This is a genomic window from Leptospira ainazelensis (assembly GCF_016918785.1).
GTDB classification, from domain to species: domain Bacteria; phylum Spirochaetota; class Leptospiria; order Leptospirales; family Leptospiraceae; genus Leptospira; species Leptospira ainazelensis.
Genome location: NZ_JAFFPT010000079.1, coordinates 115,343 through 172,893, shown reverse-complemented (window position 1 = coordinate 172,893; position 57,551 = coordinate 115,343). Strand labels below are relative to the sequence as shown.

Genomic DNA, 57,551 nt, shown 5'->3' with positions numbered 1-57,551 from the left:
AAGAAATGGAGAAAGAATTCGGAATCAAGACGGAACAAGCCGGCGGAGAATCGGATCTTGGAATTTCCGGAGGCGGCGCAGGTCAAGGAGAAGTCGGTTCTTCCGAGAACCTGGATGCGGATTCGCTCGGTGTGAATCCTTCCATCTTAGGGGATTAAATCAGGAAGGTATCGATATTTGGCATCGGCAAAAGTAACTCTTTTTCAAAAACATCTCAATCAACCCATCACAAACGAACAAAAATCGAAACTGGCTAAGGAGAAATCGGATTTTCTCCTTCTTCCGGAATACTTTCCGTTTTATAACCCATCCTCCACTCCCGAAGGTTGCGCGGAAAAGGCAAAATTTCTTACAGACGAGTTATTGCAAATTTCTGAATATTATAAGGGCGTAATTATAGGCGGTTCCATCTTCAGAAAAGACGATTCCGGGAAATTGAAACTTTCAGTTCCGATCATTCAGAGCGTAGTAGTGATAGACTGGTATGAAAAACGGGAACTTTTGTCTTCCGAAAAACCCGCAGTCGGCGGAGACGCCGAAACGATTTTTATCATGAGCGGGTTCCGTTTCGGAATCGTAACGGGAAAGGAAATCGAAAATCCAAAACGTCTGGAAGAATTAAAATCTCAAAACGTAAACCTTCTTTTCCATATCGATTCCGTTTTGGAACCCGATTCTACACACGCTCAGGACCTGGAACGTTATGCGAAACTTTCCTCTCAATACGGAATTTTTATAGCGAGAGTAACCGGCGTCGGTTCGGCCCTCGGTCGCCAAGGAATCGGGAGAAGCCTTCTTTCCACCGCCTCCGGAGTCAACTGGAAGGTCGCAGAATCCGAAAAGGATAAGGAAGTGATCAAAACCGTCACGATCAACGGAGTGAACGGATTGTTTTGAAGGATTCGGCCTCACCGGATTCCAAGGTGTTTTAGACCGGAATTTTCGATTTCTTTTTGATCCAATCGATTTTCATATTCTTACTTTGATAATGATTTCAATTTCTTTCTTCATAAAGGTTCCTGCATGTATGATCTATAATTTGTTCCAAAACTTGTCGAGCCGTGCACACGCGAGACGCTTGTGTTTCCAAGAAGGATGGAACTCCGATCAAAATGGAACTGCATCCATTGTTTGGAAGATTCCGGAATGGTTTAAAAAAACAATCGGTGGAACTTCGAGCTTTTATGGAACGGCTTAGAATATTCCTAACGCTCGAAAGACTGAAATTTCGGAAAATGGTTTTTTAGAATTTTATAAGAATGCGGTCACATCGAAAAGAGATCGCTTGTTATTCAAATGAATCGAATATGGTTGGATCCGGCGGATTTTTTTTTCGAAAAAAACTTGAAATCGGACTTTAAACCGGTCGGTAATAGAATTACGGAAGATTCTTTACGGCTTCGACGAAGACGCACGATTGTTGAGCAAAATCGTTTCCGATTCTAAGATACAAAATTTTTCTATAAAACTCATCCGGTAATACTCTATGCAAATCAACTACGAATTGGCTTTGGAAGATATCATAAACTTTAACGAATATCATTTTCGACATTCCAAGGTTTCGAAAAAGAAAAGAATGATCGCAAAACTCGTCATTCCCATCTGGACCTTGTTTGTTTTTTTGGCTTTGAACTATGCGACCTTAGACGAAACTTCTTTATTCTTCAATATTCCGATTTTCTTATTTGCGATCGTTTGGTTTTTTCTTTTTGATCGTCTCTATTTTTGGAGACTCAGAAACAACGTCGATAAAATGCTTCGGGAAAAGGAAAACAAAGGAATGATCGGAAAACAGAAAATCACGTTAACCGATGATTTACTTCTCTTCGAGACGTTATATACTTCTGCCCAATTCAAACCGGGTTCTATCGGTGAAGTGGTGGAAACAAAGGATTACTTCTTTTTATACGTATCCTCTTTGAGCGCTTTGATCGTTCCTCGGTCGGCCTTTCAAAATTCGGAGAAGGAAGAATTTCTGAAAAAACTTCAGGCTTTCGTAGTTTAAAATTTTTTGGCGCGACTTTTAAAAGGAACTTTCCCGAAACGCGGGTTGTTGAAAAAGTTAGAACAGTCCGAAATCGAAAAAAAGTTCTCTCTCGGTTTTCAATTATAAAAGATTATGATCCTTCATCGAGCTGTAAAACGTTTGGATCGTTACCTTTAAGATCGCCGCCATCGGAACAGCGATCAACATTCCCACAAGACCCAAGGCCGCGCCGCCTACGGTAACGGCGCCGACGACTACGATCGGGTGCAAAGAGACGGATCCGGAAATCACAACCGGTTGAATGATGAAATTGTCAATGATCTGCGCGATCAAAACCACGATTAAAATCGAAGTCATCATTTCCGTCGAGGCGCTTCCTCCGATGACGAGCGAGAAGAACAACGGCGGGATCGCTCCCATAATCGGACCGAGATAGGGCACCGAGTTTGCGACTCCTAAAAACAGACCGAAAATATAAAAATACGGAAGGCCGATGATATAAAAACCGGTCGTCGAAACGATACAGATGATTGCGCTCTGAATCATGAGACTTTTGAGATAATTCGTCATCTGTTCGTTGATCTTGTAGGTGACCATGAGCGCCATTTCAAAATAACGATTCGGGATCAGGGAGATCAGATTCTTATACATTCCATTTCCGTTTAGCAAAAATAAAAATGCGAAAAGGGGAGTGATGATCATATAGCCGATCAAAGTCGGGAAATAGGAAACCAGACCTTTTACCTGTTCGTGCATGAGTTCAGCGATTTTTTTGATCAAATCGTCGGGTCTCAAGGTCTCGTTCCAGCTCGCGGGGAATTCGTTAAACTGAAGATTTACGGTTACGGTCAGATATTTAAACTTAGCGTCGTCCAGATCCTGTTTCCAATTTTTAAGAATCGGGTTTAAACTGGATACGATCGGAGGAGCGACCGAATTGATAAAGATATAGATCGGTACGCTGATTACGATCATAAGGATCGCGATCGAAAGAATTCTCGGAATCCCGATACTTTCCAGATTGTTGATCGTTCCGTTAAAGGCGTAAAAAATCAAAAGCGCCATCACGATCGGAACCGCCAAAAGTTGAAGTCCCCATAAGGAAACTACGATCGTGAAAGCCACGATCAGAAAAAAAATGATTCGTATAAAATACTCGGAGAGTTCTCTTCTTTCCGGATCACGCATTCTTTTGTTTTCCGCGGAAGTAGGCTTTTTCCAGAAGCCCGTTTGTACGATGGAGTCTTTCCACGATGACGGTCGAAAGGCTCATGAGAATTTCGATCCCGATTCTCGGTTTTGTTTCTATGATTTCTTTTAGGTCCGGCTGAAAAAAGCCGAGAAGAGTTGTATGTTCCATCGCGATCGCGCTCGCGGTTCTTCTTTCTTCCGTAAAAAGGGAAAGTTCTCCGAAGAAGGCGTGTTGATCGAGATGGGCGAGATCGAGTTCGATTCCGTCTCGAACGGAACGAATTACTACGGAGCCTTCATAGACGAGATAAAAACCCGCTCCGACTTCTCCTTGTCTAAAAACGGTCTCACCTTCTTGGTATTCTCGGACGTGCACCATTCTCGCGATTTCAATCAGGGTTCTTTTTTTCATTCTTCCAAAAACGCTCGTCTCTCTTAGAAAATGAATGATCTCCTTATTGTTCGCTTCCTTTCGGCTGAATATCTTTCTCCAGATGGGCAGATCCAAGGCTTTCAAGAAATTATTTCTCCTCTTCGAGTTTCATCGTCAGGATCAGAATCGTGAGTCCAACCGTGACGCAGGAATCGGCCACGTTAAACGCGGGCCATCTTGAGAAGAGTAAAAAGTCGGGCCAGTCGAAATCTAAGAAGTCCACGACTCCGATGTATTCTCCGGGATTGGGATGAAACCCGATTCTAAATCCCGTTCCGGGAATTTTTACGAAGAATTTGTCCAGGAAATTTCCGAACGCTCCGGCCATTACAAGATTCCAACCCCATGGATTTCCGAGATCGAAATTTTTCCATCTGTAACCGATCAAAAAAATAATCGCAACTCCGGTCGCAACCAAGGAAGGAATCGCGTTGTCTTGGAAGGCTCCGAAAACAAAACCGGTGTTAAACGTAAGAGTCATTCTAAAAAAGTTTCCCAGAACTTCCACGTAACGATGCGGTTGATAGTAAAGAATCACGAGGAACTTTGTCAGAAGATCCAAAACGACGCCGATAAAGATGACCCCCAGATAAAGAGGACGATAGACGTCTAAAAATCGTTTTTCAAAATATTTCACAAAGGGTTTCCTTTCTTTTTAAGTTTATTCTTCCAGAATGAATAGATGAGTACAAGTCCGAAAAAGGCGGAGGTTCCGAAAAATCCCCAGCTCTGCATTTCCAATCCTTTTTCGAGATAATAATTTCCGAAATGAATTCCTGCAATCAAGAATCCGGAATAGAGAATCTGATGTCCCAGGACATACATCTTTCGAGTATGCCGTTCCACTTCCCGAAGTTGGATTCCCTGTTTTCCCCGATTGATATTCTGGAGGACTTTATAGAATTCTCCTGGGATGGAGAGAGTGTTTCCTAAAAGATTTTTATCTTCGTTTAACAAAAGTGACTCCAGTCCGCCTTCTTTCCCGGTGGCGACTGCCCGGAACGGTTTTTCACCGTAATCCAAAACGGTTCTATACGGATCCAGGATCGCCGTGATCCCTACCAATAAACCTAAGACCCTTTCCAGGAAAATGAAATTTTCGGGGATCTGAATCATTCTAAAAATTTCTTTTAGACTGGAATTGATCTCCTTTAAAAAAAGGCGATCCTCTCTTGTATGAATCTGATCCAAGGAAAGATTCTTAAAGTAATCCGTATCGGCGATAAACCTTCCCAGTTTTTCCAAAGAATAACGGACGACTTCTTCGAGTTTGTCCCGGTCTGCGGTTTCGGAAAGAGCTCCTATGTCTTCCAAACCGGAGACAACTCCGTAGTAGTCTTTGCTGATCGCGGAAAGAAAGATCTTTTTGAGGGCAAAAACTCCGTTCGGGTCCATTTCTCCGACGGCTCCAAAATCGATAAAACAGAGTTTTTCATCCGGTGTATAGATGAGGTTTCCGGGGTGAGGGTCCGCGTGGTAGAATCGATATTGAAAGATCATAAGAACATAAGCCTTTACTAAAAGTTCCATCGGTCTTGATTTGGCCTGACCTTTGAGAACCGGAGTAGCACGAGTGATCTTGACCCCTTCGATAAACTCGGTAACCAATACGCTCTTCCCCGAAAATTGACGAATGACTTTCGGAAATACATAGTCGGGTTCTTCCGCAAAAAAAGTTCTCATTCGATCGTAAGAATCCGCTTCGAGTTGAAGATCGGTTTCTCTCGTTACGAGATGGCTGATCTCTTCGTGAACTTTTTTGAATTCGAAACGAAAGAGATAACGGTTGATCCGTTTGAGAAAGGAGCGGATGTTTTTGAGATCGTTTGCGATGAGAGATTCGATTCCGGGGTAGAGTACTTTGACGGCGACCTTTTGTCCTCCGATCGAAGCGACGTGAACTTGTGCGGTCGATGCGCTCGCTTCGGGAATACTTTGTATGTCCGGGAAGACCTTTGTGATTTCTTTTCCGAATTCCAGACGAAAACGTTCTTCGATTTCGGAGAAGGGATGAGGAGGAACTCTGTCCTGTAAATCTTGAAGCGATTCGGTGAACGAATCCGGAAAGATATGAGAGAGGTTTCCGAGATATTGTCCGAGTTTGATATAAACCCCGCCCATGGATAAGAAGAATTTCCGGCTGTCTTCTCCGAGACTGCGAAAGTATTTCTCCTGAACGGCTTCGTTTCGATAAGAGGGAAAGAGGATTCTTCCCAATTTAAAAAACCAGAATATAGACCAGATTTTTTTCCAAACAAAGGTGCTGGCGTTCCAAAATCTCCAGGCGCTGCTATGCCTTTTGTAGGATTGTGTTTCCTGAGGTTCGGCTGTTCCGGTTGTGGAAGAAACGAGCATAGACAAAAATTCTAAACCTCTAGGATTCTTTTTTCGGCTTTCTTCCGAATCGTTTCCAAGATGGAAAGAATCCGGAGATTCTCCTCCATGTCTCCCGTGATCTCGGAAGGTTTTCCGCTGAGATGTCGGAAAAGAGATTCATAGAGATTGAGAAACGGATTTGAGCCTGCGGAAGATTTTTCGGAAATTGAAACCGGAGTCAAACTATTAAATCCTTTGTATTTGCGGGAAGGTTTGGATTTCCAGAATCGAACCTCGTCGTTCCCCACGAGGAAACGCGCCGATTCTGTTTGGATGTCCAACTCAAACTGAAAGTATTTTCGCATTCCACCTGCTTCTAAGAATACGGTTTCTCCCTTTGGATACGTGAGGAGGGCGACCGCTTGTTCCTCCACGGAAGAATCGGGATACGAACGGAGAACGGAATGAATCCGGTCCGGAATCCCGAGATACCACGTGAGAAGGTCGACTGCGTGAGTTCCGTCATGGAAAAGAGGGCCCGTCCGATCGAGGGCCGCGCGGCCCGGGTTTCTGGCGGAAGTCAGGACGGAAGCTCGGATCGTCCGAACCGGGCCGAAGGTTTCTTCTTGAATCCATTTCCGAACCTTCCTGTAGAGAGGATGATAGCGTCGTTCGTGATTGACTCGGAGGTCCGTCCCGGTCTCGCGACAGAGTTTGGCGAGTCTTTTGGCGTGGGAAAAAGAATGGCAGACCGGTTTTTCCACGAGCAAATGTCGGAATCCGTATCGAATCGCCCGGCTTGCGAGTCCGAAATGTGTGTTCGAAGGGGTTGCGATGATGACGAGACATTTGCCGAGGTCGAAGGATTTTTCTTTGGCGTGTGAGTTCCTACTTTTGGGTTTGGAACCGATCTGAAAAGGGAGAGTTTTTGCGTTGGACGAGGTTCCGACTTTGGGAACGGATCGGGAGGACGTCTTTTCTTTTGAAGCGGAGAAAGTAGGAACTCCATCTTTTTCTAAGGTAGAATTCGATCCTAGATTTTTCCTTGATCGAAATGCCTTGGACCACTCCTGAAAGTCGGAGAAACATTTTGTTTCTTGAATATTCCAATCTTTGCAAAATTGTTTCCGTCGTTCCTCCGACGGATCGATCGCTCCTATAAGGTAGAATCTTTTTTTTCCCCAAGGAGAAAAGATCGAGCCGGCGTGTGTGCAGGGATGATTTCGGAGAGAATCCTTTTCGAGAAGAGAGGCGATTCTTCCAAGTCCGATAAGTAAGACGGGAATCATGGTGGGCAAAGCATTTCGGGGTTCCGACTTGGAATCAAGAGATATTTTGTTTTAAAAAAAGATCGAAGAGGGAGATCCTACTTTTTTCAGGAAGGGCTTATCGCTCCACAGAAAAATCTGCGATCGTTTGTTTTTTATCTCAAGGTGGTTCGTTGGATAAAAGAAAAGTAGGAACTCCCTCGTTGTGCGGCTCCGATTCTGATCCAGAAAGGGATATTCTGTTCCAAAATTTCGAATGAAAATATTCTTCAGTCGATTTCACCTTTGAAAATCAGATTTCATTGAAGTCGAACGAACAAATCGCAGGTAAGAATCCGGAATTCTCCATTCCTAAAAGCGCATTATAAAATCGGAATGTATTTTATTAATTTGCCCTTGGTTGCCCGCGCGATTTTTTTGTTCCAATCGGTGGAGATGGAATCATATTCGATAGGAACTATGATTGTTCCTTTTTTATCGATGAGACCGTATTCTCCGCCTTCGATTTTGGAATGTTCGCCTAACTTTACCGACTTGCAACGAAGGCAAACAACCGCAAAACCTTCTTCGAATGGAAAAGCAAAATCGAACCGAGCGGGAATGATTTTCTTACAGTGAGGGTCATAAAAACCGATTTTATTGTTTTCTTTAAAACGTGCAAAGTCTTCGACAAAAGGATCAGGGCCGTTGTCATACAAAAACGGATTTAACAAGACTCGGTTCTTTTCGTCTATGCAAGACCATCCCCCATCTCCGAACACAAAAGCGATCCCGTTCTCGTCAAAATCGTAACTAAAAGAATACTGCGCTTCGATTACTACGTTTCCCTTTCGGTCCTTGAAACCGTATTTCCCGTCTTCTTCGAAGGAGGAGAGGGATTCTTTTTTGCAATTTAAGATAGAAAGGATGAGAATTACGAGTGTGACTGGAAACCAAAAGAATCGATTCATAAATGCTCCAACAGTTTTTTCGGAATCAAAAAACAATACGATATTGTTACGCTCTTTTCGTGAATTCATTTTATACTTTGAAAAACAAAAATCTCAAGATATAGGCGGAAAGTAAGGATTCTTTTTTTGCCTCGGACTTTTTGCGCATCGAATTGTTCGAAGTTCGCCTAAGCGCGGGAAGTTTTCGGTAAGAGCTCCTACGCACTCGACTTGTGTTGAATATACGAAGTTCGCCTAAACCCCGCTCCCACGGGCAAGTGCATATACAACTGGGACTTTGTCGTTCCTCCGACGAAGGTTTTTTCTGTCGACTTAACGAAGTTCGCCTAAACGCGGGAAATTCCCCCGTAAGAGCTCCTACAAGCCTCGACTTGTGTTGAATATGCGAAGTTCGTATAAACGCCGCTCCCTCGGACAAGTGCACATACAACTGAGACCTTGTCGTTCCTCCGACGAAGGTTTTTTCTGTCAACTTGACGAAGTTCGCCTAAACGCGCAAAAAATTCTGCCGTAAGAGTTCCTACGCACTCGACTTGTGTTGAATATGCGAAGTTCCTATAAACGCCGGCTCTCTCGGGCAAGTGCACATACAACTGAGACCTTGTCGTTCCTCCGACGAAGGTTTTTTCTGTCAACTTGACGAAGTTCGCCTAAACGCACGAAAAATTCTCTCGTAAGAGTTCCTACGCACTCTCGATCTCGCAATTGTTCGAAGTTCGCCTAAGCGCGCAAAAAATTCTGCCGTAAGAGTTCCTACGCACTCGACTTGTGTTGAATATGCGAAGTTCGTATAAACGCCAGCTCTCTCGGGCAAGTACACATACAACTGGGACTTTGTCGTTCCTCCGACGAAGACTTCTTCTCCGTCGACTTAACGAAGTTCGCCTAAACGCGCAAAAGATTCTCTCGTAAGAGTTCCTACGCACTCGATCTCGCGATTGTTCGAAGTTCGCCTAAACGCGTAAAAAGCATTCCTTTGTGAGAGTTCCCACAAATTTCGACCTCACTTATGTTTCGACCAAGGTACTGCCTTTTCCAATTGCGCGCTGAGACGAAAGAGAACGTCTTCTCTTCTTTTCGCCGCGGTAAACTGAAGACCCAACGGAAGTTGATCGCTTGTCTGACCGATCGGAATCGAAACCGAAGGTTGCCCCGTTAAGTTTGCGAGTTGTGTAAAAGGAGTTCTGGAAAGACTTTTTTCAACGAGTTCATCCACAAGACCGGAAGCCAGCAACATTCTTCCCAAACCCAGACGACCCACAACCTGCATCGCTATCTTTTCGCCCAGCTTGGGTTCGAGTTCTCCTATCTTTGCAGGCGGCATCGCGGTCGTCGGAGTCAAGTAGACGTCATAGGTCTCGTGAAAAGTTTCCATCGCAAGGGCGGCCTTGTCCCATTCTTGCAAAGTTCTTACAAACTCTCCTGCGGAAACGGTTCTTCCCAAAAGTCCTAAAATCCAAGTCACGGATTCCACGTCGCTCATCGTCGCTTTTCTTCCAAGAATGGGTTCTAAGTTTTTTAATTGAGCGGCCATTTCACCGAAATACATCGTGATAAACGCTCTTCCAATCGCCTTTCCATCCACGGGCGCGTCCTTTTCTTCCACCTTGTGTCCGAGAGAATGTAAAAGTTTTGCGGTATGAACGACCGACTCCACACAATCGGGATGTACCGGAGTTCCGATCGGCGATTGAGTGGAGAATGCGATTCTCAGTTTTCCCGGAGATTTTTTGATCTCGGAAAGATAACTCGTCTTGGATTCTTCAAAAGAAAAAGCGCCTGAGTTTTCGATTCCGCATAACGCGTCTAAGAAGGCGGCGCTATCCCTCACGGTTCTCGATAAAACGTGATCCACCGAAGCGCCTTGCCAAAATCTTCCGAAGTATGGACCGACCGGAGTTCTTCCCCGAGTGGGTTTGAGTCCGAATAACCCGCAATAGGCGGCAGGGATTCGAATCGATCCTCCTCCGTCCGACGCGGTCGCAACCGGAACCATTCCAGCGGCCACGGCCGCACCCGAGCCGCCGGAAGAACCTCCCGGAGTTCTTTCCAAATTCCAAGGGTTTCTCGTAGGACCGTGTAACTCCGGTTCGGTGATTCCCATAAGAGCGAATTCGGGAACGTTTGTCTGTCCTAGAAAAAGAGTTCCCGCCTTTCTCAATCTTTTTACAAATTCGGAATCTACGGGGGAGATATAATTTCGAAACGCCTTTGAACCGGAAGTAAGAGGGGCTCCTCCGATCGAATGGACGATGTCTTTGACAAGAATCGGAACTCCCCGAAACGGACCGTCCGGAAGTTTGGACTTGGCGTCTCTTCGAGCTTCCTCAAAAAAACGATGGATGACCGCGTTGAGTCCCGGATTGGTAGATTCAATTCTTTCAATCGCGGATTCCACAAGTTCGGAAGGATGAACCGCTTTTTTACGAACCAAATTGGCGAGACCTGTAGCGTCATAATAGGTATATTCTTTAAAAGATTTTGACATGATCCAACTCCGAAACAAGAGGAACTCCGGAAAGAATCGCGGGTCAAGATAAAAAGGGCGTTTTTAGGATTCCGAGAAAAAAGGGGTTCTAAAAATGTGGATATACAACCGTCGGAAATCCGATCTAATAATTAGAAACGGTCTTTTAAAACAACAATGATTTCTACAATTCGCAAAATCCCCTGTCTCATTCTCATATTTCCCTTCCTACTTTCCGCGGATCCGGTCTTGGACAACGAGTTCTTGAGATCGGTTCAAGAAGGAGATCCTAAAAAAATGCAGATCCTTCTCCAAGCCGGAGCGACTGTAGATGCAAAAGATTCTCGGGGAAAAACCGCGCTTATGATCGCAGATCACAGACCTGAGATCGTGGAGGTTTTGATTCGTGCCGGAGCCGACGTGAACGCTCAGGATAAAGACGGGAGTTCCGTCCTTTCCGAAAGTCTTTCCGGACTTTTAGACGTAAAGGTTTTGGACATCGACGACCTCGCGGTTCCAAAACGTCTGATCGAATCCGGAGCCAAGATAGAATATTTTTCCAAGATCGATTCATCCGGAAAAACGGCGCCCGTATCCGTTCTGAACGTTGCGATCCGTCACGGGAACTTAGTTCTTGTCCAGTTTCTGATCGAAAATCAGGCCGACGTGAACTTTGATAAAGGCGCTCCGGAAGAATTTCCTCTTTTCCTCGCCTGTGGAGCCGGCGCTTCCATACAAAATTTTCCCATCGTAGAATTTCTCTTAAAACACAATGCAAAGCCGGATTACACAAGTCGTTTACACGAAGCTCATTCGGAGGGTAAGACGATTCAATTGGGAGCTGATAACGCGCTTCATTTTCTCGCGGAAGAATCGGAGACGGATTTTAGAATCGTAGATCTTCTCATAAAGTCGGGAACAAACGTGAACCAAAGAAACGCAGAAGGAATCTCTCCTCTTTTACAAGCGATTCTCAAAAAGAGAACGGGCTTGGCTCAGAAACTTTTGGAACTCGGAGCCGATCCGAGCCTCGCAGATACACACGGACGAACTCCTTTGGAAGAAGTTCGAAAACAAAAATCGGATTCGCTCGAAACTCTGATTCTAAAAAAACTCGGAATTAAGGAGAATGGAGATCGGATCTCGCAGTAATTTTGTTATTCTTTCAATTGGTAGATTCCTATAAAAGTCCACACAACCCTTCTTTGTATCCATTGAAATAAGAACCTCTCCCAGTTTTGGGACGCTTAGTAAGTTCAACGTTTCAGATTTCCACTTACTCAGGTAAGCGTTCTAAACGCCCTAAGTAGTATTTTGTCGTCGACGGAATCAATTCCAACCGATTTGAGTTCGCTTAACAATTCAATGGAACGTTATCTCACATCTTTCCATGAAAAAACCGCGTTTCACAATATCTGAGTCTATCATCTAAAAAAAACCGAAATCGGTCGAATTTTGAAACTACTCGGAAAAGATATTAAGGATTCGTCTATAAATGTGAATTTATAGAGCGCATAACGCCGATATAAATCGATCTAAAAGAACGATGCAAATTACCGAAAGAAGAAGTGAGAATATTTGATTCAGAAAAAACTTGATTGATACCTTTTCATGATTCGACGGTATAAAAATACATAAATTCAATCGGATATTTTTTACCGAACTCCTGGAAACCAAAGTCGAAAAAATATCCATCCCATTTCGCTTAATCTTTTTGTATACACACCACAATAGGATAGTTCTAATCGAATAATTCCCGATTTATAGTATGACTTATAGTATACTCATTTTCACCTAATGGCCGTAATACTATGCAATTAAATTACTGGTTGTTAGCATCTTAGGATCTGAAATTTTTGTCTATAACAGACGTTAGCTTTCAAAACGACGTTTGTATGTAAAAAATTGCATTCGTTCGATCGGCGAAAGATTTGGAATTGCACGGTATAAATGTCTCAAGAGGCAAATCGAAAAATAAAAAATAAATTTCTAGGACAGTTTTTTACTCCCGAAAAAGTAGCGGATTTCCTGGTTGATTGGGTTCTCGGCGCGGAAAAAATTTCCTCTCCAGAAAATTCAAAACGTATACTGGACCCCGCGATCGGAAACGGAGTCTTTTTTTCCAGTCTTCTTGATAAACGACCTGATCTCAAAGCTGAATGGTTCGGTTTTGATCTCGATCCTCAATGTTTAGAATCCAGTAAGTCTTCCTTAGAAGACAAAGTCACTCGTTACGGCTCCCTTCATTTTTTCGATCAGGATTTTCTATTACAAACTCCCGAGCATAAATTCGACGTGATCCTTTGTAATCCGCCTTACAAGAAGATAAACGATAGAATTTATTCCAAAGAATTGAATAAACGATTTGCCGGAGACTTGGAAACCAAACTTCCGGGAACGGCGAATCTCTATGTCTTTTTTCTATTAAAATGTTTGAATATGATTAGCGTCGGCGGAAGGGCCGCGTTTTTAGTTCCTCAGGACTTTTTTAACTCCGGTTACGGAGTGTTCATCAAGACCGCACTCAGAAAATCGGGTCATCTTCATTCTCTTTTTCTTTTATCTCCTCAAGACAGTCTTTTTGACGAGGCCGTTACGAGTTCTTGTATTCTTCTTTTGGAAAATTCAGGGAAGGAAAAAAAATCCGGATTCAAATGGGCCAGGTTGAAACCCGGTTTTTTTACCGGTAAGTCCAAACTTGTTTCCGGAGCCGTTGAATCGATCGAAACCGAGTGGATCCCGTTTCCGGATCCGGAGGCAAAGTGGAGTCCGATCTTTCACCGTATGGAAAAGAAAACTTATCTTCTGGAAAGAAAAAACGATTCTCATGAAAACTCCTCCGATCTTCGAGTTCCCCTCTTGGAATTCGGAAAGTTTACGAGAGGGATCGCAACCGGGGACAACGATTTTTTCCTTTTTACAAAAACGATGGTGGAACAATCCGGAATTCCTGAGAAATTCTTCAGAACCTGTATTCCAAAATCACAATATGCGAGAAATAGAATATTCTTATATTCCGATTGGGAGGAGTTGAGTAGAAAGGGGGCCAAGGTCTGGCTTTTGGACGTAAGAAACGAATTTGATCCGAACGAATCGTCCGCCTTGAGGAAGTATCTGGAGAGCGGTCTTACCAAGGGAGTCGACCGTCGCTTTCTTCCTTCAAGAAGGAAAAATTGGTATAGTCAGGAGGCAAAGTCTTCCTGTTCGATTCTCGCATCCAGTTTTCATCGAAACGAAATTCGAATCGTAAGAAATTTTAGCAACGTAGTTCACTTAACCTGTTTTCACGGATTTACACCCGCTCCCGGTATGGAGGAATGGGTGGACGCAGTTTATGCCTATCTGATTTCTTCCGATTCTAAAAAAGATTTAGAAACAAGAAGAAGAGAATATGCAAGGGGTCTCTGGAAAGCGGAACCCGGAGATCTCAATTCACTTTCAGTTCCCGACTTTCGAAAATTCGACCAAACCTTACAAAACGAATTGAAAATTTTAGTTTCCGATCTCAAAACCGCGCGGCCATTCGCGGAAAAAGAAATAAAAATCATTCAAAGAATCGATTCTATTTTTAGCGCCGAGATGATTTAACCTCTTACTTTCTTCCAAATCGACCTTCCAAAACCTCTTTCGGGGTCAAAAAAATTCTTTACGAAATCGATCCGTTTCCTTTGGCTTTCACAGACGTAACTAACGTATGAGAATATTATGATACTGAATGTCTCTTTTTTACAATGTAGAATTTCGATTCTATTGATTACCTTTGTTTTGAGTTCCTGTAAATTTTTTGGAGTCGGTTCGATTCCTTTGGAAGAATTAAAAGCGAAGTATACAAATTCGGAATCCGAGTTTATGACGATTGAAAACGTAAACCTCCATTACCGCGATGAAGGGGAGGGACCGGTGATCGTTCTTTTGCACGGAGTCTGTTCTTCTTTGCATACCTGGGACGCTTGGGCCGCGATCTTAAAGAACCGATATCGTGTCGTTCGTTTGGATCTTCCCGGTCACGGTTTGACGGAGATAGGAGAGGACGATTCGGTCTTAAAAACGGAAGGTATGATTCTTCTTTTGGAAACATTTAGGAAACGTCTAAAAGTCGAAAAATTTCATCTGGTAGGAAATTCTTTAGGAGGTTTTATATCCTGGAGATACGCTCTTGAATATCCGAACCGAGTGGAAAAACTAGTTCTTATAGATTCGGTAGGTTATCCGCAACCGTTGCCTGAGTTAGTCGCCATTGGAAGTCATCCTTTGATACAACCTTTGATGAAAGTTTCCACTCCGCGTTTTGTGGTGAGTAGAGGCGTCAGTCAGGCATACGGGGATCCGAGTCGACTTAAAGACGAGGTGGAAGAACGATACGTGGATCTTTCTATGAAAAAAGGGAATCGATCCGCGATCGTCAAAATTTTCAAAGAACAAAGGGAAGGTTTTCAGAACGAGGAAATGGGAAAACGGATTTCTGAAATTCGAACTCCTACTTTGGTGATGTGGGGAACCGAAGACCATTGGCTGAGTTTTGAATATTTTCCAAATTGGAAACGGGATCTCCCAAACGCGCAGTTCGTCGTTTATGAAGGTGCGGGTCACATTCCTATGGAGGAAATACCGGAACAGTCGGCGAAAGATTTGGATTTGTTTCTTTCAAAGAAGAAATAAGGATTTTTCTTTTTTCCGGAAACAGTAAGAGGTTTTCATCGGAACTTCTTACTTTCGTTTTATGGAGCGGATCTAATCCTTGTGATAGATACAATCTTATTATCGGGCCGGAAACGAAAAACCGACGAGGAAGTAAGAATGAATTTTGACTTGATCGATCCGGATTCGAATCGAACCTTATCGGCAAGGTCTTTTATGTTACAACCATCCACTCTCGATTTCCTAAAAAAAATAGCGAAGAATAACAACAAACCTTGGCTGGAAAAAAATAAACTTCTTTTTACCGAAGCTAAAAACGATTTTGAAAACTTAATCTCGGAACTTGTGATCGGTCTTGCAAAGGTCAATCCGAATCTCGCGGGAGTGGATCCCAAAAAATGTATCTTTCGAATCTATCGGGACGTTCGATTTTCCAAAAATAAGGAACCTTATAAAATCAATTTCGGCGCAAGTATCGGCGCCGGTGGCAAGGATTTAGGAAGACCTCTTTTTTATATTCATATCCAACCGGGGGATCAGTCCTTTATCGCCGGAGGATTGTATATGCCCGATCCGAAGATATTGAGAAAAGTTCGCGAGACTATTTTAGAAAATTCGAATATATTTAAAAAGATCGTCCAGGATAAAAAAATCGAAAAGGAATTCGGCGGTCTTTCGGATATGAAACTGAATACGGCGCCGAGAGGTTTTTCCAAAGGACATCCCGATCTGGAATGGATTCAATATACGAGTTACATCGTAGAAAAACAGCAAAAAGACTCCGATATTCTTTCCAAAAATTTCATCAAGAACACGATCGATTCTTATAAGATTCTTCAGCCTTTTTTGAATTATTTCGATAAGGTAATATAAGATCTTTCCATAAAGGTTTACTGACCGGTTCCGTAGATCTTATTCCAATCGCCTTTTGTCTGTTCCAAGGTGCAATCCGATTTTAAGAGTAGGATACGACCGACTTCATACGTGAGCCTTTGAGAACCGCAACTAACGTTTGAAACGTTGTATTTTTCGATCGCTATAAAGTGCCCCGTCGTTCGAATCGCGTTTAGACAACGATTGAGAGAATGTCGCGTATACGATTTGGATTCTTCGATTCCTAAAGCCGCCGTAAAATAATCGGGCGAACCCAAGGATGCAAGAAAGTCTTGGCCCGAACTCAATCCCGAATATACGCTCGGAGTTTCGTTCGGCAAGCCGACTGAAATTTGATAATCCTGACCCGCGAGTCCTTGGCAATCTACATAGACCGACTCGATCGGACTTGGTCCGACCGTATGGAATTCGGAGGCGCCCAGTGGTAGGATCGAATTGGGTCCGGTCGGAAAGGCTGAAAGGTTTCCGCTTTCGTCCACACCGAAACTGATTCTACAAAGGGCGGAACCTGATACGAGTTTGAATTGTGCGGTCCCTATAAATAAGCTGAAAAATCGAAAGACGTCCACGTCTGTGTTTCCGGAAATACTTCCTGAAATTTGAAAGGATGGATTAGAATTGGAAAGTGGACTGAGTGTTTGCGCCGAAGCGAATTGATCGTTCAATTCCAATTCGGTAATCGCCGATTCTATCGAAGCGCTGCCGCAAGACGAAGAGGAATTTGTTCGAGGTCTTCCCAACAATTCATAGATGGAAATATTAAGGATTTCTTTTTGAATCTCCTGAATCGCCTCTTTCCCCCGAACCTGATCCGTTCCCATGTTCTCGCAGGAGAATAAAAAATAACCGGATAGAAGGATAAACTGGATTTTATATAAGAATCTGTTCCAAAACTGGGGCAGGTTCTTATAGCTCGATCTTTCCGAAAAAGTAAGATCAGGTTTTGGGACGCGCTGTAAGTTGTAGAGTGAAGGTATGAGAGGAATCATCATTCATTTCGCTTTAATAAATTGTATTCGTAACACACAAACCAACAGACAAAAGAAAGATATTTTTCAGCTTGGAATCGATTTTTTAGTTTTTGTAGAAAAGAATTCGGAACTCGCGTTTAGGTTTTGAATCCATTTTTTGTTTTTATCCTTTCCGGAGACTCATCGCCTAACATAAATGTTGAAGAATGGATTGCAATCAGCAAGATCCAATCAGGATTACGATCTTGTTTTTTTAGAAGCAAACGGAGTCTTTCGACTCCGAGGTGAAAAGAGCTTACGTCTGGTCTTCCGCCAACACGATCAAGGAATCTTCCGGTCGGATGGAGAATTGAGTGTTCTTTGGAGGAATGAGGTGTACTCCGTATCCTTTTTCCTCGTCTTTCTCTTCGGATGCGATTCTGATTCCGAAACAAGTTTCTCCCCGTTTGAGCGCCGCGCTCGCACAATCCGCAAAAGAAAGAACCTGGGAAGCGTTTTCGAAATACAAAGAAACGGGTTTGAGGTAGATTTCGCTTCCTTCGGGGCTGAAAAGATTCTCATAAACGCGCATAACGTCGGGCTCTTGAGAAACTTGAGCCATCATCTTCGAAACGAATTGATTGGAAATCAGGAAATCCTTGACTCCGGTTTCTAAAACAATCTCCGTGTTTTCCGAATTCATGATCTCCGTGATCAACTGAGTCGTCGGCTGGTTTCCGGTTTTAAACGAATATCGTTTGAAATACTGACGGAAGCGTAAAAGCAAGGAAATCGTTTGAGCGTCCACTTCCTCTATGTTTTCTTTTTCTTCGGCTAAGAATATTACGGAATCGTAAGATTCCGGAGCGAGTCTTTTCATCACGGATTCCTGGGAAAGATCAGCTTGAAAGGAGCGTAACGTGATTTTTGGATATTTTTTCTTTAGTCGAACGACGGAACTTTTAAAGTCGTCGTCGATCTGTTTTACCAAAAGATCGATCGTAGAGCCGGGCGCCACGAACTTTGCGTATTCTTCCACTATGAGCGGACTTTTCGAATTCCATCCCACGATCAATTGTTTGTCGATCGGGTTGGAACGTTTCTTCTTCGGGATCTGAAAGTCTCTCGGATTTGCTACCGCGTTCTCGGAGTAACGGATTTTAGAATCGTCTTCCGCTAAAAGTACGGCGTCTTCCTCGTCTCCGGGTATATAACTCGCGGGAGGATTTAGGATGATGTCCCCGTCCTCTTTTCTAAATCCCAAAGGAACGGATTCGTTAAACCGAAATGAAATTTCTTGAAACGGAAGGCCGTTCCAACCGTTTTTAGGTTTGTAAAAATAGATCTCGTCCCCTTCGAAACCGACTAAGTTGGAATAGACGACGGCGAGTCCGGAAGTTCTGGACGTTTGTACCAGAAGTTTGGCCAGAATGTTTCTTTCATCCATCACTTGAATCGAAGCCGAGAGTTCCTGCGCGATCCGGCGATTTTCTTCTCCGTAAAGTTCGGCGACTATGGGAGGAAGTTCGTTGCCTTGTCCGAGGGCGACCAATGCCATCAACGATTTTAATACTTTTGCGTCTCCGATGGATCTTCCTTCTTTGGATTCTTCGTCGCTGGAAGCGTTTAGAACTAAAACGGACTTCGCTTCTTTTGCGTTCACTTTTCTCAGAGAATGTAAACTCGACGGGGTTCCCGAACGTGTGATCACTTTTGTCGTTTTGCGATCGGTGAGATTTTCAGCGAGAAAATCGTCCATTGTTTCCTTGTCTTCTTCCGCAAGGATGACTACAACCGCTCTGGACTCGGATGAATTCGCTTCAATGAGTTCCTTGATGATTTCAACGACTCGGACTCCGAACCCAAGGATGATCGTATGATCGGATTCTAATACGTCGCTCTTTCCCTTTCTTAGATCCTGAATCTTCTGATCAAATTGATTTGTGATAAACGCCACTAAACTCGAAAAGAGAACAAGACCTAAAAATACGGTAAGAATTCCGGAGAATTTATTGAACCAGTTGGATTCGCCGTCTTCCGCTACGGCGCCCGCGTCGGAGATCTGTAAGAATACCCTCCAAAGAAATTCTCCCTTTCCTTGGATCGATTCGTCCGGAAAAATCCATCCGCCTAACACGCGTACGATTGACAGCGTTATAAATGCGATTAAGAATAAGGTGATCAGCGCGGCAAAAACCGCACCCCCGCCTTTGGACATAAAATTGTCGAAATGATAACGAAGTTTATCGGATAATTTATGTTTTGATTTCATGCCGGTGAATGGAAATTCATGCCGCCATTTTATCAAATGGAAAATAATTTCTTTTCGGAAAAATCCGAAATTCTTTCTTAGATCGCCGAAAAAAAGAGAAGGGCGGAAAGGAGAAGGCAGAGGGGCGAATAATATTTTGTGTCGTTTTTAGCAAACTCGGTTCCCCTAACGCTCTTAAAAAAGCCTACCAATCGAAATTCTCCGATCGCACGCAGAAGAAATACGGCGGAAAGAAAGAAGGTTCCGTAGTAAAAAAGGTGTTTTGGGATTCCGATCGGATTCTCCAACGTCAGTCCGATCGGCAACAAAGCCGCGCCTAAGAGCAGGATCGCAACGATCAAGGTAGCAGGTTTTCCCGGAAGAAACGCAGGTTTTCCGTTTACTTCCGGAATGACTTTGTTTCCGCCGGTTTGACCTCCCACCAACCAGTAAAAATGAATCCCGGATAGGAACAAAAGGATCAGACCCGCGATCCAGGATAGAATTGGTTGGAAGGAAGCCATTTGTATTTCCCGTTTTCTATTGTAGAAAAAATCCCGCGTTTATGGACTCGGGATTTTGATTTTGATAGAGTTTTACAAGAAGTCGAGCCAATTCCTTTTTTTCGTCTTCCGTAAACCCTTTGTAAAGATTGTTAACAAGGGAACGGGATATACCGAGCAAAACCGGACGAACCGAATATGCTTTCGCCGTCAGTTCGAGATGTACAATCCTCTGATCGTCGGCGTCTCTCGTTCTTTCCACAAATCCCAAGGTTTCCAATTTGTCGACAAGGGCGGTTAACGTGGATTTGTCCCGATTGATCATCTTGGCTATCTCCTGCATCTGCGCTCGTTTTTTCTTTACGAGGGCGAATAAGATATCCGCGTGGGTCGTTGTTAGCGCGCCTAAACCTTTTTCTTTCAGCTCAAGGTTCAGGTGTCTGTGAAATTCGTCTCGAATTCTCGAGACCATATAGATGATCAGTCTAGGACTCATATTTTACCTAATTTTAGAAATTTTTTTCCATCAGGCAAATTGATATAGATAGATTACCTCTCCGACCGCGGCCGCTTTTGTGGATCCTTCGGTTTCGAAAGTCATCTTCAGAGTCATTCTCGCAGTACCTCTAAGGTCTTTTAGCTCGATCAACTCCGCTCTGATTCTCAACTTGCTTCCTACTTTTACGGGCTCTAAAAACCGAAGTTTTTCCATTCCGTAATTGATCCCCATCTTAATATTCTTTAATTCTAATATTTGAGACAAGAGGTAGGGTGCCATGGAAAGAGTAAGATATCCGTGTGCAATCGTCCCGCCGAACGGAGATTCCTTCGCCGCTCTTTCGGGATCCGTATGTATCCACTGATGATCCAGAGTCGCATCTGCAAACCGATTGACTTGTTCCTGGGTGATCGTGTGGTATTCGGAAGTCCCGATTTCTTTTCCGGTGTAGGCTTCTAATTCTGCAAAACTGGATAATACTACTTTAGCCATGTTGTTCTCCTTTTACTCCGTTTTTTGTTTTAATCTATTTGTCAGTTGTTCGAAAATTTCAGATTCCAAGTTGGAAAGGTCAAAGCCGTCTTGAAGACCCAATGCTTTTCCCGAATACATCGCCTTCCAGACAATCTCTCCGTTTTCGACGTCCATCGCTTTTACGGTAACTTCCAAAATCGCGTTTCCGGAAACGGTTCCATAATCCGTAAAGTCCGTAAAAACCGCGATGTCGCCTTTGAGAAGTTTTGCGATCTTGATTCCCTTTTCCTCGTTAAAGACAGGATCGTTTTCAAGCGTGGAACGAAACTGTCTTTCGGCGTTATATCTTTCCTGCACCTTACCGCCGTAATTTAAAATCGTAAGTTCTAACTTTTCAAAACTCCTGGATTCTACGAATTTTCTCTGATCTGCATTCTGATCTTTTAAGAGCCAACCCGAACGAATCTGAACCGGAAATACGATGTGTTTCGTTTTTTTTTCGAGAGTAAACCCCCGTCGAACAAACACCGTTCCGAAGATGGAATTTTTAGAACTAGCACAATCGGTAAAGAGAAGAAAGAATAGGATAAGGGCGAGAGGAAAACGACGTAAGGAAAGAAGAATGTTCTTTTTCCAGGAAAAGGGATCTGCGTTGTGTGCGGCGGACAATTCGTTTTCCTTTGTCGGGACCTTTCCTAGGAGAAGCCAGTGCTTTGATTTGTCTATCTGTTTTTTGTCAAACTAATTCGGGGTTCTTTTTGTGAAGAATGATTCCGAATGAGAAATTTTCCATTGCTCAACATGCGGTAAACGCGTCTTTTCAGGTTATAAATTCTCCATCCTTACATTGTCCTTTTTTAAGAATGTTCCCCTTTTTTCCGATGGAAAGATTAGAATCTGCTGAAATATTTCGTGGTTGTTTTTTTGATTCTCTGTTTCAATTGGAAATTGCAGAATTCCGACGCAAGCAGGAAACAACTTAAAGTAAGGCTTCGCTGTTCAATGGTCCTTTCGCTCTTTACGGATCGTTCTTTTTCCAACTTCGTCCGGCGTCGCTCGCAGAACTCAACGTCCTTTCTGTGGGCTTGCGTTTTTAGTTCGTTCGTCTCAGCTACGCCGAGAGCCAACGCTTTCGCTTCGCGGCTTTTGGCTATCTCGCTCTCTGTTTCGCAACTTCGTTGCGAACCACTCGCAACGCTCTGCTGCTCGCGGTTATCTCGCTTCCTATGGGGCGCGAGATATATCACGAAATTGATTGACAGGCTATATGCAAACCGGAGTCTAATAGGAGCTATGGATAGCGCTCCCGAGCACCTTGGCCCATTACTCATTCAATTCTTACTCGGAGTTGGTTTCTCTGCTCTGATTCTTACCCTTGCCATACTTATCGGCCCCAAAAAGAAGTCCAAACCGCAGGACACTTTCGAGTGCGGCGTACAATACTACGGGGATGCAAGAGGACTTTTTAACATTAAGTTTTATCTTGTCGCAGTTCTTTTTATTTTGTTCGATATTGAGGCCGTTTTTCTTTTTCCCTACGCAGTCAATCTGATCGGATTTAAGAACGCGGGAATCGGGTTTTTTCTCATCTTTGAGATGTTTGTGTTTGTCCTCACCTTGGTCGTAGGCTTATACTATATCTGGAAGAAAGGAGCGCTGGAATGGGATTGAGTGATCTTAACAAAGCTCCGGGCCAAGCCCTGGGCGACATGATTCAACTCGGCAACGTCGAGTCCGTGATTCAATGGGGAAGAAGTTATTCCCTTTGGCCTTATCCTTTCGCGACCGCTTGTTGCGGAATCGAATATATGAGCGCTTCCTGTTCCGACTACGACATCGCTCGTTTTGGAGCCGAACGTCCTTCGTTTTCTCCGCGTCAGGCGGACATGATCCTTGTCCTCGGAACGATCACCTACAAGATGGCTCCCGTGCTTCGTCAAATCTACGATCAGATGGCGGAACCGAAGTTTGTCATCAGCGTAGGAGCTTGCGCTTCCTCCGGCGGAATGTTCAACACCTACGGAGTTTTGCAAGGTGTGGACCGGATTCTTCCCGTAGACGTTTATGTTCCCGGTTGTCCTCCTCGTCCGGAAGCCATCTTGGACGCACTCGTACAATTACAGCAAAAACTGAAAACGCAGGGGCTGGAAGAAAGACGTCAGGAAGTGATGCATAAAATCCAGGAATTGAACGAAAGAAATAAACCCCTGGTCGTCCGATGAAAGAAGCAGTAGAAAGTTTCCTCAAAGAAAAATTTCCCCACTTTTTGGACAAACAAGAGTCAGTAGTCTCCAACCTTCCCGTTATTTTTTTAAAGGCGGAAGGTCTGGTTCCGGTTTTTACGGCTCTCAAAAATGATCCAACTCTATATTATAATTTTCTAAACGATCTCACCGCGGTGGATTGGCTCGGAAAAAAAGAACCTCGTTTTGAAGTCTGTTATCTTCTTCGCTCCGCGAACAAGGTCGCGAGTAGAATCCAGATCAAGGTTCGTGTGGAAGAAGGAGAATCGGTTCCGAGTATCGTCTCCGTTTTTAAGGGAGCAAATTGGCCGGAAAGGGAAGTATATGATCTTTTTGGAATTCCTTTTGCCAATCATCCGAGTCTGGATCGTATTCTGATGCCGGATAACTTTCAAGGCCATCCTCTTAGAAAGGACTATCCTCTGGAAGGATTCGGTCAGGATTATCTCATAGAAGATCTTCTGCAGATGCATATCTCCGAAGACATCACAAAGGAAGGAGGAAAGTAGAATGATGTACGAAAAAACGGCCGAACATTTCGGACAAAAATTTGCCAATCTTCCCGAAGGCCATCTCCTCGTAAACTTAGGCCCTTCTCATCCTGCAACCCACGGAATTCTTCAAAACGTAATTCAACTCGACGGGGAAAGAATCATAGAAGCGGAATCGGTCATCGGTTATGTGCATCGTTGTTTTGAAAAATTAGGAGAACGTTATACTTACAATCAGTTCCTGGTCTGCACGGATCGGATGAACTACGTTTCCACTCCGCTCAACAATATCGGCTGGATTCTCGCAGTGGAAAAAATGATGCAGATCGAGGTTCCCGATCGCGCGACGTATGTAAGAATGATCATCTCGGAACTTTCGAGAATCATGGATCATATCATCTGCTCCGGAATTTTAGGAGTGGACTTGGGGGCTTTCTCCGGGCTTCTTCACCTCTTTCATCATCGCGAGAATATCTATCAGGTCGTCGAAAAACTCACCGGCGCGCGACTTACCACCACGTTTTGTAGAATCGGCGGTTTGGAAAGGGACATCTATCCCGAATTCGTAAAAGAAGTAAAGATGGTCTGCAAAGGACTCAAACCCGCGATCGAAGAATTCAACAGCCTTCTTTTAAAGAACAAAATTTTTCTCGGACGCACCGACGGGATCGGAGGGATTTCCAAAGAAGACGCGATCGCCTACGGTTATTCCGGACCGAACCTGAGAGCAACCGGCGTGGACTGGGACGTTCGCAAGGACGAACCCTACATGCTCTACGACAAGGTGGACTTCGACATTCCGGTAGGAGAGGACGGTTCCGTTCTCCATAGAACTCTGGTTCGTATGGAAGAAATGCGTCAGTCGATTCGGATCATCGAACAACTGTTAGACGGAATCCCAGAAGGAACCTGGCACGCGGATCTTCCGCACGCCTATCTTCCGGAAAAAAACAAAGTCTACAACAACATGGAAGAATTGATCTATCACTTCAAGATCATCATGCACGGGGTCAAGGTCCCTCCGGGAGAATACTATATGGCGACCGAAGCCGCCAACGGAGAACTCGGTTATTATATAGTTTCGGAAGGCGAAAAATCTCCCTGGAGAGTTCACGTTAGACGTCCTTGTTTTTGGTATTATCAATCTTTTGCGGATCTTGTGCGCGGCGGTTTGCTCGCGGATTCCGTCGCGACTATGAGTTCTTTGAACGTGATTGCGGGGGAGTTGGACTGCTGATGAGTTATAAGTTCAGTGAAGAATCCGAAAAAAGATTCCAGAAGATGCTGGAAGTATTTCCGGAAAAACGTTCTCTCATTCTACCGTGTTTGTATATTCTTCAGAGAGAAAACGGTTTTGTCGATCAGGACGGGATGAACTATATCGCCGAGCGTCTCGGAGATCCGATCTCTCTCGCTCAGGTTTATGGAGTCGCGACATTTTATACCCTCTATAATAAGAAGCCGGTTGGAAAGTATCATATCCAGATCTGCGGAACCTCGAGTTGTTATCTGCAAGGAAATGATCCAATCGAAAAACATCTCTGCGATCGTTTGGGAATTCATCTCGGACAAACGACCCCGGACGGAAAGTTTACATTGGAAGAAGTGGAATGTCTCGGCGCCTGCGGTTACGCTCCGATGGTGCAAATCAACGACGATTTTTACGAACAACTGACGCCTGAAAAGGTGGATCAGATTCTTAAAAGTCTGAACTGACAAAGGAAATCCTTATGGCAGAAATGAAAATTCTCACGAAATACATCGATAATCCTCAGTCCGCAGAACTCGAGTTTTACGAATCGGTTCACGGATACGACGGTTTGAAAAAGGCCCTGAAGATGAAACCCGACGATATCATCGCCGAGGTGAAAAAATCAGGACTCCGAGGAAGAGGGGGCGCGGGTTTTCCGACCGGACTCAAGTGGTCCTTTATCCCGAAAGACATTCCAAAACCGAAATATATCATCTGCAACGCCGACGAAGGCGAACCGGGTACATTCAAAGATCGTAAACTGATCGAAAACCTTCCCCATCAGATCATCGAAGGGATGATCATCGGTGCGAGGGCGATCAGCTCCAACAAAGGATTCTTCTACATTCGGGGAGAATTTCAGAAGGGCGCCAAAACCATGCAGAAGGCGATCGACGAAGCCTATACAAAAGGTTATTTGGGTAAGAATATCTTAGATTCCGGATTCGACTTTGATCTTGTTCTCTACGAAGGAGCAGGCGCTTATATCTGTGGAGAAGAAACAGCACTTATCAATTCCCTGGAAGGAAGAAGAGGTCATCCAAGATTGAAACCTCCGTTTCCCGCCGTTTCCGGTTTGTATCGTTCTCCGACCGTGGTGAATAACGTGGAAACGTTTTCGGCGATTCCTCATATCCTGGATAAGGGCGCGGATTGGTATTCTAAGATCGGAACCGAAAAATCTCCGGGAACGAGACTTTTCAGCGTTTCGGGTCACGTAAAAAAACCGGGAGTTTACGAAATCGAATTAGGAACTCCTTTATTAGAACTTGTGAATGATCTCTGCGGGGGAATCGTAGACGATAAACCTCTGAAGGCGATCATTCCGGGCGGATCTTCCGTTCCGATTCTCACCGCCGAAGAATGCAAAACCGCGAACATGGATTTCGAATCCATGGCGGCTCACAAAACCATGCTCGGTTCGGGCGCGGTCATCGTACTCGCGGAAGGGACGGACATCGTAGAAACCACGTATCGTTTCGCGAGATTCTACGCTCACGAATCCTGCGGTCAGTGTACTCCTTGTCGCGAAGGCACACATTGGGTTCGAGACATTCTTTCCAAAATCCGAGACGGAGAAGGTACGACCCAGGATATCGATCTGATTCTTTCCTTATCGCGAAATATGGAAGGCGGAACTACGATCTGTCCTCTTTCGGACGCTTGTGTGGGCGCGGTTCGTCCGGCTCTTCAAAAATTTCGTTCCGAGTTCGACGCTAGGCTCAAGGACAAACCGGAACCGGTGACGGAACTCCGTAGACGGAAGGAGGACAAGGCTCTTTTATGAATTGGAATGAAATTCTATTTTGGCTTTTAAAGAGCGGTCTTTTCTTTTTTATCCTGATCACCGCTTGCGCTTACTACACTCTTGCGGAAAGACGAGTCGCGGGTTTTATTCAGGATCGAAAGGGGCCCAATCGTGCGGGAATTTTCGGACTTCTCCAGCCTCTCGCGGACGGAATCAAGTTTCTCACAAAAGAAGAAGTGTTTCCTCTAAACGTCAATCGTGTGATGTATCTCATCGCTCCCGGAATTTCCATGACCTGCGCCATCATGGCCTGGTCCGTAGTACCTTTGGGAGGTCAGATTCCTCTTCCTCCGTTTTTACAAAACGCGACCGGTTTGCAGTTTTTGGATCTTCAAGTCGCCAATCCGGATACGGGAATTCTCTTTTTGTTTGCGATCTCTTCCCTCGCGGTTTATGGAATCATCATCGCGGGTTGGGCGAGTAACAACAAATATTCGTTGTTAGGCGGGATTCGAGCGACGGCGCAGATGATCAGCTACGAACTTCCACTTTCTTTGAGCGTCGCTTCGATCGTGATCATCACGGGTTCATTGAAACTTACCGACATCAGCGCGTCTCAGGCCGGCCTTTGGAATATCTTCAAACTTCCCGGTTTTATCGCCTTTTTTCTTTTTGTTGTTGCGATGTTTGCAGAAACCAACCGTCTTCCTTTCGATTTGGCAGAAGCGGAATCCGAACTTGTAGTCGGTTTTCACACGGAATACGGCGCTTTTAAGTTTGCGTTGTTTTTCATCGCGGAATACATGAATATGATCACGATGAGTTGTGTAGTAACCTTGCTCTTTTTCGGCGGTTATCAGGTTCCGTTCGGAATTTTGGAAGGTAACGTTTTACAACCTCTTTTCGGTCTCTTTTTCTTTTTGGGTAAGGTTCTCTTTTTTACGTTTTTGTTTCTCTGGGTGAGATGGACGCTTCCCCGCTTTCGTTACGATCAACTCATGTCCCTCGGTTGGAAAAAACTGATTCCTTGGGCGATCCTGAACATCGTCATCGCAAGCATCTATATACAATTTTAAGAATATAAGAATATGCCACTAATAGACCAACCTCAACTGCTTCTATTCTTCCTGTTTGCAACGGTGATGATTCTCAGTTCTCTCGGCGTGATCTTTCATCCGAACGCGATTACCGCCGCCGTTCTGCTCGTTTTGAGTTTTTTTTCCTTGGCGGCCATTTACGCCGTGATGAACGCGATTTTTATCGCGACGATGCAACTCCTCGTCTACGCCGGGGCGATTATGGTTTTGGTAGTTTTCGTTTTGATGCTTCTTTCGCTAAGGGACGATAAACCTCAGTTTTTTATCTTTGAAAAACCCGTGAAAAAACTTTTGTATCTGACTCTTGTCGCGTTTTTGGGAGTTCTTTTGATCACCGCAGTCCACGACGGAATTCCGTCTAAAACTTCGGAAAGAATCGGCTATTTGTCCAACAGCAATGTTGAATATTCTTTCGATATTCCCAAAGGCGGAAACACTGCAAACGGAACGGGTTCCACTTCCTCGGGAAACACCGCCGTGGTCGGAACCGCGATGTTTCTGCGGTATCTGCTTCCTTTTGAATTGATTTCCATTCTTCTCCTCGCGGCAGTCTTAGGCGCGGTAGTGCTCGGCAAAAAGAATTTAGCCAACAAGGAATTGGAAGGGGATAAACTATGAACCTCTGGATCTCCGGAATTCCCGTAGAATACTTTTTAACTCTGGCGATGATCATCTTTACGATCGGAGTGGCGGGAGTGATGGTGAGAAGAAGCGCGGTCCTGATTTTTATGTCCGTGGAATTGATCTTAAATTCGGTGAATCTCGTTTTTGTAACGTTCTCTAAGGCGCTCCATCAGGTGGACGGAGAAGTTGTGGTATTTTTTGTGATGGCGATCGCCGCAGCGGAAGCCGCGATCGGACTTGCGATCGTAATCGCGATTCACAGGCTCAAAAAGACGAGCTACGTAGACGAAATGAATCTGATGAAATGGTAGTAAGAATGGAAATTTCCAACCTCATCCCTGCGTTAGTCGCGCTTCCTTTGATCGGTTTTTTGATTTCGGGACTATTCGGCAAATGGCTGAAAGGTTTTACCGGAGTATTGTCCACCTCCGTAGTCTTTTTATCTTTTGTTTTAGCTCTTGTCACTTTTTTTCTGTTTCATCCGATGGAACGTTCGGTTCCCGAGATTGTGACTTTATTCCCTTGGATAAAGGCCGGCGGATTGAACGTATCGCTCGCGTATCAAGTGGATCAACTTTCCTTGTATATGATTCTCATCATCACCGGAATCGGTTCTTTGATCCATCTTTACAGCATCGGTTATATGAAGGAAGATCCGGGTTTTACCCGTTACTTCGCTTACTTGAATCTTTTTATCTTCGCGATGTTAAATCTGGTACTTGCAGAAAATCTAATTCTTCTTTTTCTCGGATGGGAAGGAGTGGGGCTTTGTTCTTATCTCCTCATCGGTTTTGATTATCACAAGGATTCGGCAGCAAACGCGGGGATGAAAGCGTTTATCACAAACAGAATCGGCGATTTGGGAATGCTCCTCGGAATCGCTCTCGTTTTCTGGTACACGGGTTCGCTTTCTTTTACGGAAATTACCGAGGCGATTCCGGAAGTTCCTTCTTTTCGTTATATTCTTCCGATTGCGGCCGCTTGTTTTTTTATAGGAGCGATCGGGAAGTCGGCTCAGATCCCGTTGCACGTTTGGTTGCCGGATGCGATGGCAGGGCCGACCCCGGTATCGGCTTTGATTCACGCGGCGACGATGGTGACTGCGGGGATTTTTTTGATCGCAAGACTCAATCCGATCTTTCTTTCCGCCCCGCAGGTAGGTCACTGGATCGTGATCATCGGATCGGTGACCGCGTTTTTGGCGGCGACCGTCGGACTTTTTCAAAACGATATCAAAAAGGTTTTGGCGTATTCCACCGTATCACAGTTAGGTTATATGTTCGTAGCGATGGGCGCCGGAGCTTACGTCGCCGGGCTTTTCCACCTGATGACCCACGCTTTTTTTAAGGCGCTTTTGTTTTTGGGTTCGGGTTCCGTGATCCACGCGCTTCATCACGAACAGGATCTTCGGAATATGGGCGGTCTCAAAAAACAGATGAAGATCACTTGGATCACGTTTCTTGTAGGATCTTTGGCGATTTCGGGAATTCCTCCTTTTAGCGGATTTTTTTCCAAAGATCTTATATTAGAAAAGAGTTATGCGTATGGAACTCTCTTTTACGGACTCGGAATCATCACCGCGCTTTTGACCGCGTTCTATATGTTTCGAATGACGTATCTCGCGTTTTATGGAGAATCCCGCGTGTCTTCGCACAAAATTTCGCATCTCCATGAATCTCCGCTCGTGATGACGATTCCGCTCGTGATTCTGTCGATCGGAGCGGCGATCACCGGATTTTTGGAAGTCCCTCACTTTCTTTTCGGAGGGGTCGACGTTTTGACTAGATATTTCGCTCCGATTTTCCTAAGAGGAACCGAAATCTCGCAGATGATCGTCAAACAAAGCTTAGACGGTCACGAAACAAATTCTTCTCTCGAACTCATACTTGTCGCGGTTTCGGTAGCGGTAGCTGTTTCCGGGATATTTATCGCCAGAACGATTTTTCTCACCGGCAAAAACGTTCCTATCGAAGAAGAATCTCTTTCCGGTTTGAAACGGATTCTTTCCAAAAAATACTTCGTGGATGAGTTCTATCGCGACTTTATCGTGGATCCGATTCTGCTTCTCGGAAAATTTTTCGCGAACTACGTGGAAAGAAATTTCCTGGATTTGATGTTACGTGGAACGGGGAGGGTTGCGGTTGCGATCTCTCTGGTTCTGAGAAGAATTCAGACCGGAATCGTGGTCGACTACGCGATCTTGATCGTTTTCGGAACGGTAGTCATACTTTCCTTTTTTCTATTGAGGGGGCTGTAACTTGGATTTCCCGCCATACATACTGAGTATCTTTTTATTTTTACCTCTCGTCGGGGTTCCGTTTTTATTTTTTTCCAATAAGGTTTATTGGCTGAGATTTATATCCGGCCTTTTTACGTTAGTTCCCTTTTTGATCATTATCGGTTTGTATTTTAAATACGATCCGGACAACGCGTCGTTGCAATTTGTGGATCGAATCCGGGACATCGTCGTTTCTGGAAACTTAAGAGTCGACTATCACGTCGGAATGGACGGATTTAGTCTTTTGCTCTGCGGAATGTCGTCCTTGTTGTTTTTTCTTTCCACGCTCGCAACGTGGACGAGTATCACCAATCGAATTCGAGAGTTTTACATTTATCTTATGATCGTAGAGATGAGTGTGCACGGAGTTTTTCTTTCAGGCAATCTCGTTCAGTTTTATATTTTTTGGGAAGCGATGGTTTCTCCGATGGTGTTGATGGTGGGAATTTGGGGAGAGGATCAACGCGTAAAAGCTGCGATCAAGTATCTGATCTTTTCCTTTACCGGATCCGTCCTGATGCTTGCAGGAATTCTAATCTTATATTTCAAAACGGGAACGATCGTGATCGAAGATCTTTCCACGGGACTTTTACCTGAAATACCGAAAAACATCCGTTTGTTTATGTTTTTCGCGTTCGTGCTCGCATTCGCGATCAAGGTTCCCCTGTTTCCGGTTCACACATGGATGCCGGACGTTCACTCCCAAGCGCCTACGGTCGGTTCGGTGGACCTTTCGGGAATTTTATTGAAGATCGGACTCTATGGTTTTATTCGTTTAGCGATTCCGTTGTTTCCCGAAGAGATGTTGGAATATCGGGAACTTTTGGGAGGACTCGCGATTGCGGGAATTCTTTATGGAGCGATCATCGCGATGGCTCAGGAGAATTCAAAACGAGTCGTGGCGTTTTCTTCCCTTTCTCATATGAGTTTTTGTATGTTGGGAATCTTGAGTTTTACGGAAGAAGGAATGGCCGGCGGAATGCTTCAGATGATCAACCACGGATTTACCGCAGGATTACTTTTTTTTATGTTAGGAATGTTGCATGAAAGAATCGGAAACAACGATATCGCCAAAGCCGGTGGATTGTCCAAGCTGCTTCCCGTATTTTCGGTCTTCTTTGCGATCGGAATCTTTTCCTCTCTCGGAGTTCCCGGAACCAACAGTTTTATCGGAGAATTTCTGATCATCCTCGGAAGCATAAAGGCCAACGTCGTCTACGGTGCGTTAGCCGCAACGGGAGTCGTTTTTGCCGCCGGATATCTCCTCATTTTTGCAAAAAGGATGCTCTTTGGAGAGCCGACTAAAAATCTAACCGAACACCACGACCTCAATTTGAAGGAATGGGCGATCCTCGTTCCCACGATCCTCATGATTTTTTGGATCGGGATCTATCCAAAACCTTTTTTGAGAGTATTGGAGCCTTCCGTAAAAGTCGCCTTGAATTCCGCGTCGGCGAGAGTGATACAAGACCGGTCCTTGAAGGAAAAGGATATAGGCGACAAACCCTTTGAAAGAAAATATACCTCTTATAAATCGTTGGGAACCGAACCTGCGCGTTACGAAGAACGTCTGAAAGGATATCAAAGTAAGTTTGCGCTTCCGGAATCGATCCGAAAGGGTAAGGAAACTTCTCCGGAAGGAGACGAGGAGGCGGTTCGATGAATCTGATTCCAAATACCCTCGACCTGTTTTCCATTCTCCCGGCTTTGATTTTGGCCGCGGGGGGAGTTTTCCTCGTTTGTTTGTCCGTGTTGTTTAAGACAAAGGAATATCTGATCGTAAGATATTCTTCCGGATTCATTTTGCTCGTATCTCTTGCGGCGGTGTTTTACACCTCCTTTCGATTCCCTGGAAACGGAACCTATTTCGCGGGACAGATCGAAAATACGATCATTACATTCTGGTTAAATCTGATCTACTTATCCATGGCGATCGGAACCGTCGCAATCGTTCCAAGGATATTAAAAAATCATAATGTAGAATTTCCTGAATTCTATCCGTTGCTCCTCTTTGCAACCTGCGGAATGATGCTGATGACCGGCGGACAAGACTTTATACTCGTATTCGTAGCCTTGGAGCTGATGAGTATCTGTCTTTATATTCTGATAGGAATGGCAAGGAGCGATCTTTTTTCATTGGAAGCGACGCTCAAGTATTTTCTTTTGGGAAGTTTTTCGTCCGGGTTTATGCTGATGGGAATCGCGTTTCTTTTTGGAGGAAGCGGTTCCACGAATATAACTCTCGCTTTGAAACCTCTCATAGTAGCCGGATATCAGGGAAACTTCGCCAAGATCGGACTCGTATTGTTTTTAACTGGAGTTGCGTTTAAGATCGCTTTGTTTCCGTATCATGCTTGGACTCCCGACGCGTATGAGGGGGCTCTCACTCCTGTGACCGGTTATATGGCCACTGCGTCTAAGTCGGCTTCGATCGGACTTCTTTTGATTCTTTATACCAAACTTCCGATGCCTTTGGTTGATACCACATGGGCTTGGTTGCCGGGAATTCTCGCGTTATGCTCCATGATCTATGGAAATTTACTCGCATTAAAACAGGAAAATTTAAAACGAATGCTCGCGTATTCCTCGATCGCACACGCGGGTTACGTCGTCGCGGGAATTTCAGCCGGCGTTTTGGAAGAAGCCCTTTTTTATTTGATAGTATATTCTTTCGTGAGCTTGGGGGCTTTTGCCGTACTTGCTTATTTGGAAGAAGGAACGAGACAGGTCACATTCTTTTCGGTTCAATCCTTATCGGGAGTAAAACCGTTTACTGCGATCGCGATTAATATTTTCTTTATGTCTTTGGCGGGAGTTCCCCCGTTTGGAGGATTTTGGGCGAAACTCTTTTTGTTTCAGAAACTTGCGGAATCGGAAACTCTGATGAATCGAATTTTGCTCATCGGGGGTGTCACAAATTCGGCGTTGGCTCTCTATTACTATCTCCGAATCGGAATCGCAACCTTTATGAGCAGCGACGAAGGTGAGGTCACGAGAAATCATTCCGCGCCTTTTAGCGTCGGAGTAACCGCCGTCGTTGTGGTTTGTTTTTTTATGGTGGCCTTGGGTTGGTTCCTGCTTGTTCCGGGAAATCTGCTCGCGATCGGCGCTCTTCAGTATCTCAGTAGTTATTGATCGCTCGCCGTTTGTCGTTCCGTTCTCAAAGTGGTATCTTTGAGAACGGAAGGTCTTTATATTCAGAAATTCTAATTTTTTAAAAACGGTTTAATTGAGAACGTTTTCCAAAACTTGCCCGGCACCCATAGAAATGAAAAACTGAGTGAGTTTCAAAGAATGTAGGAACTCCCATAAAAATTTATCGACGATCCATCCTTTTGAAAGTTCATAAACCCCTTAAGGGACGTAAAACGTAGGAACTCCATCTTTTGATTGCGAGTTTAACTGAGTATTCTAAACGGTGAATATCGAGGTTTTGGGACAAGCTCCAATCTGTGAAACCCAATGAAATTTTTTATCATCTTTGTATTCGTCTTTTTGACGATTTCGGAAAAGACCTTGGACGCGACCCCCGATAGCGACTTTGTCTTTGTTGCGGGTTACAAAAACAATCCCGACTCTCTGAAATTATTTAAATTTGCAAAAACATTCAAAAGGGTCGGTGTTCGTTTAGTTCTCAGAGGAATCGATAAATCCGAACATCTATCGGTAAAAACCGTGATTTGGAACGCGCTTCGCGAGAATTCTTATTTTATCCTGAGCGATCTTTCGAAACAAAGAAAGATTAAAATTCCGCATAGAAAGGATCGACGGGGCTCCGAAAAGTTTTTTCGGGAGAATCTTTTGATGACATTGTTCGTGGAGCAATCGAAGAAAAGGAATGGAGAAAAAAGCTTATCCTTTCGGATGCATTGGTTGAATCGAAATACGAAAGAGAGAATCGTTTTTCAAACCGAAAAAATGTTTGTAAATGGAGGTTATGAGAATATTCAAAAAATAGTATATACCTGGAAATCCGAAATTCTCCCTATACAGGACGTTTTTTTTATCTCGGAGCTTCGGTGTGTTTCCAATGACAAAAGTATGACTCGATTTTTGGAAATCGGGTGTAAACGTTTGCGCGAAAAGGAACAAGACCCGGAATCGGCCAAAGTCTATTGGGAAAGGGCTGTAAAAATTTCGGCCGCCGAATACGACCGGGAATCGATCCAAAACAACTTAGCTTACTATTATATATCGATCGGAGATTTTAAAAAAGCGGAAGAATGTTTTCTCAAGGCCGATTCATTGGACGTTTCCGAGAGTTATCGGGTACATCGATCTCAACTGGAAGATATCCGGGAATTCAGAAAAAAATACGATTACTATGAGGAAGAAAATTCTCGATGACGGTTTTCTTTACTTTCGAAGAAAGAGCATGTTCGGAAAGGAAGGATTGGATCCATAAGACCGGAATGTTCAAAGGAGGTGCAATTCCTCCGAGGATCGTCGAAAGTTCTTGAAGCTGATTTTTGTTTATAGTAAGATCAATCTATGAAAAACGAACGGCGGTTCTTATTCATTCTTCTTGGATTTTTATTTTTTTGTAAGCAGGCTTCGTCTCCGAATTTGTTCACGGAATCCGATCCAAAGGAAAGATTCCGCAACTACTGGGAAGCCGGGAAAGCGGAGATCGATAGTTACGAATTGAGCCAGGTTCGTTACGGTGAAAATCATACCGGCAAAGCGATTCTCGTTTTTGTTACCGAGGACTTTTCGAAATCGAAACAGGTAAAACTCGATCAACCGGAAAAAAACGAAGAAGACCGAGTCAAAATACTAAAACTCAATTTTGTGAAGAATTTCGTGACTGGAATCTACGCCTATTCCATGACGCTTTCCGTATTTACTCCGTTAGACGGAGAATCCTATCCCCGAAGTTTTAAAGAAACGATGTCCTCCCAAGAATGGTGCGGAAACGTTTTTACTCAGATCAATTTTGAAAAGGATCGTTACCGAGTGGAATCTTATTCTTATTTTGAACGGGAAGGGGACCGGAAATTCTTTATAAAAGAAGAATGGCTCGAAGACGAACTCTGGACTCGGATGAGGATCAATCCGGATCAAATTCCTCTCGGAGACTTAACTTTGATCCCGGGCCTTTTTCACTCAAGACTCAATCATAAAGAATTAAAACCCCTTCGTGCGGCGATCTCAAAACAAAAACAAGACGACTCAACCGTTTTTACGATTCGATATTCTGGAGAGGAGAGAACGTTAAAGATAAGAATCGAATCCGGTTTTCCTCATAAAATTTTGGCGTGGGAGGAAACCTTTCGAGATTTTAACGGCCATCTTATGACTACTTTTGCCACGCTGGAATCGAGTATTCTCAGCGACTATTGGAATCGAAATCGCAACGAATCCAGAAATTTACGAAAAGAACTCAAACTTCAGGACGCCTCGCTTTTCTAAAAAAGAATTCTTATTAAAAGCGCGGTTGGGTGAAAAACCGATTCACAGAATATATTCTAAAAATTTGAAATAGGTCGGAACGGTTATATTTTGATTTTCCCTTTTCGAGTTCGTTTTCATTGAGAAAGAATCCGAATCGTCTTCTCTGACAGGAAGGGCCATTTTTTGTATGAATCGATTCTAAACGGATTTTAAGAGGTTGTCAGTCTCGGGAGTTCCGAGGACTCTGTGATTTAGTCGGGTCTGAAAGTTTTACAAAGAACTTTTTCGAACCACGGGAGGGAATGTGAACATTGAAATCGGAAAGGGATTGAACGGACTTTATTTTGGAATGTCTATGGACGAAGTAAAGGCTAAGTTGGGAGAACCGGACGAGGTTTACAACTACGACTACGAAGGTTCACAGTCCACTGGATTCGAATATTTTTCCCAAGAAGCCGAATACGAATTCGACGCCGACGAAGAAAACAAACTCTACTCAATCACGATTTCCAATCCTTCGATTCTTCTTTATGGAAAACCGATCATAGGAGAATCCATCGAAACGATCCGTACTCTTCTCGAAAAAAACGGGATCGACGATCTGGAAGAAGACGACGAAGAGCACGACCATGAACAGGATGAAGACGAAGGAGAAGAAGGTGTTACCGCATTCTCCGATCAGTTGAACGCGATCTTTCAATTTGAAGAAAACGAATTGATCTTTTTCGGATTTAGTCCTCTTTTCAAAGACGATTCCATAGTCTGGCCGAAATACTAAAAAGCATAAATCGAACTGCTTAGATTCAGTCGGCCCGGTTCATTTTTTTCGCATTTTTAATAGAATTCGGAAAAAACAAGGGATCGGATCGTCTGATGAAAGTACCATGTTCGGAAAAACAAAAACCGGTTTCTCCTTGCTCCTCGTTGCGATGATTCTTTGTAATGGCTGCGCGTATTTAGATATCAATCCGAGCCTTGTCACCGGTAAAGAAGCAAAAGAGATCATCTCGGACCGACTTTTGATCAGCCAGTTGGTTTACATCATGGGTCTCTCGGAAGCGGAGCCTGTTCGATCGGCCTCTTTGACGGGGCTTACTCTTACGATCGTAATCCCGGATTCCATGGGAATTGATGAAAAGAAAGTTTATCAAAAGGACGCCGTAGACGAATGCGCAAATCGGATCTTTTTGGTTTCCATCGTATCGACCGCGCTTTCCACCTTTGTCTGCGACGCGAGCAATCCGCCGATCAGTATTCCGATTATTAGCAAGAAATTGTAATTTAGAAATTTATAATACACAAAGACGTTTCCAAATTCGCTTTTCGATCGCGCCCATCCCGACTTTGGGATTTTGATCGATTTTCGGCGATTAGGGAACCAATTCCAATTCGATAATATCCTTTTTTTCGATTAAGACTTCGACTCCTTCCTTATCGGTAAGAATATAAGAATTTTCGTTCTCCTGGATTTTTCCCACGTATTTGGTTTTATTCTTGAGAGTGATCTTATACGTAGGTTCCTCGGAAATGATAGAATCCGAGGGGGCCGAACTTTTTATATATTCAACCGTCCGAGAATCGTGTTTCGATTCTTCGGTTTGGAGAATCTTTTGTGAATTCTCCGAAAGGTCGGAATACTTCTTAAAATCCTTAGGACTGATTTTTTCAGTAACGATTTTTTTTTCTGCGTTTGTTTCGGAACCGGTTTTAGTGTTCGTTTCAAAAAGTGAGTAACCGGATTCTACGTCAAAGGTTTCGTCGATCCCTTTGCGAGAATCAGGCACTCGAATGCTTCCTTCTAACACAAGTATTTTATAATTTTCTAAATTCCCATCCGAAAACAGGACCAAAGTTGTTCCCAGAAGCTGCGAGGAAATCGAATGGACCTTGGCGCGGATCGGAATTCCGGAGTTTTTTCTTTTTGTAGTGACTATCACAATTCCGGAACGAAGCTCTAAAAGAATCCCGTCCTCGTTTTTATGAACTTGAAATTCCGAGTCCGGAAACGTTCTTACGGTCAATCCGATTTCACCTTGGATTTGATGGTCGCAGAAGGAATCTTTGCCGCTTCTGAGTGTAATCTTTTGCTGAAAGTTTTGAACCTCGCAACTTCCGGTTAAGATGGCCTTTGCGACTTCAAAATCGTTTTTGCCTGCGGCTTCGTAAAAGAAACGAAAGTAGAGAGCCAGGGCCGAAATCAAAAACAAGGAGGCTGCCGCTAAAAAACCGAACTTAAAATTGATTTTTTTCTTCGATTCCGAAGAACCCGATGGTTCGTTTGCGGCGATCGAGCCTAAATCTTTTTTTAGTTTCATCAACGCAAAAAATTCTTTTTTCGATTGTTGATCGGATAAAAACTCAGCGAGTTCGGTCCGGGTCATTTCGTTGGCGATGGCTTTTTGCATTTTTGCTCTCCGACTGCCGTTGTTATTGTCGTCTTCCATGTCGCCTCCTTAAAGACTTCCAAAGCCAAAATCTGACCCGTGCAATTTCAATCGCAGGATCGTCAATGACGCATACGTTTTTCGATTTACGGTTCTTATCGATATTCCCAATTGTTCAGACGTTTCTTTGATCGTATATTTCTTCATAAAACGAAGTTGAATGATTTCTTTTTCCAAAGGTGGAAGACTTTCCACGGTGTCCTTCAGAAGTTCCAATCGGTTTTTTTCATCCTCGTTTTTTGCCCGCGCTTGCGCTATCGATTCTATGTATTCCTGAGAATTTTCGATCTCTTTGCCTTGAGTAGAATTCTTTTTTCGCATCAAATCGAAAAATTGATTTTTTGCGATCGTTATCATCCAGGCGCTTACGTTCCCTTTGGAAGGATCGAAGCTATCCCAATGATTTAAAACTTTGATAAACGTTTCTTGGCAAATCTCTTCCGCTTCTTCTTGGGACGCACCTCTGCCCAATAAGAATCGAAAAATTTTATCGTAGTTCTTCGAATACAATTCGTCAAAATCGAAAGTTCGAACTTCGGAGTTTTCACTCATTCTATAACAATTAACGAGACCATTTCCGAAAAAGTGCCAGCCAAATTCTAAAAAAAAATGGTTTTTGAATTTTTACGAATCAGACGTTTTTTTGCGTTTCGCTCGAAACATCGTTTTCGGTTAAGAATTTCGATCCATTTGAGAATGATAGATCGGCGCAAGTTCGAGATTTGGTTCCTGATTTTTTTTGAATCGAAAGAACGATTTCGTATTTTGTTTTTTAATACTAGGTCTATTCAGGCTGGAAGCGATCGAAATCATTCCATAAAATCGCCGGTTTTGTGACAAAGTCTTAGATTTTAAAACGAACTCTATCACCTAATTACGAGTTGACTCGAACAAAGGCGGAAGTTCCTATTTAAAGAATGCGAATCTTTACTCGCTTTTGTCCGCTTTTGATTCTTTGTTGTTTTTGGAGTTTGGATCTGAACGCCAAATCTGTTCTCTTAAAAAACGGCAGAAAGATAGAAAACGTAAAGATCAAACCCGTTTCAAACGGTTTTGAAATCACACACACAAACGGTCGGATCGAAAACATTCCTCTTTCAAAGATTCTGAAAATATTCGTTTCGGATGACGTTCCCAAGTCGGCGCAAATTCTCGGGAACTCGGATTCACAAACAAAGAATAAAAAAAGCCAGGAGCAAACAAAAGCGAACGAAGTTTTTTTAGAAGTCGTAGAATCAAAAGCTAAAAAGACTTCAGGCTTGAAGTCGTTTTCGGAAGGGTTGATTCCCGGCTGGTCTCGTTTGGTTCGTTCCGACTCCTATGCTTGGAAGGGTTTGGGATTTTTTTTCATTCTTACCGAATTGATTCTTCTGGAACGAAGTTCGGTATATTTGCAAGAGCCGGGTTTTGTTTCCGACGATCCGAATTACGGGTTTCCTCCCGAATTTATTTATGCGGTTTGGCTCCGAGATACCAATCTAATACTGCTTACCGGGATCAATGAAGCGATTTCAACTTATAACAAGGTTCGATTGAGCGACGGGCAGATGATGGAAAAGTCCCGTTATTTGCAGGAACGAGATTTGGTGGTCTCCGGACTTTTGTTAGTTCTTCTTTTGGACGCATATCTGGGTTACAAATACGAGGACTGGAAGATTGTTCCTTCCGTGAACGTTTCCTTTTCCGGAAGAGAGAAAGAAATTTCCGGAGGACTAACGGTTCGTTTTTAATTTTTTTCCGAATGAAACATTCGATCCAAGGAACAAATGGATCGTTTGCGATCGTAAACATCGCTACGGATCACACCCGATTGTTAGTTGCGCGTAACGTCGCTTAAAAAGATCACAACGAACTTTTCGTAATTTCCCGAATCGTAATCTTCCAAATGTAAGAATGGATCAACGGTTTCTAAATGAAAAATAACGGATTGACTTTCGAAAATCGGCCGATTCCCTTTAAAAAAATGCGAAGATCTTTTCCTACCTTTATCTTGATTACGTTGTTACTCTTGGTCGGGTTCGCTTTGGATGCAAAATCGGTTCTTTTAAAAAACGGTAGAAAGATAGAAAACGTAAAGATCAAACCTGTTGCTAACGGTTTTGAAATCTCATACAAAAACGGCAAGATTGAGAACATTCCTCTTTCGAAGGTTCTGAAAATTTTTGTTTCGGACGACGTTCCCAAATCGGCGCGGGTTCCGGAACCGAGTGTAAAGACCGAAGCCGTTTACAAAGAAACTCCGTCTTCGAAGGAAACAATACAAACAAATCCTAAAAAATCCGGCGCCGCAGTCTTTGCGGAAGGTTTGATTCCCGGTTGGTCTCGTTTGGTTCGTTCCGATTCGTATGCTTGGAAAGGAGCCGGATTCTTATTGATTCTTGCGGAACTCTATCTTGCCGAAAGAAGTTACGTATATCTAACAAAACCGAAACCGCTTCGTGAATCCGATTCATACACGAGTCCTCCCGAAGTATATGCTTCTATTCTAAGTCGAGATACCAATGTAATGTTCGCGACGTTGGTGAATGAAGCTCATTCCATCGGACACAAAGTGGAATTGAAAGACGGACAGATTATGCAAAGGGGAAGATATTTTCAGGAAAGAAATTTATATGTCTCCGGATTCTTATTTGTCCTGCTTTTGGACGCCTTTCTTGGTTATAAATTGGAAGACTCGACGATTGTCCCTTCGGTGAAAGTTTCGTTTTTGGAAAAGGAGAAAGAAATTTCCGGGGGATTTACGGTTCGTTTTTGATTTAGAAGTGGCACACTTTTGGTTTGAGGATCGTAAGCTGGTTGAATCCAAAAGGAGGATTTCACTATGCGTTTAAAGAAAACGATTTCTCTCATTCTTCTTACTTTCCTCTTTTCCTATTGTGATGGGAAATCAGGGAAGGATGATACTACGACAAATTTTGCGCTTCTTATGGCTCTCACCGCACCTAAAGATCAAGGTGTTTCCGGTTTATATTCTGCCTTAAATCTCAGAGACGGCGCTAACGGCGGAGGAGCAGGGGCTTATTCCAATGGAGCCGTTTCTCCTTTGGCCGTGGTAAGTCAATCTATGCAGTGTCCAAAAGGCGGTTCCATGGAAATGTCCGGGGATATAGTTATGGCCGCCGCGGGAGTCGGAGTTTATACGATTCAGTTTAACGGCGTTAAGGCGGTTTATACGTCCTGCTCTTTTTCAGCTCCTTCTCTGGATGGAACGAGCGACTCCGGCGTTCCCGTTTTAGTCGAGGGCGAACTTTTGCAAGACGTTGCAATGACACAAACTACGGACCCAACCTCGACCACTTCGCTTTTCAAAGTTTCCACATCCGGAACTCAGAGAATTCGTTCCAGCAATTATAAAGTAAACGGGTTTTTGTATCCTACATTCGACGTTACGTTTACAAGAAACAATGCGAAGCTTTCGATCGAGAATGCGAACGATCTGGATAACGCGTATATCAATATCGACGAAACCGTTCGTGTGACCGGAACCATCGGAACCCAGTCCGTAGATTCCACTTTTTCTTACAAAAGCAGATATAAATTGAAATAAGTTCCCCAAAACAAACCGCCGGGGATTTTTCCTCGGAGGTTTGTTCTTTTTTATTCTTCTCTGCCTTCCCGTCCCTCCCTTCTTTCCGAGCGATCCGATCGTTTTCTTAAAAATAGAGTTGAGCGAAATCCAAAAGAGAGACAAGTAGACCTGCGATGTCTCTTACAAAACGAATTCTCGGCGTTTCCTTGATTTTTCTTTTAGGTTTTTATACGATCTGGTCCAATATCGGACGAACACCTTCTTTACAACCGATCCAAACCCGCGTAGAACGAACGTTAGGCGACGGCGCGAACTTGAACCGGGGAAATCTTTTGGGAATTCAACCGTGGATGTCCGCCGAAGACTATGCGAGCGCGGATCGATTTCGGGAAAAAATAGAATCCTATTTTCTACTGGCTCAGAAAAGAGGTTTTCTAAATCCAAAGACGATCGTGGTTCTTCCCGAATATTTGGGGACTTGGCTCGTGGTGGCAGGCGAAAAAGAATCAGTATTCCGCGCAGGTCGTCTGAAAGAGGCGATGGAGAATCTGGTCTTAAGTAATTTTTTCTCTTTTGTTTGGAATTGGATCCGCGCAGAAGGAGAAGACGGAGTTTCGGACGCGGTCTTTCGGATGAAATCGAAGGATATGCTTGTCGCTTATCAAAATACGTTTTCAGGTCTTTCCAAGAAATATTCGGTTACTATCGTCGCGGGTTCGATTCTTCTTCCCGAACCTTTTGTGGAAGAAGGTTTTTTAAGAATCGGGGACGGCGCTTTGCAAAACGGATCCTTCGTTTTTCTACCCGATGGAAGGGTCGCCGAGAATTCTTCCTTAAAAATCTATCCTGTTGAGGATGAAAAACCCTTTGTTCGAGCTTCTTCCGTAAAAAATCTCAGGACCGTTTCCACTCCGGCGGGAAAACTCGGGATCCTGGTCTGCGCCGATTCCTGGTATCCCGAGGTTTATGAAACATTCAGAAAACAGAATGTAAATTTGGTAGTTGTGCCCTCTTTTGTGGCCCCAAACGGCGCAATGGATGAAATCTGGAAGGGTTACAACGGTTCCGAAAATCCTCCCGATATTCAAAGAGGGGATATAGGAAGGATTCGAGAAGGTGAGGCTTGGTTGAAATACGCTTTGGCGGGAAGAATGTCGAGTTCAGGGGCCGCCTTTGGAATGAACGTGTTCCTAAGGGGCGATCTCTGGGACTTAGGTTCGGATGGAGAAACGATCTTTGTAAAAGGTTCGACCTCCATGACCCATTCTAGAATTTACGGTGCGAGCATCGTAAACCTTTGGTTGCATTGATAAGAAAAATTTATTTCTTGAAAACTCTTTAGAAAGAATTCTCTTAGTCGCATGTCTCATTCTAACTTTGAAGTCTTCTCAGAAAACTTTATCAACAAACACAAACAAGCCTCCATCGGAAAGTGGTTCGGTCTCGAATCGCTGAACTTGGATGGAAAACCTTTCGGAGCTTTTTTCCAAGGAGAACTCGTTTTAAAACTCGGTGCGGAGAAAATAGCCGAGATCATCGGACGTTATCCGGGAGCGAAACTTTTTGATCCTTCCGGAAAGGGAAGAGCGATGAAGGATTGGCTTCAGATTCCGAGCGAATTTCAAGAAGATTGGGATTCGTTATCGGAAAGCGCGATTCTTTTTGCCCTTTCCAACCTTGGCCCGGCGCCAAAGAAGGCGGCTGTGAAGAAGGCAGCTAAAAAGAAAGCCCCCGCAAAGAAAAAAAGCGCTCCTAAGAAAAAAGCCGCAAAAGCTAAAAAGGCTGCGGTGAAAAAGGCAAAGCCGAAAACCAAGGTGAAGCCAAAGACGAAAAAAAAGGTCGTTAAGAAAAAAGCGGCGAAGAAAAAGACTGCGGTGAAAAAACGTAAGAAGTAGTTTTTCGAAACGTTTGTAAACCTCGAGAATTTCAAGAGGTTTACAAACTCATTTTCGTTGGATTGAATTCCGTTTTGAAATTCAGTTTATTTTGTTTCCGGTAATACCTTTCCGATAAAATCCTTTGTTTCTTTGAGGATTGTATCCTTATCGCTCACCGTATATTTCGAAAAAAGGACGTGATCTCCGACTTCCAGTCGAACCGCCTTATTCAAAGGGTTTGCTTTCCCATTCTTCTGAATTCTATCAAAAGCCTTTAACATTGATTTTACGGAAGCGGACTTGTCTTGTTCCTGATCGTTCTTAAAATAATAGAACATCAAAACGGGAGAAGTTATTTTTGAAAAAGGCTCAGTATTTAAAACGAACTCTCTCATATCGGAAACGTTCTGAACCGCAGCAAGATATTGGTCTCGATACCAGAAGGCGCTGGAAGGATCTTTTTTTTGTTCTTCCGTCGATTTTCGAATTTTACCGAGAACGAGATGTGCGAATTCTTTTCCCCAAGAGAATTGATAGAGTCCTCCAAAAGGATTTGTAAAATCATAGAAGGGTGACGCTAAAATCAGGACGTGGACTTTTTCAGGATACTTTGCGGCTAAATAAGTGGAGATCAAACCGCCCATACTCGTTCCGATTAAGATCGTTTTTTTTCCGAGCTTTTCCGTTTCTAAAAATGCGGTCTCCGCATCTTGAATTATCTGATCAAAACTTGTGTCCCTATGATCTTCTAAGTTGGTTCCGTGTCCGGGAAGACGAACGTAATAGAGATTTGCTTTGAGATCCTTTGCAAGTTGATCCGTAACTTGTTCACCCTCCGCTCGGGAAGCTCCGAAACCGTGAATGTATAGAATCGCCACTTCCGTTTTTCCGGGAGAATAACGGACGAGTTTTTCTTCATTTCCGGGTCTTGTCTTTTTAGAAAGACTGATCTGAAGATTTTCCTTATAATACGTATCAAAGTCGGAATGCAAAGGGGTCGGTTTGTATTCATATTTAGGAATCTCTGCGTAAAAGGTTACTACGAGGAAAAGGGCGAAAGCTCCCAATATTCCAAGTGCCCACTTAAGTATCTTCATTTCTCTTTTTCCCTCTCTGTTCGAATGGAACAATTCAACCGATTGGATGCATCTCTGCAATTAAAATATGCGAAAGATTCGGGGAGTCCCGTATTTCGAAAAGAGGTTTTGGGGAGAGGTTTGGAGTTATGCGAAGTTCGCCTAAACGCGGAGACGAGTCGGTTTTGGTTTGGGGAGATTAGAATGTTCGGGCGTTATGCGAAGTTCGTATAAACGCAGAGATGAGTCGGTTTTGGTTTGGGGAGTTAGAGCGCACGGAGTTATGCGGAGTTCGTATAAACGCGGAAGTGAGTTGGTTTTGGTTTGGGAAGTTAGAGTGCACGGAGTTATGCGAAGTTCGCCTAAACGCGGAGACGAGTTGGTTTTGGTTTGGGGAGGTTGGAATGTTCGGGCGTTATGCGAAGTTCGTATAAACGCGGAATCGAGTCGGTTTTGGTTTGGGAAGTTAGAGTGCACGGAGTTATGCGAAGTTCGCCTAAACGCGTAGACGAGTTGGTTTTGATTTGGAAAGTTAGAGCGCACGGCGTTATGCGAAGTTCGCCTAAACGCGGAGATGAGTCGGTTTTGATTTGGGAAGGTTGGAGCGCACGGAGTTAGCTGACCTGCTTAAAATGAGATTTTAAAAAAGCAATTCGACTCTCAAAAAATCTAAAAACAAAGGAGATTCATATTTTACTGACTGCGATTTATTACTTTCTTGATTGAAACAAAATTATGAAAGTATTGAATAAAATTTGCCAAGTTTAATGGGGAAATTCAATTAAGTCTTTTTTCATCTAAATGAAATTTAGAAGATATAAATGATTCACAGGAAAAATGAAGAGGAGGGTTTAAGAAGATGTAAAATTTAGTTAAGTTAAATTTATTAGCCTTGCAATCACTGAAGTGTAGACAGTCAATAGAAATCGATGCGCACGGATAAAATAAAATTAAGTATGAAGGAGACTTTATTCAGTCGATATTTCACTAAACAAAATATAATAAGATTTTTACTTTTGTCTTTGATATCTCAAACTTTAATTGCTATCTTTACCTTTGTTTTTACACTTAAGATCGAGGCAATTGGTCTTAGTTTTCTGTTATTGCCTTTCTTATTTCCTACTATAATGCTTCTAATACTTCTGAAATTGAATGTGTTTAATAAATGCTATTCTAAATTATCGTTCTCGTATCCAATATTACTAGTGGACTTTTTATTAGCAGTCAATTTTATCTATGATATTAAATATCCATCAAGTGATGGCGGTAGCCAAATGTTGATGTTAGTATTTTTAATTCTTAATGCACCGGTGCCATTTTTATATTTAGTTAATAAGTATTCTCTGAAGTGATTGATAATATAAAATTCCGCACGTCGTCTAACTTCGGCTTCTCACTTCGTTCGCGACTCACGGTTCCCGCTCGCGCTCACTCCGGGCTAAAGCCACATTGCTTTGTCACTTCGGTTCGCGAGACGCGACTAAGGTCGATCGAACCTCGTGCCAACCGCGTCGCGCACAAGCGCTTGCGGACGCAACGTCGAGAAGCCTCTTTCGTTATGCGAAGTTCGTATAAACGCGGAAGCGAGTTGGTTTGGGAAGGTTAGAGTGTCCGGGGTTATACGGAATTCGCCTAATATATTTGACAAATATTTAATGCAGACAAGATTTTATTTACATTTGAATAAGTCATAAAGAAAAACGGAAAGTAATCGACGACAATGAAAGGATCCAAATGCGAAAGTTAATTGCAGCAATAAATATGACCATTGATGGATTTTGTGACCATACTTCCGGTATTCCGGACGAGGAAATACATCAACATTACGCAGACCTTTTGGGAAGTGCCGGTATCGCATTATATGGCAGATCAACTTACCAACTCATGGAATATTGGCGCACAGTGCTGGCTAATCCTACGGGAGATAAAACAAAGGATGATTTTGCAGCTGCAATGGACAATATCCAGAAAATTGTTTTTTCTCGAACTTTGAAAAGTGTAGATTGGAAATCTGCTAAATTAGCAAATCAAGATCTTGAAAAAGAAGTATTAGAACTTAAACTTCTGTCAGGAAAAGATATATTGGCTTGTAGCCCAAGTTTAATCGTTTCTTTGACGAAACTTAATTTAATAGATGAATATCAACTATGCGTTCATCCCATTCTTGCAGGTAGTGGTTTGACTTTATTTAAGGGCATTAGTGAACAAATTACGCTAAAACTTATAAAGACCAAAACGTTTAGCTGTGGTGCGGTCCTTCTTTATTATCAACCAATAATAGAATTAACCTCAGGAAAATAGGGAGGTTACAGTAGCTAACTACGTTTCCTCGCTTCGTTCGCGACTCACGGTTTCTCTTAACGCTAACTCCAACCTTTGCACATTGCTTTGTCAGAGCGCTAATGCCCCCCAAATCTTGCTCTAAACCCGTCGCGCACAAGCGCTCTGGCGGCACCGTCGAGAGACCTATTGCGTTATGCGAAGTTCGTATAAACGCGGAAGCGAGTTGGTTTTGGTTTGGGAAGTTAGAGTGCACGGAGTTATGCGAAGTTCGCCTAAACGCGTAGACGAGTTGGTTTTGATTTGGGAAGTTAGAGCGCACGGAGTTATGCGAAGTTCGACTAAACGCGTAGACGAGTTGGTTTTGGTTTGGGAAGTTAGAGTGCACGGAGTTATGCGAAGTTCACCAAAACGCAGAAATGAAGTCGGTTTTGCTATCGCAAATCTAAAATGTTCTGAGTTAGACGAAGTTCGTATAAACGCGCAGGTTATAAAAACCCTCTAAGAAGAGTATTTTTAGAGAATAAGATTTCGCAAAAGGTGGCCAACGTTGGGAGATAAATATATTCTGTTAGCGATTCCGAAAAGTTGGAAATAAAATATTGAATGAATATTTTGATTCATTTTCGAATATGACAAATTTATGAAACAATCATTCTTTACCTTCAGATTATTCAGCTACGGAATTGTCGTTTGGATCATTCCATTCTTACTGGCCATTCCATTATTTCAGATTATCGGAAGTAATCGAATTTTTTTTAAATCGATTATGGGGGTTATCCTGGCTCTCACCGTGATCGTCTTTTGGGGACTCTATTTAAAAAACGTGAGCTCCGATTTTTTTAAACATTCATACGTCGCCAGTGTTGTTTGGTTAGTCTTGAGTATCGTGCCGGATCTTTTTGCGTTTATCATCGGTTTTAAAATGAATGTCCTTACGTATTTTACTGAAATCGCGATTAGCTATTTGTTGATACCGGTTATCCTCATCGGAAGCTCTTCGATACTGAATGCAAAATGGACTGGAGAAACCAAGAGTCGAATTTTATAAGAACCGACCCAAAACCGCCAGGTCCTTTGGAGAAAATGTTTCGCCGGCGAGACCGTCCCGCTTGAATAGGTTCCGGCGTCCGTCAGCTATCTTCTTTCGTTAAAAAGAATCTTATCTCTACGGCATTCTTCTATATATTTAATAGAATTAGAATATTTTAAATAAATAATTTATTTTAATAATATTAATTTTATATAATATGTAATTTTTCATGTGAAGAATCGATAAATAAAAGGAGCTTAGTATAAAGAATGTCACAATTTTGATTTTCTCATTGTTTTTCGTGATCCACTGTAAAGAGCCAAACACTGATTTATCAAGACGTCAGTTGGATGGGGACTGGGTTTTGGTCGGCGGTTGTGTCGATGGAGGTCCTACACCGACGTCTTGGCTGGAAATTTCCGGTATCCAAGTACGTTCTTGCACCGAAAATTCAGGAACGTTCAAAACACTCAAAGGAACACTCGTAAAAACCTCGGTAGAGGGAAGCTATAGGATCGATTGGGAAAATTCATACATTCAAAACGCATCCGATCCGGTAGGTTTATTAAAATTACTTTCCTTAAAATCTCAAGCGGGTTCGGTTTGTTATACACAAAATGCCCAATACTCACCGCCGGCAGGTTGTATCCAATAGGCGGGTTTTTTAACCCGATATGGATTGTTGCGCGTTTTTGAATGCGCAACGTCTCTCAAACGGCCCATTTTTTTTGGAATCTTCCGTTCGTTTTGGTGATTATGTTTGATCGCTTATCGAAAGGAATTTAGGTCCGGAAATACAATGTCAAGACCGGTTCGATACTTTCTCAAAGCGTGAATATTCACCGTCGACCCAGACTCATCCTACGAACCAAGATATTTAGAATCCCGCGGCTCTTTTTGCGATTCTTAGGAATTGATTGCACTAAAGAAGGGAGCCGATTAGGATCGTCGCGAAAGTAAAATTTTCAAGAATGGGAAAGTTTATATTTAGGAGAATCCGATGGCGTCTTTAAATCCGAGAATTTTGGAAAACCCTGGAAGGTTGGTCGTAGTGCTTACATTAGGCGGGATTGGACTCGCCGCTTGTGATCAGATCCATGTTCAATTCGAAATTCTAAAATACTTTCATTCCGGGTTATGGGGGCAAGCTTGGTGGGTGGCGCCTCAATTCGTACTTGCAACTTTCTTTATGTATTTAGGCGTTCTATCTGTTCGAAAGGAAATCGGGGAATTTAACGGGAAAGAATTTACGATCTCGGTTCTTTGGTTTGTGGCGGCCTACTTTGCAAGCGGACTTTTTGCCGATCGTCCTTTCGTACTCGCGGCTTCTTACTTGTTTCTTTGGATTTTTAGAATCACCTTCTCGAAAGAAAGAAAAGAATTGGTTCTATTTTCGGTTCTCCTTGCGATTGCGGGAACTTTGATGGAAGGATTGATTTCCCGAGCTGGTCTATTTATTTATTTTCAACCGAATTTTCTTTTGGTTCCAATTTGGCTTCCCGGATTGTATCTCCACGGGGCTCCTCTGATTTGGAATCTTGTCTCCTGGATCAGAAAATAACATAATAAATTCCTTCAATAGATACGGCCGTTTTCCATGTGAAAAGAAACTCCGGGCATGATATAAATTTCATTCACGGTTTGTTTGTAGCTGGAGGAAAGTTCCGAAAATCCGATTCCCTGACTGCCTGCGGTGTAATCGGCTCTTGCAATGGATCCGGCCGTATCGCCGAAGTAAGAGTTATATTTTCTTTTTATATCCTGTCGAACGATACCTATGTCCAAAGAAAACCTACAATATCTTAAGGAAGCCTCCAACATAAAGATCGTTCCAGTGTCCTTTGCGTTTCCCGCATAAATCGGAACGGCTCCGAGAAGTCCGCTCGTATTCTGTTGTTCCAAAATCTGAGAACCGAAGAGGGAAAAATTTCCTTTTCGGTTTAACAGTTCGAAACGGGATCTGATTTCCAACCAAGGAAGAATTTTTGCTTTTACAAAAATTCCCGGAAGAATACCGGACATCGTATATTCCGCGTTCACACTTCCTCCGATGCTCCACGTTACCTGATTGGGATTTGCCTCGTTTTCTCTCGTGACGGAATAAGAGCCGAAACTGACCTCGTTTTTTTCCGAATAACGATGAATACCGATGGAAGGTCCGATCATCAGCCAATTTAAGATAGGATGTGTATAAGAAAGTCTTAATGTTCTGGAGACACCTCGAAAGTTCATCAGTCTTTTCCCTTCGAATGCGGAAGTGTAGTAACGGTCGGTTCTCGGGGAGAAAAAGTTCACAGACGCAGGGTTTTCCCTTCCGTATTTTCCGGAGACGCCGTCCTGACTTAAAATCAGATCGATTTTATTCTTCCATCCGTAAGAGATATCGGCGTGTTGCGAGAATATGTCCAAATTCTTCGCGCTCGTATAAGGGATCGCGAGCGGAGCTCCCGGATCCCCGATTTGTCTGAAAAGAGAATTTTTTAGCCAAGAAGGTCCGGTCTCGTCCAGAATCGCGGGACTGAGATCTCCCATTCCGGCGCCGATTCTAACACGAAGTCTATGATCGAATGATTCCAAATAACGCAACATAGACTTTCCGCTCATAGGGGAGACAACTTTTGAGTTTTCGACGGAATCGGTTCCCGTATTCGTTTTAATGTCGTTTTGCGCGTTAATAAAAGAATTAATAAATAAGAATATTGTAATATATAAAATTTTGGCTGAAATCGTTTTCAATGGATCGTTCCTTTGGAGTTTTGTTTCGCCTCTTTTTTAGAGAACGAGACGGACGGTGCCTACGTAGATTTCGGTTCTTCTGTTTCTTGGTTCTGCGAGCATCGTGTCCACGATCTTAAATTTATCCGCGTAACCGTCGACTTCTCCGAATCTGTTTTCGGGAAGATTGTGTTTTTTTGACAATTCGGATTTTACCGAATTGGCTCTGGCCTTACTCAGCGTTAGATTCGCGTAAAAATATCCGACGCTGTCCGTATGTCCGCCGACTCGCACTTTTGTTTCGGGGTATGCGTTCATCGCATCCGCGATTTTTTCGATCAAAAGTTTCGCCGCCGGTGTCAGAGTAGCCTTTCCGCTCGGAAAGGAAACGTCGCCGTCGATCGACAATAAAATTTCTCGGAGTTTTTTATTCTCGTCGGTGATTCTTTTTAGCGCGATCCCCTTTGTTTCCAAACCGTCCGCGACCGTATCGAACTTGGTTCCGCTGTATTCAAAGTCGGCCTTGATTCCCGTAAAAACTTTTTCCAAATAATCGGGAGTCCCTAAATCCTCCAAGGCGCCTTCGGGTAGTCTTCCCAACGCTTCTTCTCTCGATCCGCTTTCTACCGGTTCAGGATTGCTGGGAGGGCAACCGCAAAACTTTCGAAAGGCGGAGGAATTCGTAAAGTCCTTAACGTTGGATGAGAATCCGGAACAGGAAGCCGCGACAAAAAGAACCCACAGACAGGAGGATACCTTGAAGAAGACTGACTTTTTTCTCGCTCGAGAGTTGTCCTTTATGGATAGAATTGTATGTTTGGCGGTATTTTGAGCGCGGTCCGAGAGGTTAGGAGTTCCTTTCATTCTGATTCCGAAAATGTATATTTAAAATATTGAATGTAGATTCTCGCGTGCGACGTTTTGGGTACGCCCTTTTTTTGGAGAATTTTAAACAATACAATTAACCTTTTCGACGTAATATTCGAAGGAAACTAACGTTTTCGAACTAAAAAATAGTCAGGACGGTTGATTCTTCGAGCTTCCTTCGTCTTAAGAAATCATATATTTTAACTCCGGACTTTTAAGCTTCATGACAAAAGAGATTCGTTTTTCATCGTGTTCCTTCGTTCTTTCTAAAATTCTTCTTTCTCATCTCTGTCTCGTTCTTCTTTTTTCGCAGGTCTTTTCCTGTAAAAAAGTGAGCGACGCCGCAAGTTATGCGCTTTTTGGAATCAGTGAACAATGGAATGAAATCTTAAATTCGGTAGTTCCTTCGGGACTTCCGATTTCACTTCCTGCGGGTTTGGTTGCCGGTTGTCCTTCCGGAACTTCGACTTCGATTCTTACGATCGGGAACTGTTTCGACGATGGTAAGGATAAGTCGATTTCCGGTTTTATCGTAACGAAGTCGGGAGGTTCTTCCTGTTCGGCGCCCGATATCTACAGTCCAACGATCGCTCTCAATTCTTTACTCTCAGCTTTGGCGAATGATTCTACTTCCGCGGAATCGCCTCCTCCTTCGCCCGTCTTTGCCTCTTACAGCTTGATCAATTTGGGTTCCGTTGCCGGAGGAGTCCAATCCGCGAGATTTATTCTCCAGACCGATCAGCAGAGATCTACCGAATGGGTTCGAAATGAAATTCAAAGAAAAGTTTTTAACGATAGTTCGCAGAACATCGGTACTACGAGCGGAGCTTCCACCGATTCTTCTTTTATCGTTACGATTCGTGTGACCGCTACGGGTGCGAGCTGTACGGCGACGGTGGATACAAAATACGAAGTGACCGTCGTTCGAGCGGGAGCTTGGGATCTTTATTCTTCCCTCGTGGACGGTAATTTGGGAGGAGGCGGTTCTTCTCCTCCGGATCTAAGAAACGTTTCCTGTACTTGGAGAGAAACGTTTCCCACAAAGGCTCCTCCTAAGGCGGACTTTTTATTCGTGATCGACAACTCGGATACGATGACTCCGATTCAAACCGCGATCAAGAGCAAGATGGTAGCATTCTTCGATCGCGTTTCTACGGTCGGTCTCAACGCGAGAATCGCCGTGATCACCACCGATAGTTGGAAACTTCAGTCCTCAAGCGGAGACAACGGGAATTGGCTGGACGTCGGTTCTTCGACGGACCGAACCGCTTTTTTGGATACGTTAAACGCCATTGGAAACAACGGAGGTCAGTTCGAGTCCGGAATTTTTATGGCCACAAGAGCTTTGATGAATAACGCCTCCGGCGGTTCGCGTTGTTCCGGAGCGCAGCCGTATTGTTCCTCGAGCGGAAGGACGACTAACGGAGACAAGTGTTCGATCACTTCCGTAGCTTCCGAGGATCCTTGTAACGGGACAAACCAAAACGCTTGGAGTAAAAAGGTCGCATTGGGAAGAAGTTCGGTTCCCACCGCAGTCATCATCATCACCGACGAAGGGGATATGTACAATCACTGGGACAGTTATAATGCGACCTTCGGTTCCCTTTCGACTCCTTGGGGCCCTCTGGATTCTCCGGACGTTTTTCCGGATGCACGATCGGTTACGTTTCCAACGAGTCCTTTGTATTACAACGCAGGAAGCGCGGGGACTCCCGTTCTCGGAAGCGGAAGGACGTATACTGACTTCTTGGATTCTTTGAGAGATACTACAACGGGCGCCACCGGAGCGCCTTCGGTCAACACGATCTTAAATCTTTTTGCGGATCGGGCCAATACGAAAGTTTACGGTATCATCGCTCTCAACTCGCAGAGCAACGATTATACGACGATCGACACTTCGAAAAGTATCGATCCTTCGGCGTATTCGAGTCTTACTTTGACGAACTTTCATACGAGGACCGAGGTTTTTTGTAAAGGGGAGATTACGAGTTCCACACAGTGGGCGACGAGCGGACAAGTGGCTCACTATAGAACTCTCGCGAACATTGGAAATACCACTCTTACAAATCAACTGTTGAATACTCCTAACAATTTGGGTCGAGACGATATGGTTTATTCTTTAAAAGATATCGCGACTACGAGCGGTGGAAGTGTGACTTCCTTGTGCGGGACCTCCAATAGCATTAGTAATTACTTAAATTCGATCGTGGACAATATGGTAGCGTTACAGGGCGGATATCCATTAGGAAAGTATGATGCTACTTGGAATCGAACCTTTACTTCCGGAAATCCGAATACGGCCTTGTTCCCGACCGGAACCGCTCCTACTACGGGGAATATCAGTCCGGGAAGCGTGAAATTGTATGCGATTCCCAATACTAGAAATATCGACGGGGCCGATTTTATCGCTGCGAATTTGGTTCCAACGGGAACGCAGACCGCGACAAATCCGACCGGTTTTAGTTATACGATGATCAATGGGAATCTGGTTTTTACGAAGTATTCCGGATTTACCGATCTTCCCGCGAGCGCGAGCGCCAATCGAATTCTCGGTTTAGAATACAGATATACCTGGAAAGATGCTACGACTTCGGGGAATACAAATACGACCGTGGGGAACGTCGCGAATTGTCCGGCGTATCCGATCGCTTCGGCGGATACGACCTCTCCGGTGACTCCCGTAAGCAGAAGAATTTTCGTCTCCGCAAGCACGCATGACGGTAATTTTGGCGCGGATGCAAACGCGGTCGTAACAACGGCCGATGCGCTTTGTAACGCGGACGCGAACAAACCCGCGAACGGAACTTATAAGGCGCTGTTATGGGTTGGAACCGTTCGAAATCCGAGCACAACGGATTGGCCTTTGAAATCAAAAGTAGCGTATTTTCAATCGGGCGACAATCGAACTTGGGTCGGAACTACGGACGTAAATAAAAAGTTTCCATTCCCTCTCGTTGCGGGAATCGGAAATGCTGCGGAAGGAATTTGGACGGGGATCGACATCACGGGGACCGGTCCATGGACTTGGTCGGAAGACACAAACACTTGTAGCGGTTTTACGAGTACGGCAGGAACCGGTTCCACGGGAACAGCGAACGCGACGACGGTTCTTGGTCTGGACGACAACGCAGGCGATAGTTGTAACAACGCGAAAAAGATTTACTGCGTAGAACAATGATCCAAGAAGAATCCGATTTCGAATGGGACGACAAAGAAAGTCAGACCGAAAAAAAAATGAAATCGGACATTTATAAAATCCCCGCAAAATAAATAGCGGGGATGGAATTTTAAGAAATAGAAAAGTAGGAACTCCTAAAAAAAACGGGTTCTTACAGAAAACAACCTAAGCGCAAAAAAGGGCGGAAAAAGGGAACGTTTTCAAAAAGAATTCCGACTCTTTCAAAAAAAATCAAAAATGTTCAAAACCGAAATGTTCGAAATTCTTTTCGGTGCCTTTTTCGAAATAACGAACTCCTTTCCATTCCGAAGTCGTAGTTCCGATTTTTGTAATCGGAATCCCGCATAACGTGTTCGGGAGTTCCTTAGGACTTAAAAAAAGAAGCTCCAATTCTTCTCCCGAGCTTAAGGCTTCCCCTAAACTCAAAAAAGAAGATGTGCCGTCGATGAGTGGAATCTTTTCCAGAAAAATTTCAAGACCCAATTCGGAAGAAGCCGCGAGTTTGGGAAGATCCTGGAGAAGTCCGTCCGTGAGATCCATACAAGAGGATACCGGAAAATTTTTGGAGAGTTCTTGCGCTACGTTCAATCTGGCTTTTGGAGAAAGATGTTTTTCCAAGGAAAGGTTTCGAAGAGGTTCCGGAACTTTGAGGTCTTCGTTTAGAATTTTATAACCGAGTTGAGAGAGACCGACAGAGCCCGAAAGATAGAGAAAGTCGCCCTTTTTTCCGCCGGATCGTTTCCAGGGAAGGGCCGTTGTTCCGACCAGTGTCAGAGTAAGATTGAGGGAAGGAGAACGATACGTGTCCCCTCCGCAGAGAGAAATTCCGTAAGAAGAAAGAATCTCCGAAAGAGTTTCTGAAAAAGGAAGAATCCATTCTTCTTTTGAATATTTCGCGCTGAGGCCTAGGTTTAAAAACGCTTTTGTGGGAACTCCTCCTCCGGCGGCGATATCGGAGACGTTTACTTCCACGAGTTTTTTTGCGATTTCTCTCGGTCCGCTCCATTCGGTTCGAAAATGAGTTCCTTCGGAGATCGTGTCTGTCGTGTAGATCCGACCTTCTTCGTCCAGATAACAATCGTCAGTCTGAACGGAACCGGGAGGATAGAGGGTGCGGATGATTTCCGATTCTTTCAAATTCGAATTTTCCTTCAAAAATCTTGACTTTCTTTGATTTCGGATCAGTCTGAGAGACTATGAAACGAATCATTCTATTCTATTCTTTGATCCTCCTTCCGTTTGTCGCCGGATTTTCGGAAGAGCCGGCCAAAAACAAAAACTGCTCTTACATTTATGATCATTCCTCCACAAAGTTCGGATGGAAGGCTTTCAAGTTTACGGAGAAGACCGGAGTCGGAGGTTCCTTCGATACGATTGAAGTGGACGGAACTTCGTCCGGAAAGTCTCCGGAAAAAGCCTTGAAGGGTCTCAAATTTAGAATCGATCCGAATACGGTGAATTCAGCTAACAATGAGAGAGACGCGAAGATCAAATCCGCATTTTTTTCTCCTCTGAAGAAAAACGGAAAAATCGAAGGAAAGGTTTTATCCGCCGAGTTGAATTCCGACAAAAAAGCGGGGAAGGGAGTGATTCAACTTCAGTTTAACGGGGTAACGAAAAAGATCGAAGTGAACTTTTCCATCTCGGAAGAATCGCAAATAGAAGCTACGACCAAGATCGAACTCGGAGATTTCAAAGCGCTTTCTTCCGTCGAAGCCCTGAACCAAGTCTGTAACGACCTTCACAAAGGCAAGGACGGAATCTCCAAACTCTGGCCCGACGTGGATCTAACGATTTCAACCAAACTCAAGACTGCATGTAAGTAGAAAAAGTAGGAACTCTAACTTTTACCGAGGTTTTCTCCAAAGAATTTTCCTCTTTCGAAAAAATTCCGCGATCGCGATTGAAGCGGAAATTCCAAAGGAATTGGAGCGAAAAGCGCAGTCGCGAGCCTTTTGTAGAAAAAAATTTGCGAGCGAATCGCCCGCGTAAAAAGGGAAATTTCATCTTTTCAAGCGGAAGACAAAAAAGTAGGAACTCTCACAATTCAAAAGGAAACCGAAAGAGAGTCTTTCTCTCAAACGCTTCCTTTCCGGTATTTTGGTTCTTTTTTCTTGACTTTGGGGGTCAGAGCGAAAATCTGGCACCTACAGGACGATTTTCATGTCAGTATTATCAAAAGCACATAAAACTCCTTCTCTTACGAAAGAAAACGCCGTTAAAGGCTGGTTCGTAGTGGATGCGGAAGGAAAGACCCTCGGAAGACTTGTCTCCGGGATTGCCGCAAGACTTCGCGGAAAACACAAAGCAACTTTTACTCCTAACCAAGATTGTGGAGACAACATCATTGTTATCAATGCTTCTAAAGTGAAAGTAACCGGTAACAAAGAAACTCAAAAGAAGTATTATCATCACTCTCGTTATCCGGGTGGAATGACTGAAACTACTTTCAAAGATCTCATCGCTAAACAACCTGAAAAAATCATTTACGAGGCTGTTAAGGGAATGCTTCCAAAAAGCAAACTCGGAGACAAAATGCTCACCCATTGTAAAATATTTCCGGGTGCTGAACACAACCTCCAGGCGCAAAAGCCTGTGAAACTGG

The 57,551-nt window shown here is 43.7% G+C and carries 54 protein-coding genes (2 of these 54 running past the window's edge); 35 read left to right on the top strand and 19 right to left on the bottom strand.

Annotation, left to right across the window (positions count from 1 at the left end; translation table 11 throughout):
* The 3 genes from JWG44_RS19680 to JWG44_RS19670 form a co-directional block, all read left to right on the top strand.
* Positions 1-158: the 3' end of a hypothetical protein gene (locus JWG44_RS19680; protein WP_205276765.1), read on the top strand. Its footprint begins 1,711 nt before the window's first position; 158 of the gene's 1,869 nt are visible here — the last part of the coding sequence; its start codon lies off the left edge, out of view; the stop codon is at positions 156-158.
* A gap of 19 nt (positions 159-177) precedes the next feature.
* Entirely contained in the window at positions 178-897 is a 720-nt protein-coding gene (locus JWG44_RS19675) for a carbon-nitrogen hydrolase family protein (RefSeq protein ID WP_205276764.1), read from the top strand.
* Positions 898-1,486: 589 nt separating this feature from the next.
* Positions 1,487-2,005, top strand: a complete 519-nt coding sequence (locus tag JWG44_RS19670) for a YcxB family protein (RefSeq protein WP_205276763.1) — start codon at positions 1,487-1,489, stop codon at positions 2,003-2,005.
* A 102-nt stretch (positions 2,006-2,107) separates the two neighbouring features.
* On the opposite strand, the gene JWG44_RS19665 is transcribed toward JWG44_RS19670, so the two are convergent.
* The 7 genes from JWG44_RS19665 to JWG44_RS19635 all read right to left on the bottom strand — a co-directional run bounded on the left by JWG44_RS19665 (position 2,108) and on the right by JWG44_RS19635 (position 10,633).
* Complete coding sequence (locus JWG44_RS19665; RefSeq protein ID WP_205276762.1) at positions 2,108-3,175, bottom strand: AI-2E family transporter; 1,068 nt, start codon at positions 3,173-3,175, stop codon at positions 2,108-2,110.
* A complete protein-coding gene (locus JWG44_RS19660) occupies positions 3,168-3,695 on the bottom strand; it encodes a cyclic nucleotide-binding domain-containing protein (RefSeq protein ID WP_118970876.1) in 528 nt (175 codons plus the stop codon). Before JWG44_RS19660 ends, JWG44_RS19665 begins: the two co-directional genes overlap by 8 nt.
* A gap of 4 nt (positions 3,696-3,699) precedes the next feature.
* A complete protein-coding gene (locus JWG44_RS19655; RefSeq protein WP_069608120.1) occupies positions 3,700-4,248 on the bottom strand; it encodes a lipoprotein signal peptidase in 549 nt (182 codons plus the stop codon).
* Positions 4,245-5,966: an ABC1 kinase family protein gene (locus JWG44_RS19650; RefSeq protein ID WP_205277071.1), complete on the bottom strand. Its 1,722-nt coding sequence runs from the start codon at positions 5,964-5,966 to the stop codon at positions 4,245-4,247. The genes JWG44_RS19655 and JWG44_RS19650 overlap by 4 nt, the downstream gene beginning before the upstream one ends.
* 11 nt (positions 5,967-5,977) lie before the next feature.
* Positions 5,978-7,216, bottom strand: coding sequence for a Gfo/Idh/MocA family protein (locus JWG44_RS19645; protein WP_205276761.1), 1,239 nt, complete (start codon positions 7,214-7,216; stop codon positions 5,978-5,980).
* Positions 7,217-7,557: 341 nt separating this feature from the next.
* Complete coding sequence (locus tag JWG44_RS19640) at positions 7,558-8,145, bottom strand: WG repeat-containing protein (RefSeq protein WP_205276760.1); 588 nt, start codon at positions 8,143-8,145, stop codon at positions 7,558-7,560.
* 1,003 nt (positions 8,146-9,148) lie between these two features.
* Positions 9,149-10,633: an amidase gene (locus tag JWG44_RS19635; RefSeq protein WP_205276759.1), complete on the bottom strand. Its 1,485-nt coding sequence runs from the start codon at positions 10,631-10,633 to the stop codon at positions 9,149-9,151.
* Between the two features lie 156 nt (positions 10,634-10,789).
* Between JWG44_RS19635 and JWG44_RS19630 the strand changes: the two genes are divergently transcribed.
* From JWG44_RS19630 to JWG44_RS19615, 4 genes are all read left to right on the top strand, one after another.
* Positions 10,790-11,764, top strand: coding sequence for an ankyrin repeat domain-containing protein (locus JWG44_RS19630; protein WP_205276758.1), 975 nt, complete (start codon positions 10,790-10,792; stop codon positions 11,762-11,764).
* A gap of 798 nt (positions 11,765-12,562) precedes the next feature.
* On the top strand, positions 12,563-14,200 hold the full coding sequence (locus JWG44_RS19625) for an HsdM family class I SAM-dependent methyltransferase (protein ID WP_205276757.1): 1,638 nt from the start codon (positions 12,563-12,565) through the stop codon (positions 14,198-14,200).
* Positions 14,201-14,317: 117 nt separating this feature from the next.
* Complete coding sequence (locus JWG44_RS19620; RefSeq protein WP_205276756.1) at positions 14,318-15,271, top strand: alpha/beta fold hydrolase; 954 nt, start codon at positions 14,318-14,320, stop codon at positions 15,269-15,271.
* Positions 15,272-15,466: 195 nt separating this feature from the next.
* The gene (locus JWG44_RS19615; RefSeq protein WP_205277070.1) at positions 15,467-16,123 is read left to right on the top strand and encodes a DUF2461 domain-containing protein; all 657 of its coding nucleotides are present in this window, start codon (positions 15,467-15,469) and stop codon (positions 16,121-16,123) included.
* Between the two features lie 17 nt (positions 16,124-16,140).
* Here JWG44_RS19615 and JWG44_RS19610 read toward each other — a convergent pair whose 3' ends face one another.
* The 6 genes from JWG44_RS19610 to JWG44_RS19585 all read right to left on the bottom strand — a co-directional run bounded on the left by JWG44_RS19610 (position 16,141) and on the right by JWG44_RS19585 (position 21,490).
* The gene (locus JWG44_RS19610; protein ID WP_205276755.1) at positions 16,141-17,133 is read right to left on the bottom strand and encodes a hypothetical protein; all 993 of its coding nucleotides are present in this window, start codon (positions 17,131-17,133) and stop codon (positions 16,141-16,143) included.
* 277 nt (positions 17,134-17,410) lie between these two features.
* The gene (locus tag JWG44_RS19605; protein WP_205276754.1) at positions 17,411-19,366 is read right to left on the bottom strand and encodes a CASTOR/POLLUX-related putative ion channel; all 1,956 of its coding nucleotides are present in this window, start codon (positions 19,364-19,366) and stop codon (positions 17,411-17,413) included.
* A gap of 77 nt (positions 19,367-19,443) precedes the next feature.
* Positions 19,444-19,869: a DUF3995 domain-containing protein gene (locus JWG44_RS19600; protein ID WP_205276753.1), complete on the bottom strand. Its 426-nt coding sequence runs from the start codon at positions 19,867-19,869 to the stop codon at positions 19,444-19,446.
* Between the two features lie 16 nt (positions 19,870-19,885).
* Entirely contained in the window at positions 19,886-20,344 is a 459-nt protein-coding gene (locus tag JWG44_RS19595; protein ID WP_205276752.1) for a MarR family winged helix-turn-helix transcriptional regulator, read from the bottom strand.
* A 30-nt stretch (positions 20,345-20,374) separates the two neighbouring features.
* Positions 20,375-20,839, bottom strand: a complete 465-nt coding sequence (locus tag JWG44_RS19590; RefSeq protein WP_205276751.1) for a MaoC family dehydratase — start codon at positions 20,837-20,839, stop codon at positions 20,375-20,377.
* Between the two features lie 12 nt (positions 20,840-20,851).
* Positions 20,852-21,490, bottom strand: coding sequence for a hypothetical protein (locus JWG44_RS19585; RefSeq protein WP_232371756.1), 639 nt, complete (start codon positions 21,488-21,490; stop codon positions 20,852-20,854).
* A gap of 624 nt (positions 21,491-22,114) precedes the next feature.
* Here JWG44_RS19585 and JWG44_RS19580 point away from each other — a divergent pair.
* From JWG44_RS19580 to JWG44_RS19505, 16 genes are all read left to right on the top strand, one after another.
* Complete coding sequence (locus JWG44_RS19580; protein WP_118970152.1) at positions 22,115-22,492, top strand: NADH-quinone oxidoreductase subunit A; 378 nt, start codon at positions 22,115-22,117, stop codon at positions 22,490-22,492.
* A complete protein-coding gene (locus tag JWG44_RS19575; RefSeq protein ID WP_205276750.1) occupies positions 22,483-23,043 on the top strand; it encodes an NADH-quinone oxidoreductase subunit B in 561 nt (186 codons plus the stop codon). Before JWG44_RS19580 ends, JWG44_RS19575 begins: the two co-directional genes overlap by 10 nt.
* On the top strand, positions 23,040-23,573 hold the full coding sequence (locus tag JWG44_RS19570; protein WP_205276749.1) for an NADH-quinone oxidoreductase subunit C: 534 nt from the start codon (positions 23,040-23,042) through the stop codon (positions 23,571-23,573). Before JWG44_RS19575 ends, JWG44_RS19570 begins: the two co-directional genes overlap by 4 nt.
* A 1-nt stretch (position 23,574) precedes the next feature.
* Entirely contained in the window at positions 23,575-24,792 is a 1,218-nt protein-coding gene (locus JWG44_RS19565) for an NADH-quinone oxidoreductase subunit D (RefSeq protein WP_205276748.1), read from the top strand.
* On the top strand, positions 24,792-25,271 hold the full coding sequence (gene nuoE, locus JWG44_RS19560; RefSeq protein ID WP_205276747.1) for an NADH-quinone oxidoreductase subunit NuoE: 480 nt from the start codon (positions 24,792-24,794) through the stop codon (positions 25,269-25,271). The genes JWG44_RS19565 and nuoE overlap by 1 nt, the downstream gene beginning before the upstream one ends.
* A 14-nt stretch (positions 25,272-25,285) precedes the next feature.
* Positions 25,286-26,593 (top strand): NADH-quinone oxidoreductase subunit NuoF, encoded by a 1,308-nt coding sequence (gene nuoF / locus JWG44_RS19555; RefSeq protein ID WP_205276746.1) that lies wholly within the window; start codon positions 25,286-25,288, stop codon positions 26,591-26,593.
* On the top strand, positions 26,590-27,630 hold the full coding sequence (gene nuoH, locus JWG44_RS19550) for an NADH-quinone oxidoreductase subunit NuoH (protein WP_205276745.1): 1,041 nt from the start codon (positions 26,590-26,592) through the stop codon (positions 27,628-27,630). The genes nuoF and nuoH overlap by 4 nt, the downstream gene beginning before the upstream one ends.
* Before the next feature lie 12 nt (positions 27,631-27,642).
* Complete coding sequence (locus tag JWG44_RS19545) at positions 27,643-28,269, top strand: NADH-quinone oxidoreductase subunit J family protein (RefSeq protein WP_205276744.1); 627 nt, start codon at positions 27,643-27,645, stop codon at positions 28,267-28,269.
* Positions 28,266-28,586 carry an NADH-quinone oxidoreductase subunit NuoK gene (gene nuoK / locus JWG44_RS19540; RefSeq protein ID WP_069608100.1) on the top strand — a complete coding sequence of 107 codons (321 nt, stop codon included), beginning with the start codon at positions 28,266-28,268 and terminating at the stop codon, positions 28,584-28,586. The genes JWG44_RS19545 and nuoK overlap by 4 nt, the downstream gene beginning before the upstream one ends.
* A 5-nt stretch (positions 28,587-28,591) precedes the next feature.
* Entirely contained in the window at positions 28,592-30,532 is a 1,941-nt protein-coding gene (nuoL, locus tag JWG44_RS19535; protein WP_205276743.1) for an NADH-quinone oxidoreductase subunit L, read from the top strand.
* Position 30,533: 1 nt separating this feature from the next.
* On the top strand, positions 30,534-32,216 hold the full coding sequence (locus JWG44_RS19530; RefSeq protein WP_205276742.1) for an NADH-quinone oxidoreductase subunit M: 1,683 nt from the start codon (positions 30,534-30,536) through the stop codon (positions 32,214-32,216).
* On the top strand, positions 32,213-33,688 hold the full coding sequence (locus tag JWG44_RS19525) for an NADH-quinone oxidoreductase subunit N (RefSeq protein ID WP_205276741.1): 1,476 nt from the start codon (positions 32,213-32,215) through the stop codon (positions 33,686-33,688). The genes JWG44_RS19530 and JWG44_RS19525 overlap by 4 nt, the downstream gene beginning before the upstream one ends.
* Before the next feature lie 327 nt (positions 33,689-34,015).
* Positions 34,016-34,900, top strand: coding sequence for a tetratricopeptide repeat protein (locus JWG44_RS19520; RefSeq protein WP_205276740.1), 885 nt, complete (start codon positions 34,016-34,018; stop codon positions 34,898-34,900).
* A 144-nt stretch (positions 34,901-35,044) separates the two neighbouring features.
* Entirely contained in the window at positions 35,045-35,965 is a 921-nt protein-coding gene (locus JWG44_RS19515) for a septum formation inhibitor Maf (protein WP_205276739.1), read from the top strand.
* 286 nt (positions 35,966-36,251) lie between these two features.
* Positions 36,252-36,725, top strand: a complete 474-nt coding sequence (locus tag JWG44_RS19510) for a hypothetical protein (RefSeq protein ID WP_205276738.1) — start codon at positions 36,252-36,254, stop codon at positions 36,723-36,725.
* A gap of 106 nt (positions 36,726-36,831) precedes the next feature.
* Positions 36,832-37,227, top strand: a complete 396-nt coding sequence (locus tag JWG44_RS19505; protein ID WP_205276737.1) for a TIGR04452 family lipoprotein — start codon at positions 36,832-36,834, stop codon at positions 37,225-37,227.
* Positions 37,228-37,317: 90 nt separating this feature from the next.
* Here JWG44_RS19505 and rsx read toward each other — a convergent pair whose 3' ends face one another.
* Positions 37,318-38,352 (bottom strand): LIMLP_03685 family anti-sigma factor, encoded by a 1,035-nt coding sequence (gene rsx, locus JWG44_RS19500; protein ID WP_205276736.1) that lies wholly within the window; start codon positions 38,350-38,352, stop codon positions 37,318-37,320.
* A 48-nt stretch (positions 38,353-38,400) separates the two neighbouring features.
* Positions 38,401-38,943 (bottom strand): RNA polymerase sigma factor, encoded by a 543-nt coding sequence (locus JWG44_RS19495; protein ID WP_205276735.1) that lies wholly within the window; start codon positions 38,941-38,943, stop codon positions 38,401-38,403.
* 365 nt (positions 38,944-39,308) lie between these two features.
* On the opposite strand from JWG44_RS19495, the gene JWG44_RS19490 reads away from it, so the two are divergent.
* The 5 genes from JWG44_RS19490 (at position 39,309) to JWG44_RS19470 (ending at position 43,815) form a co-directional block, all read left to right on the top strand.
* Complete coding sequence (locus tag JWG44_RS19490) at positions 39,309-40,121, top strand: LA_0442/LA_0875 N-terminal domain-containing protein (protein ID WP_205276734.1); 813 nt, start codon at positions 39,309-39,311, stop codon at positions 40,119-40,121.
* Positions 40,122-40,303: 182 nt separating this feature from the next.
* A complete protein-coding gene (locus JWG44_RS19485; RefSeq protein WP_205276733.1) occupies positions 40,304-41,146 on the top strand; it encodes an LA_0442/LA_0875 N-terminal domain-containing protein in 843 nt (280 codons plus the stop codon).
* A gap of 66 nt (positions 41,147-41,212) precedes the next feature.
* Complete coding sequence (gene srp / locus JWG44_RS19480) at positions 41,213-41,938, top strand: sigma factor SigX-regulated lipoprotein (RefSeq protein WP_205276732.1); 726 nt, start codon at positions 41,213-41,215, stop codon at positions 41,936-41,938.
* A gap of 155 nt (positions 41,939-42,093) precedes the next feature.
* Positions 42,094-43,230 (top strand): nitrilase-related carbon-nitrogen hydrolase, encoded by a 1,137-nt coding sequence (locus tag JWG44_RS19475; protein WP_205276731.1) that lies wholly within the window; start codon positions 42,094-42,096, stop codon positions 43,228-43,230.
* 51 nt (positions 43,231-43,281) lie between these two features.
* Complete coding sequence (locus JWG44_RS19470) at positions 43,282-43,815, top strand: DUF773 domain-containing protein (RefSeq protein ID WP_205276730.1); 534 nt, start codon at positions 43,282-43,284, stop codon at positions 43,813-43,815.
* Positions 43,816-43,901: 86 nt separating this feature from the next.
* On the opposite strand, the gene JWG44_RS19465 is transcribed toward JWG44_RS19470, so the two are convergent.
* Positions 43,902-44,894 (bottom strand): alpha/beta hydrolase, encoded by a 993-nt coding sequence (locus tag JWG44_RS19465; protein WP_205276729.1) that lies wholly within the window; start codon positions 44,892-44,894, stop codon positions 43,902-43,904.
* A gap of 1,713 nt (positions 44,895-46,607) precedes the next feature.
* On the opposite strand from JWG44_RS19465, the gene JWG44_RS19460 reads away from it, so the two are divergent.
* The 4 genes from JWG44_RS19460 (at position 46,608) to JWG44_RS19445 (ending at position 49,747) form a co-directional block, all read left to right on the top strand.
* Positions 46,608-47,174: a dihydrofolate reductase family protein gene (locus JWG44_RS19460; RefSeq protein ID WP_205276728.1), complete on the top strand. Its 567-nt coding sequence runs from the start codon at positions 46,608-46,610 to the stop codon at positions 47,172-47,174.
* Between the two features lie 622 nt (positions 47,175-47,796).
* Positions 47,797-48,204, top strand: coding sequence for a hypothetical protein (locus JWG44_RS19455; protein WP_205276727.1), 408 nt, complete (start codon positions 47,797-47,799; stop codon positions 48,202-48,204).
* Between the two features lie 283 nt (positions 48,205-48,487).
* On the top strand, positions 48,488-48,841 hold the full coding sequence (locus JWG44_RS19450) for a hypothetical protein (RefSeq protein WP_205276726.1): 354 nt from the start codon (positions 48,488-48,490) through the stop codon (positions 48,839-48,841).
* Between the two features lie 345 nt (positions 48,842-49,186).
* A complete protein-coding gene (locus JWG44_RS19445; protein ID WP_205276725.1) occupies positions 49,187-49,747 on the top strand; it encodes a DUF2878 family protein in 561 nt (186 codons plus the stop codon).
* 14 nt (positions 49,748-49,761) lie between these two features.
* Here the strand turns inward: JWG44_RS19445 and JWG44_RS19440 are convergent, their stop codons facing one another.
* Together JWG44_RS19440 and JWG44_RS19435 are read right to left on the bottom strand one after the other, a co-directional pair.
* Entirely contained in the window at positions 49,762-50,922 is a 1,161-nt protein-coding gene (locus JWG44_RS19440; protein ID WP_205276724.1) for a hypothetical protein, read from the bottom strand.
* 36 nt (positions 50,923-50,958) lie between these two features.
* Entirely contained in the window at positions 50,959-51,765 is an 807-nt protein-coding gene (locus tag JWG44_RS19435; protein WP_232371755.1) for an OmpA family protein, read from the bottom strand.
* A gap of 226 nt (positions 51,766-51,991) precedes the next feature.
* Here JWG44_RS19435 and JWG44_RS19430 point away from each other — a divergent pair, with 226 nt between their 5' ends.
* Positions 51,992-54,946, top strand: a complete 2,955-nt coding sequence (locus JWG44_RS19430) for a DUF1554 domain-containing protein (protein ID WP_205276723.1) — start codon at positions 51,992-51,994, stop codon at positions 54,944-54,946.
* A gap of 231 nt (positions 54,947-55,177) precedes the next feature.
* Here the strand turns inward: JWG44_RS19430 and thiL are convergent, their stop codons facing one another.
* Entirely contained in the window at positions 55,178-56,101 is a 924-nt protein-coding gene (gene thiL, locus JWG44_RS19425) for a thiamine-phosphate kinase (RefSeq protein ID WP_205276722.1), read from the bottom strand.
* A gap of 41 nt (positions 56,102-56,142) precedes the next feature.
* Here thiL and JWG44_RS19420 point away from each other — a divergent pair, with 41 nt between their 5' ends.
* Both JWG44_RS19420 and rplM read left to right on the top strand, forming a co-directional pair.
* The gene (locus JWG44_RS19420; RefSeq protein WP_205276721.1) at positions 56,143-56,772 is read left to right on the top strand and encodes a YceI family protein; all 630 of its coding nucleotides are present in this window, start codon (positions 56,143-56,145) and stop codon (positions 56,770-56,772) included.
* A gap of 337 nt (positions 56,773-57,109) precedes the next feature.
* Positions 57,110-57,551, top strand: partial view of a 50S ribosomal protein L13 gene (gene rplM, locus JWG44_RS19415; RefSeq protein ID WP_205276720.1) — the 5' portion only. It continues 8 nt past the right edge of the window; only the first 442 of its 450 coding nucleotides appear in the window; the start codon lies at positions 57,110-57,112; the stop codon falls past the right edge of the window.

What these genes read in the sequence shown, in the direction of transcription:
- JWG44_RS19670 (WP_205276763.1), top strand. Translation starts at nt 1,487, where the DNA reads ATGCAAATCAACTACGAATTGGCTTTGGAAGATATCATAAACTTTAAC.
- JWG44_RS19665 (WP_205276762.1), bottom strand. Translation starts at nt 3,175, where the DNA reads ATGCGTGATCCGGAAAGAAGAGAACTCTCCGAGTATTTTATACGAATC.
- JWG44_RS19650 (WP_205277071.1), bottom strand. Translation starts at nt 5,966, where the DNA reads ATGCTCGTTTCTTCCACAACCGGAACAGCCGAACCTCAGGAAACACAA.
- JWG44_RS19645 (WP_205276761.1), bottom strand. Translation starts at nt 7,216, where the DNA reads ATGATTCCCGTCTTACTTATCGGACTTGGAAGAATCGCCTCTCTTCTC.
- JWG44_RS19640 (WP_205276760.1), bottom strand. Translation starts at nt 8,145, where the DNA reads ATGAATCGATTCTTTTGGTTTCCAGTCACACTCGTAATTCTCATCCTT.
- JWG44_RS19635 (WP_205276759.1), bottom strand. Translation starts at nt 10,633, where the DNA reads ATGTCAAAATCTTTTAAAGAATATACCTATTATGACGCTACAGGTCTC.
- JWG44_RS19630 (WP_205276758.1), top strand. Translation starts at nt 10,790, where the DNA reads ATGATTTCTACAATTCGCAAAATCCCCTGTCTCATTCTCATATTTCCC.
- JWG44_RS19625 (WP_205276757.1), top strand. Translation starts at nt 12,563, where the DNA reads ATGTCTCAAGAGGCAAATCGAAAAATAAAAAATAAATTTCTAGGACAG.
- JWG44_RS19620 (WP_205276756.1), top strand. Translation starts at nt 14,318, where the DNA reads ATGATACTGAATGTCTCTTTTTTACAATGTAGAATTTCGATTCTATTG.
- JWG44_RS19615 (WP_205277070.1), top strand. Translation starts at nt 15,467, where the DNA reads ATGTTACAACCATCCACTCTCGATTTCCTAAAAAAAATAGCGAAGAAT.
- JWG44_RS19610 (WP_205276755.1), bottom strand. Translation starts at nt 17,133, where the DNA reads ATGATTCCTCTCATACCTTCACTCTACAACTTACAGCGCGTCCCAAAA.
- JWG44_RS19605 (WP_205276754.1), bottom strand. Translation starts at nt 19,366, where the DNA reads ATGAAATCAAAACATAAATTATCCGATAAACTTCGTTATCATTTCGAC.
- JWG44_RS19600 (WP_205276753.1), bottom strand. Translation starts at nt 19,869, where the DNA reads ATGGCTTCCTTCCAACCAATTCTATCCTGGATCGCGGGTCTGATCCTT.
- JWG44_RS19595 (WP_205276752.1), bottom strand. Translation starts at nt 20,344, where the DNA reads ATGAGTCCTAGACTGATCATCTATATGGTCTCGAGAATTCGAGACGAA.
- JWG44_RS19590 (WP_205276751.1), bottom strand. Translation starts at nt 20,839, where the DNA reads ATGGCTAAAGTAGTATTATCCAGTTTTGCAGAATTAGAAGCCTACACC.
- JWG44_RS19580 (WP_118970152.1), top strand. Translation starts at nt 22,115, where the DNA reads ATGGATAGCGCTCCCGAGCACCTTGGCCCATTACTCATTCAATTCTTA.
- JWG44_RS19575 (WP_205276750.1), top strand. Translation starts at nt 22,483, where the DNA reads ATGGGATTGAGTGATCTTAACAAAGCTCCGGGCCAAGCCCTGGGCGAC.
- JWG44_RS19570 (WP_205276749.1), top strand. Translation starts at nt 23,040, where the DNA reads ATGAAAGAAGCAGTAGAAAGTTTCCTCAAAGAAAAATTTCCCCACTTT.
- JWG44_RS19565 (WP_205276748.1), top strand. Translation starts at nt 23,575, where the DNA reads ATGATGTACGAAAAAACGGCCGAACATTTCGGACAAAAATTTGCCAAT.
- nuoE (WP_205276747.1), top strand. Translation starts at nt 24,792, where the DNA reads ATGAGTTATAAGTTCAGTGAAGAATCCGAAAAAAGATTCCAGAAGATG.
- nuoF (WP_205276746.1), top strand. Translation starts at nt 25,286, where the DNA reads ATGGCAGAAATGAAAATTCTCACGAAATACATCGATAATCCTCAGTCC.
- nuoH (WP_205276745.1), top strand. Translation starts at nt 26,590, where the DNA reads ATGAATTGGAATGAAATTCTATTTTGGCTTTTAAAGAGCGGTCTTTTC.
- JWG44_RS19545 (WP_205276744.1), top strand. Translation starts at nt 27,643, where the DNA reads ATGCCACTAATAGACCAACCTCAACTGCTTCTATTCTTCCTGTTTGCA.
- nuoK (WP_069608100.1), top strand. Translation starts at nt 28,266, where the DNA reads ATGAACCTCTGGATCTCCGGAATTCCCGTAGAATACTTTTTAACTCTG.
- nuoL (WP_205276743.1), top strand. Translation starts at nt 28,592, where the DNA reads ATGGAAATTTCCAACCTCATCCCTGCGTTAGTCGCGCTTCCTTTGATC.
- JWG44_RS19525 (WP_205276741.1), top strand. Translation starts at nt 32,213, where the DNA reads ATGAATCTGATTCCAAATACCCTCGACCTGTTTTCCATTCTCCCGGCT.
- JWG44_RS19520 (WP_205276740.1), top strand. Translation starts at nt 34,016, where the DNA reads ATGAAATTTTTTATCATCTTTGTATTCGTCTTTTTGACGATTTCGGAA.
- JWG44_RS19515 (WP_205276739.1), top strand. Translation starts at nt 35,045, where the DNA reads ATGAAAAACGAACGGCGGTTCTTATTCATTCTTCTTGGATTTTTATTT.
- JWG44_RS19505 (WP_205276737.1), top strand. Translation starts at nt 36,832, where the DNA reads ATGTTCGGAAAAACAAAAACCGGTTTCTCCTTGCTCCTCGTTGCGATG.
- rsx (WP_205276736.1), bottom strand. Translation starts at nt 38,352, where the DNA reads ATGCAAAAAGCCATCGCCAACGAAATGACCCGGACCGAACTCGCTGAG.
- JWG44_RS19495 (WP_205276735.1), bottom strand. Translation starts at nt 38,943, where the DNA reads ATGAGTGAAAACTCCGAAGTTCGAACTTTCGATTTTGACGAATTGTAT.
- JWG44_RS19490 (WP_205276734.1), top strand. Translation starts at nt 39,309, where the DNA reads ATGCGAATCTTTACTCGCTTTTGTCCGCTTTTGATTCTTTGTTGTTTT.
- JWG44_RS19485 (WP_205276733.1), top strand. Translation starts at nt 40,304, where the DNA reads ATGAAAAATAACGGATTGACTTTCGAAAATCGGCCGATTCCCTTTAAA.
- srp (WP_205276732.1), top strand. Translation starts at nt 41,213, where the DNA reads ATGCGTTTAAAGAAAACGATTTCTCTCATTCTTCTTACTTTCCTCTTT.
- JWG44_RS19475 (WP_205276731.1), top strand. Translation starts at nt 42,094, where the DNA reads ATGTCTCTTACAAAACGAATTCTCGGCGTTTCCTTGATTTTTCTTTTA.
- JWG44_RS19470 (WP_205276730.1), top strand. Translation starts at nt 43,282, where the DNA reads ATGTCTCATTCTAACTTTGAAGTCTTCTCAGAAAACTTTATCAACAAA.
- JWG44_RS19465 (WP_205276729.1), bottom strand. Translation starts at nt 44,894, where the DNA reads ATGAAGATACTTAAGTGGGCACTTGGAATATTGGGAGCTTTCGCCCTT.
- JWG44_RS19460 (WP_205276728.1), top strand. Translation starts at nt 46,608, where the DNA reads ATGCGAAAGTTAATTGCAGCAATAAATATGACCATTGATGGATTTTGT.
- JWG44_RS19455 (WP_205276727.1), top strand. Translation starts at nt 47,797, where the DNA reads ATGAAACAATCATTCTTTACCTTCAGATTATTCAGCTACGGAATTGTC.
- JWG44_RS19445 (WP_205276725.1), top strand. Translation starts at nt 49,187, where the DNA reads ATGGCGTCTTTAAATCCGAGAATTTTGGAAAACCCTGGAAGGTTGGTC.
- JWG44_RS19435 (WP_232371755.1), bottom strand. Translation starts at nt 51,765, where the DNA reads ATGAAAGGAACTCCTAACCTCTCGGACCGCGCTCAAAATACCGCCAAA.
- JWG44_RS19430 (WP_205276723.1), top strand. Translation starts at nt 51,992, where the DNA reads ATGACAAAAGAGATTCGTTTTTCATCGTGTTCCTTCGTTCTTTCTAAA.
- JWG44_RS19420 (WP_205276721.1), top strand. Translation starts at nt 56,143, where the DNA reads ATGAAACGAATCATTCTATTCTATTCTTTGATCCTCCTTCCGTTTGTC.